Raw genomic sequence first — 57,671 nt, 5'->3', positions numbered from 1 at the left:
AATGCAATCTCTTCACCTTGCCATCAGGAGCACTGATCCATGAAGATATCCCGCCAGGTTCCCCTGCATGCATTGCGCGTCTTCGAAGCCGTGGCACGGCTGCAGAGCTTCACCCGCGCCGGCGAGGAGTTGGGGCTGACGCAGACGGCGGTGAGCTACCAGATCAAGCTTCTGGAGGACCATCTGGGCGAGCCCCTGTTTTTGCGCAGGCCGCGCCAGATCGCGCTGACGGATGCAGCCGAGCGCATGCTGCCGAAGATCGTACAAGGCCTGGATCTTCTGGGCGAGGCCTTGGCGGCCGCGCGCGCGCCGACCGAGGAGATCCTGCTCATTCATTCGCCGCCGACCTTTGCCCAGCAATGGCTGACCTTTCATCTCGGCCGCTTCCACATGCTGCAGCCATCGATTGCGGTGCGGTTGAAGGCGGCAGGCGAGACCATCGATTTCGACCGAACACCTGGCGATATCGCGATTCGCTGGGGCCGGGGCGATTGGCCGGGACTATGCGCGCATTTCCTGATGCGACTCGATTTCGCACCGGTTCTAAGCCCCGCTTTGGCCGAGAGCATCGGCGGCGTGAAGAACCCCGCCGATCTTCTCAAACTGCCGATCATCAGCCCGACGGATATCTGGTGGCGGCTTTGGTTTACCGCCGCCGGCGTCGACCCTGGGGAACTGGCGCTGCGGCCGAAAAACGATTTCGGCATTCAGTCGCTCGATGCCGGTGCGGCCCTCGCCGGCCAGGGCGTGGCCATCATCAACCCCGCCCATTATCGCAACGACATCGCACGTGGCCGCCTGATCCAGCCCTTCGAACTGATGTGCAATGATGGGCGCGACTATTGGCTCGTCTATCCCGAGCGCCGACGGCATCAGCAGAAGATCAAGGCCTTTCGCGACTGGATCCTGGCGGAAATGGCGGCGGAGGATTCAGTCGACACGGCCATGCCGGGCTAAGAGCCGGCCGACCACGCGAGCATTGACGCACCGCGCCTTGAGAGAGTGCAGGTTTACGCTTTCTGGAATGCCAGATGCAGGCCTAGGCCGACCAGGATCGTGCCCCCGGCCTTTCGCATCCAGAGCTTCGCCCTTGTTGACCGCTGAAGACCTTTGAGGATCAGTCCGGCCAGAAGCACGCCGACGAGATCGGCCAGGGTGAAGATCAAATTGACGAGGAGGCCGAGCAACAGAAACTGCAGCCAGAGCGGGAAGGCGGCGGAGGCATCGACGAATTGCGGCAGGAAGGCAAGGAAGAAGATCGCCGTCTTCGGATTGAGCAATTCGACCATCACGCTCTGCGCAAAGGCCTTGCGGGCGGATGCCACGCGCTGCGGCTGCCCGGCTGCGCCCTCCTCATCCTTGGCGCGGAACAAGGCGATGCCCAGCCAGATGAGATAGGCAGCGCCGGCCAGTTTCACGGCTGCATAAGCGATCGGCACGGCATGAAACAGCGCCGACAGCCCGGCAGCCGCAGCCGCGATATGAGCATAGGCGCCGAGATGGATGCCCAGCACCGCGTTCAACCCGGCCTTTTTACCGCCTACAACCGTGCGCGCTGCGGCATAGAGCATGGCAGGCCCGGGAAGAAAGGCGAACAGCGCCGTCGTCACCAGGAATGCCAGCAGATGGTCGAGAGGCGGCATAGAAGTTCAATCCTTCAGGCGGGCAAGGCGAAGATCTTGCTGACGGAAACGCCGGGCCCCCATCCGCAAAACCAAGCTGAAGACGGCGGCTCAGCAGCACGGGCAGAATGGGCGAAGCAGGCGGCAACTGCAAGCGGAAGGCAAAAGGCCGCGAAGAGCCGGGCCTGCGCGTCAAACGTCCACATTTAAGTCGAACACGGCCCTTTCCCCCTCAGGCGCTTTTCTGCAAGATGACCGATGGGGCAAATGATGTCAGGGGTGCTCGATGTATGAATATGCGATCGCGTGGGAATGGTTGACCTTTGCCGTGCGCTGGCTGCACGTGGTGACCGCGATCGCCTGGATCGGCTCGTCCTTCTATTTCATCGCGCTCGACCTTGGCTTGGTGAAGCGCCCCCATCTGCCGCCCGGCGCCTATGGCGAGGAATGGCAGGTGCATGGCGGCGGCTTCTATCACATCCAGAAATATCTGGTGGCGCCGGCCTCCATGCCTGAGCACCTCACCTGGTTCAAATGGGAAAGCTACGCCACCTGGCTGTCCGGCTTCGCCATGCTTTGTCTGGTCTATTATGGCGGGGCCGATCTCTTCCTGATCGACCGGCACGTGCTCGACATTTCCGCGCCCGTCGCCATTCTGCTGTCGCTCGCCTCGCTCTCCATCGGCTGGATCTGCTACGATCTTCTGTGCAAATCGCCGCTCGGCAAGAACACCTGGGCGCTGATGGGCCTGCTCTATGTCGTGCTGGTCGCCATGGCCTGGGGCTATACGCAGATCTTCACCGGCCGCGCCGCCTTCCTGCATCTGGGCGCCTTTACCGCCACGATCATGTCGGCCAATGTCTTCTTCATCATCATGCCGAACCAGCGCATCGTCGTGGCGGACCTGATCGCCGGGCGCATGCCGGACCCAAAATATGGGCAGATCGCCAAGCAGCGCTCGCTGCACAACAATTATCTGACGCTGCCCGTCATCTTCTTCATGCTGTCGAACCACTATCCGCTGGCCTTCGCCACGGCCTATAATTGGGTGATTGCAGCCCTCGTCTTCCTGATGGGCGTGACCATCCGCCATTGGTTCAACACCACCCATGCCCGCAAGGGGCGGCCGACCTGGACCTGGCTGGTGACGCTGATCCTGTTCATCGTGATCATGTGGCTGTCGACCGTGCCGCGCGCGAGCGCGCCCGAGGGAGCGGCCGAGGCGGTCGCGCCGGCTTTCCAGCGCTTCGCCGAGAATGCACATTTCCCGGCCGTGAAAGAAACGATTTCCACGCGCTGCTCCATGTGCCACGCGGCCGAACCCGTTTATGAAGGCCTCGCCCGTCCGCCGAAGAATGTGCGCTTCGACACCGACGCCGAGATCGCCGCCCATGCGCGCGAGATCTATCTCCAGGCCGGCCGCGCGCATGCCATGCCGCCCGGCAACCTCACCGACATGACCGAAAAGGAACGCGCGCTTCTGACCGCCTGGTTCGAAAGCGCCGCCAGGACCCGCTGACCATGACCTTGACCCTGTTGCGTGGCCGCACGCTGTCCTTCACCCGCCTGCCCGACGATCTGACCGACACCACCGCCTTCACCTATGAGAGCGACGGCGCGGTGCTGATCGAAAACGGGCTGACCGTCGCCAGCGGCGCCTATGAGCGGGTTCGCGCCGATCTGGGCGCGCGCGAGGCCATCGAGATCGACCACCGGCCGCATCTGATCCTGCCGGGCTTCATCGACACGCATCTGCATTTTCCGCAGATGCAGGTGATCGGCTCCTATGCCGCCAATCTCCTGGAATGGTTGAACACCTACACCTTCCCCGAGGAATGCCGCTTCGTCGAAAGCACGCATGCCCAGCGCATCGCCACGCATTTCTTCGATGAGATGGTGCGCCATGGCACGACGACCGCGGTAGCCTATTGCTCGGTCCACAAAGCCTCCGCCGACGCCTTCTTCGCCGAGGCGCTGAAGCGCGACATGCGCATGGTCGCCGGCAAGGTGATGATGGACCGCAATGCGCCGCAAGGCCTGCTCGATACGCCCGAAATGGGCTATGACGAGACCCGCGCGGTCATCGAACAGTGGCACGGCAAGGGCCGCAACCATGTGGCCATCACCCCGCGCTTCGCCATCACCTCGACGCCGGAGCAGATGTCGGCGGCGCAAGCGCTCGCCCGCGAATTTCCCGATCTGCATATCCAGACGCATCTGTCGGAGAACCGCGACGAGATCAGCTTCACCGCCTCGCTCTATCCGGACGCGATCGACTATACCGACGTCTACGCCCGCTACGGCCTGCTCGGCCCCAAGACGCTCTTCGGCCACTGCATCCATTTGTCGGAGCGGGAGATGGACGCAATGAGCGAGACGGGTTCGGTGGCGGTGCATTGCCCGACCTCGAACCTGTTCCTCGGCTCCGGTCTCTTCCCGCTGAAACAGCTGACCGGCCGGGCAAAACCGGTGCGCGTTTCCGTCGCGACCGATATTGGCGGCGGCTCCAGCTATTCCATGCTGCGCACGATGGATGAGGCCTATAAGATCCAGCAGATCCTCGGCCAGCGGCTGAACCCTTTCGAAAGCTTCTACCGTATGACGCTCGGCAATGCCGAAGCCCTCAGCCTGGAAGACCGCATCGGCACGCTGGCGCCCGGCAGCGATGCCGATCTCGTGGTTCTCAACGTCGCCGCCACGCCGGCCATGGCGCTGAAGGCGGAGGTCATCCGCTCGCTCGCCGACGAGCTGTTCCTGTTGCAGACCATGGGCGACGACCGGGCGGTCGCGGAGACCTATGTGGCGGGTAAGCCGGCGAAGGCGGGGCTGGTGGCAGCTTGATGCTCTCTCAATAATGGAATCGGCATTGGATGATCGTCACGGCCTGCTGATCCCCAGTACCTGTTACGGTATAGATCAGCCGGTGTTCGCCTGAGATGCGGCGGGACCAATAGCCTTTGAGGTTTTGGCGTAGTGGCTCGGGCTTCCCGATGCCCTGAAAAGGATGTCGGAGAATATCCTTGATGAGGTCGTTGACCCGCTCCTGCAGCGTTCGGTCATGCTCCTGCCAGTAAAGATAATCTTCCCAGGCATTTCGATGCCAGACGAGAAGCACCGCATTATTCCTTGGTCGTTCGCAGCTCGGCCTGGATCAGATTGCGCCCCTGAGACACATCGGCAGCGGCCGACAGCAGGCGCTCGGCATTAGCAGGCGACGACAGGAGATGCAGTGTCTCCATCAAGCTGTCATAATCCCGCTTGTCCACCAGGACAGCAGAATGTCTTCCGCCCACAATCTCCACGGGTTCACCGCCATCGGCCACGGTGTCGAGGAGATCATCGAGATCGTTCTGCGCGGAAACGGCGCTGACACTGCGCATGACGTCATCCTTCATCAGAGAGCGCAACAGGCTCGCCCAGCCAAAGATGCGATTGAGGCCGGCCGACGTCAAGCAATCTCAACTCCCCCGATAGGTCGAATAGCCATAGGGCGAGATCAAGAGCGGCACATGGTAATGCGCCGTCTCGTCGGCAATGCCGAAGCGAATGGGGATGATATCGAGAAAGGCGGGCTTGGGCAGGGCGGTGCCGAGCGCACGCAGATAGGCGCCGGCGTGGAAGACCAGCTCATAGGTGCCGACCAGGAAATCCGCGCCGGACGACAGGATCGGCCCGCCATCGATGCGGCCGTCCTGATTGGTGACGACACGCTTGATGAGCGTGCGCGCTTCCCCCTCGATCCGGTAGAGATCGATGGCAAGACCTTCGGCCGGCAGGCCACGGGCTGTGTCGAGAACATGGGTGGTGAGGCCGGTCATGCGTGTCAGGGCTCCGCGATGAGGAAGGGCATGTCGTAAAAGAATTCTTCGAGATTGCTGCCTTCGCCTGCCCGGTCGACCACGAGAAAATCCGTGGTCTTGCCGACCGTCATCAGCGGGTGATGCCAGACATTGGCGCGGTAGTTCACGCCCTGGTCGCCGCGGGCGCGAAAGACGCGCGGGCGGCCAGGTCGGCCGGCCTCATCGGGTGCGACAAGCACAAGCCAATCGCCACCCGACAGCGGCGAGAAGCTCTGCGAGCCGAGCGGGTGGCGCTCCATCATGGTGACCGCATAAGGGAAGGTGCGCGGGCTGCCGCGGAAGATGTTGAGGATGGTGCGCGCGCCCTCCCCGTAAGCTTCCGCCTCGGCCAGCGCGTGATAGCGCTCGGTATTGCCGCCATTGATCAACCGCATCGCCGCCGGATCGGCCTCGATCACCGATCCGAAAGGCGCGAAGGCCTCTGGCGTCAAGGGTTCCGGCGTCAGCTGCTCGGCCATCAGGCCTTGACCCCGAAGAGCCGCAGCCGGCTGGTGCCGCCATCGGGGAACATGGCATAGCGCACATGGGTGACCGGGCCGATATTGGCCACGGCATCGGCGCCGTATTCGTGAATATGATCCATCGACAGCTTCTGGCGCGGCAGGATCGGCGTCCAGTTTTCCGAGGCTGCGATGTCTTCCTCACTGAAGGTGTCGCCATGGCCGGGCAGATAGGCGCCGAGCAGCTGGCACGTGTCCGGAAAGTTGCCCTTGAAATGCGCGGTATCGACCACGACGCGACGGATCAGGCCGGGATGGCCGAGGCGGATGATCGCCCAGTCATGGCCGGGGCCGCGCCGACGGGCCGTTTCCCAGCCATCGCCCATATTGATGCCCCGTCCCGGCCCGAGCATCTGGTCCGGCACGCCGTAATGGGCGTTGGACCAGGCGAGCGACTTGGCACCATTGTAGATATAGGCGAGATCCACTTCCTCATCCGCGCCGACCTTCGACCAGTCGAAATGAGCCGTGCCGTAGACACGCAGGCGGGCGATGCCGCCATCGGGGAAGATGTGGAGGCGCAGATGGGTATAGACCTTGCCGCCCGTCGCAATGGGGAAGAAATGATGCGCCGCCGCGCCGATGCCGGGGCCGAGCGGAGACTTTGGCAGGATCTCCTCCCAGGGGCTCTCGTCGGTCGGCTCGCCGGCTTCGAGGTAAAGCGCCTCGATGGCGCAATGGGGCGGATAATTGCCGGTGAAATGGCTAGTGTCGACATCGAAGCCATGGATCACGCCGGGCATGGCCAGCTTGATCACGCCCCAATCATGACCGGCCACGCGCTTGCGCCGGCTTTCCCAGCCATCCATCCACTTGCCATTGTCGTCATAGACATCCGGCAGGAACTTGGCCGGCTCGTCCGCCAGCATGCGCGAGAGCGGCGCGAAGAACTCGTCGGTCGAGTAGAGCGCGGTGGCGCCGAGCCGGGCGGAGGCGAGATTGACGGCGCCGATGGTGAAGTCCGGCAGGGCGGTCGGGGTGGTGTCGAACATGGGCGTCTCCTTACGGCAAAAGGGCTGTCAGCCTCAGGCGGGCGATCTTTTCCACCTGGGCCAGCGCCGTCTGAAATTCGGTATCGGCATCGTTGCCGATGCGGGCTTCGAAAGCGGCGAGGATATCGTCCTTGCCCAAGCCCTTGACCGCGATGATGAAGGGAAAGCCGAAGCGGCTCGTATAGGCATCGTTGAGCGCCGTAAAGCGGGCATGCTCGTCCGCCGTCAGCCGGTCGAGCCCGGCAGAGGCCTGCTCCGCCTTGCTGTCTTCGGTCAGGTCGCCTGCGATTGCCAGACGGCCTGCGAGATCGGGATGGGCGCGCAGCACGCCGAGCTTCTCCGCATGCGAGGCCGCCCTGAAAGCGGCAACCATGGCGCCATGCACGGCCTCTGCCGTCAGCGACAAATCTGGATGGGCATCAATCGCACGCTCGGCGATGAAGGGGGAATGCTCGAAGATGCCGCCGAAGCGGGCAATAAACGCGGTCTTGTCCATACGTCCTTCCAAAATACGGGTCGGATCGCGAAAACCGGCATCGCCGCCTTCTGGTATCGCGCGTGGCAATCCATAGATGAGCGGCTGCGTCCAGCCCAGAGTGCCAATGGGGTTGGATGCACGCTGCGGCCAGCCGTTCCGGCGCCGGCGCCTACCAATCCGGCCGGTGATGGGCGTGCCAATGGCGGGCGATCTCGATACGGCGGGGCACCCAGACATCGCGATGGGACAGCACATAATCGATGAAGCGTCGCAGGCTGGCGATACGGCCCGGCCGGCCGACGAGACGGCAATGAAGGCCGACCGACATCATCTTCGGCATGCCCTCCTGTCCCTCGCGATAGAGCTCGTCGAAGGCATCCTTGAGATAGGCGAAGAACTGATCCCCGGCATTGAAACCCTGCGGCGTGGCAAAGCGCATGTCGTTGGTGTCGAGCGTATAGGGAATGATCAGAAAGGGCTTGCCCTCGGGACCGGGCACCCAGAAAGGCAGGTCGTCGGAATAATTGTCGGAGGAGTAGAGAAAGCCGCCCTCCTCCATCACGAGCTTCAAGGTGTTGGTCGAAGGCTTGCCCTGATACATCCCGTAGGGCCGCTCGCCGGTCAGTTCCGTATGGAGCCTCACCGCATCGAGAATATGCTGGCGTTCCAGCGGCAGCGGATAATCCTTGTATTCATGCCAGCGATATCCGTGGGAGGCGATTTCCCAGCCTGCTTCCTTCATCGCGGCCACGGCATCGGGATTTCGCGCCATGGCGAGCGTCACGCCGTAGACGGTCACGGGCACGTTCATCTCGGTGAACAGCCGGTGCAAGCGCCAGAAGCCTGCACGCGATCCATATTCGTAGATCGATTCCATATTGAGATTGCGCTGGCCCGGCCAGGGGGCGGCGCCGACAATCTCCGACAGGAGATGTTCCGAAGCGGGATCACCGTCGAGAATGCAGCTTTCGCCGCCCTCCTCATAATTCAGGACGAACTGAACGGCGATCTTCGCGCCGCCCGGCCAGCGTGCATCCGGAATATGGCGGCCATAGCCGACGAGATCGCGCGGATAGACCTTCTGATCCATGAAGCTGTTGCCCCTTCTGCCCTTTTTGCCGGCAGGTTAAGCAGCGGCTTGGCGAAAGTCGAGGACGAAATTGCTGCGCTGCGGGGCGTCGGCAACACGCGCGGCGGCACCTTGCAAGCGCAAGGCTTCGCTGCGCCCCACCAGGTTTCTCAGCGCGCCGGGACTAGAGAGCGCATGGCGAGCGCCACCTTGGCCTCGCCGACAGGCGCAGGGCGGTGCCCATCCTCATTGGCGGCGATGGTGCGGGGGCGCACACGGTGGGTCGGTAGCTTCCCCATCGGCAGCTGCGAGTGCACCCGCATCGGCGCGCCGGCACCCGCCTCGACAAACAGCGCGAGACTGGAGATTTCCAGCGGCCGCAGACAGAAGGCCTCGAAATGCGCCTGCAGCGCGGTGGCGATACGCAATTGGGATGGAAATGGCACAGGGCCGGTCACCATCATATGAAAGCTGTGTTCATCCATGACATGCGGATCGCCCCAGCGATGCAGATTGGCGAATTGCGTGGCTGTCAACCGGTCAGGATCGCGCCGCTCGATTTCCGCATCGGTCAGCATTGCCCTGTATGGCTCGAAACATTCCAGGACTTCGGCCGTGAGCTGCCGGATCTCCTCGCTTGGCGCCGCCGGCGCCAGCATGAAGCAATGGTCCCTCAGGCGCACGGACAGGCGGGGCAGGACCAGAGGCGCCCTCTCGCTGGTAAACCGCAGAAGCGCGTTCAACAAGGCTGCCTCATCCACCCCATCACCCAGGCGGAAGAGCGGCCGCAGCATGGCGTGAAAGCCGAAGCGGCGGGGCACGGCGGTGTAGAAGGCCAGTTCCTGCGCGGAAATGCCGGAGACATGCGGCTGCTCGCAAAGGGCATCCGAATAGGGATTGCGGCCCAGCCACTCGGCGGCGGCCAAGGTCAAGGGGTCGCAAACGGACGGTGTGAAGCCGATAGCATACCGCATGCTGATCTGAAATCTCCGGTGGTTGTCAAAGGCGCTACGCGATTTGCATGACAGGAGCACGAACGCGGCACGGACTTGGCGCGCGCATGGAACCAAACCATCCCCAGATTCATTGAGTTGACAGCGCTGTATTAGAAGCAAGCGCTGGATATGGAGGATGTCATGACGGTTGAAGACACCATTCTGCGTCGGTCAGGACTGAAGGATGCAACGGCGCGGGACGCGGAATTCGAAGGCGCAGACCGGCAGGATGCGACCATCACCGAAACGCATGATCTGATTGCCAGCGACAAGGTCGAGGGCACCGCCGTCTACGGTGCGAATGACGACCATATCGGCACGATCGAGCGCCTGATCCTGGAGAAGCGCAGCGGTCGTGTGGCCTATGCGGTCTTGAGCTTCGGCGGATTTCTCGGCATCGGCAGCGATTACTACCCGCTTCCCTGGGAAAAGCTGACCTATCACGAACGGCTGAGCGGCTATCGAACCGATCTGACCCGCGAGCAGGTCGAGAAGGCGCCGAAATATCGCAGTGACGAAGACTATCAGTGGGACGCCGCCAATGGCCGACGCGTCTACGACTACTACGGCGTGCCGCCCTACTGGATGTAAATCCGAGCCGGCATATCGATTTGTCGATGGCCTCGCGATAATCGCGGGGCCTTTTTCATGCCCGGGTTTTGCCACCGGTTCGGGCGAGCGACATATGGGTTGCCAGCAGGAAGGGCTGTGGCAAGGTCATCGGCCTGCCCAGGATCTCGCCCACCACGGCCTCTGCCATATGATGGGCGATGCCGAAGGAGATTTTGAAGCCGCCGGTCAAGGCGAACAGACGCGGCAGATCTGGATGCCGCCCCACCATCGGCTCGCGCCCGATCGCCTTCGGCCGCAATCCTGCCCAACGCTCGATCACCGGCGCGCCTGCCAGCCCGGGCGCCAGAGCCACCGCGCGGGCGATTAGCGCATCGAGCTGCTCATCGGTCGAGGCAGGATCGGCGAATTGCTCCTCGCTGGTGCTGCCGATCGCCACCTGTCCATTCTCATGGGCGACCACATACAGTCCATCGGCGAACAGGATCGGTAGCGCCGGATCGATCCGCGCGTCGAGAAGCGCCGCTTGGCCCTTGACCTTCTGTCCGAGCGGGGGCGCGCTGCTTGGAAGCCCCTCGGCAAGAAAAGGGAAACTTTCGACACCGGCAGCAACGATGCAGGCTGAAAAGCCGAGGCGCAGGCCGGAGGCAGAGAGAGCGCTGCCCTCTTGCGCATCCAACGACCGGACGGGATCGTCCTCGATCACGCGGCAATGCGGATCGGCGCGAAGACGCGCATCCAAGGCGCCGAGCAAAGCACGTGGAGACAAACGGGCGGTCAGCGTCTCCACCACAATGCCCGCCGGCGCGCCGGCACGATCAGGCCAGCCCTCAATGCCGGGCTGAGCCTCGAACCGCCATACATGCCCGACCGGCCAGTTTTGCGCCGCATCCTCGCCATGGCGCAAGGCACGCTCGACATGTTGCGGGCGCAGGAGCGGCATGATGCGCCCGCAGCGGCGATAGAAGCAGGACAGGCCTGTCTCGGCCTCGATGCGGGCGATCTCACTCTCCAGACTGACAAGTGCCTCGCGCTGCAGCGCCTTCTTCTCGTTCCAGCGGTCCGGCATATGCGGCATCAGTGCCCCGAGCAGGCCGCCACTTGCCCCCGCACCAATCCGGCTGGCTTCGATAAGGCAGACGCTCAAGCCCGCCCGCAAAGCCATGACCCCTGCCCATAAGCCCATTACCCCGCCGCCGATGACCAGCACATCGGCGCGATGCAGCGCGGGAATAGGGATCGAGGAAACAGCAGGCATGACAAATCTTTCCGACAGTTAGGCGCCTGTCTTGAATCAGCCGCAGAAGCGGTTGACACATCGAATGAAGCGGATCGGGACTGTGACGTGATCGTTCGCCATAGGTCGAGCCGCCGGTAGCGCGCCTTGCTAGAACTGGCCGCAGCGCCACCGTGTGCTTGTCCACCAGATAGGATGGCGGGGCAAATGATTTGCGTAAGATCCGGCAGGCAAACAGTCCTCTTGGCCTTGCCCGATGCGGGCGTTATGGCTGTCCGTCCAGACGGAATGGTCGTAAGGACAGGCGCTTGAACGGCATTGGATGGCGCGGAATGGAAGCGCGATGGCGATGATTGTCCGCATCGGCAAATCCCGTCAGGGCTGCCGGCAGCACAGGAGACTATGGCGATGATCCAGCGCCCGGAGCATCCCGACGAGGCGGCCGGAGCGGCCATCCTTGCGCAGACGCCGAACGAGCAAACGGCCGCCCAGCAAACACTGGACTGGTTCGACGGCGACATGCCCTATTCCCGGGAGTTTTCGGACCACTTCTACTGCCGGGACGATGGGCGGCTGGAATGCGGCCATGTCTTCCTGAGCGGAAACGCGCTGCCGCAGCGCTTGGCGGCACTTGACGCGGACGCGTGTTTTTCGATCGGCGAGCTCGGCTTCGGTACCGGGCTCAACGCCATGGAGACCTGGCGGCAATGGAAGCTGTCCGCGCCGCCGGGCGCCCGCCTCGCCTTCACCTCTTTCGAGCGCTTCCCCATGCCGCGCGCGGCGATCGAGCGCGCACTGGCCCGCTGGCCGGAGCTTGAGGCCGAGCGGCTTTGCCTGCTGTCCCATTGGCCTGATGCGCCGGCGGGAAAAATGGTGCTCGACCTTGCCCCGGACATGCGGCTCACGGTCGTCTGCGGTGTCGCGCTCGAACGGCTTGCGGCGGAAACCGCCCTCTTCGACGCCTGGTATCTCGACGGCTTCGCCCCGTCGCGCAATGGCGACATGTGGTCGGCCGAACTGATGGCCCAGGTCTATGCCCATACGCGCGAGGGCGGCCGGTTCGCCACCTATGCGGCCGCCGGCTTCGTGCGCCGCAATCTCATCGCCGCCGGCTTTCAGGTGGAGCGTCGGCCGGGCTTTGCCGGCAAGCGAGAGATGCTCTGCGGCCAACGCGCCGAGACCGCCAAGACCGCCGGTTGACGCTCAGCAAGGCCTTGACTTTCGGCTGCAAAAGGCCGACATGAGCCCTTGCGTCCCCTCCGGCCGTCCGCGTGAGCGTGCTTGCAGCCAGAAAGATCTGCATGAGGGGGTCTGCGCAGTTTATGGATTTCTCATAGGCCGGTTGCCCGGCCTGCCAGCGCACATCGCATCAATCTTCAACCCACAAGTTCCCATGTCACGCGGGGTTCTTGACGCCAGATCCGTTCGCCGCCGCTCTTTCTAAGCAAAGAGGCGGGGCGTCCACGTGTCCTGGCGCCCCCGAAAGGTACTAGTTTGACCACGTTTTCCGATCTTGGCCTCTCCCAGGACATGGTGTCTCACCTGAGCACCCAGGGCTTTACCACGCCCACCCCGATCCAGGCAGAAGCCATTCCTCTTGTTCTGGCCGGCCATGACCTGATTGGCCTTGCCCAGACCGGCACCGGCAAGACGGCCGCTTTCGGTCTGCCGATGATCGAGCGCATGGCTGCCGACGGCAAGCGCGCCGATCCGCGCAACATCCGCGCCCTGATCCTTGCCCCCACCCGCGAGCTGGTGAACCAGATCGCCGCCAACCTCAAGCTCTTCGTCAAGAAGATGCCGCTGCGTATCGGTGTCGTCGTCGGCGGCGCCTCGGTCAACCGGCAGGCCCAGCAGCTGGAACGCGGCGTCGAAATTCTCGTCGCCACGCCGGGCCGCCTGCTCGACCTCATCAACCGCAAGGCGGTGACGCTGACCCAGGCGCGCTATCTCGTGCTCGACGAGGCCGACCAGATGCTCGACCTCGGCTTCATCCACGATCTGCGCAAGATCTCCAAGCTCGTGCCGAAGAACCGGCAGACGCTGCTGTTCTCGGCCACCATGCCGAAGTCGATTGCCGAGCTTGCCGGCGATTACCTGACCGACCCGAAGAAGGTCGAGGTGACCCCGCCCGGCAAGGCTGCCGACAAGGTGGAGCAATATGTCCACTTCGTGCCCGGCAAGGACCAGAAGACGACGATCCTCAAGCAGACGCTCAACGAGAATCCCGATGGCCGCGCCATCGTCTTCTCGCGCACCAAGCATGGCGCCGAAAAGCTCGCCAAGCATCTGGAAGCCGTCGGCTATTCGGTCGCCTCGATCCATGGCAATAAGAGCCAGGGCCAGCGCGAGCGGGCGCTGAAGGGTTTTCGCGATGGCGAGATCAAGGTGCTGGTCGCCACCGACGTCGCCGCGCGCGGCATCGATATTCCGGCCGTCACCCATGTCTATAATTACGATCTGCCGGAAGTGCCGGATGCCTATGTCCACCGCATCGGGCGCACGGCGCGCGCCGGTCGCGATGGCATCGCCATCGCCTTCTGCGCCCCGGACGAAGCACGCCTGCTGCGCGACATCGAAAAGCTGATGGGCATTTCGATCACCGTCGCCAGCGGCCAGCCGCATGTCGGCGTTCTGCCGGCCGGTCCGGCCCGCGGCGGCCGTGGCCAGTCGCGCGGCGGCCAGGGCCGTGGTGGTGAAGGCCGTGGTCAGGGCGCACCGCGCGCGCAGGCCGGCGCCGGCCGCAGCCAGGGTGGCATGCCGAAGGCACCGAGCCCGTTTGCGGGCGACGAGCTTCTGGACGAGGCACCGCGCAAGAAGGACCACCGCAAGGGTCAGGGCCCGGCCGCCCAAGCCGCGCACCAGGCTCAGCTCGCCAAGCGCAACAACAATGGCGGCCGCCGCCGCAGCCGTCCGTCGCATGGCAGCGGCACACCGGCACAGGGCCAGCGCCGCGAAGGTGGCGCCCGCCGCGAAGAAGCCTGATCAGCGGCGGCATAAGCCGCGAGCGAGCGATCAATGAGATGCAGACGGCCGGGCGAAAGCCCGGCCGTTTGGCGTTTTCGGGTGAGAAAAGTGTTGAACCGACACAGCGGCAATCTGGTCAAAGCTTAGATGTCGCAACAGGAGCCAGCGCTTCCAAGCCGTTTACCACTTCGACTGAAGAAGCGTGTCGCGTCTTCTGTGCAGACGGCCAACCTATAGCACTTACATGACTATGAGAAATGTCTCATATTTGACAAGTCCTGCCCGATGCTTAAACCTTCTGCACGCCCACATGATTTCGGAGACCAAGCGCATGAAGCTGCATGATGTGACCGAACGGCTCGACGCATATAACGCCAATCTCGGTGGCTCGACCTTCCAGAAATGCACTTTGGCCGGCGCGAGGTTTCAGGACATCAATTTCGCCGGCGCGCACCTTCACGACGTCAACCTTTCCGGTTGGGACGTGGCCAATGCGAACTTTGCCGGCACGCGCATCCGTGACGCCAACCTGTCCGGCTTGAGCATCAGCGACTGCAATCTTGCGGGCATGACGATCGACGGTATCGATGTCGAGGAGCTTCTGCGCTGCTACCGGGCGCAGAAGCAGGCGTGAGCCGGCCCGCTCAGGACGCTGAAGCTGCGACCGCCTCACGCCCCTTGCGGTTGGTCAGATAGACGCCGGCCACCGCGATCACCGTTCCGGCGATCATCGGCGCGGTCAGCGGCTCGCCGAACATCGCCCAGGCTTCGGCTGCGGCGAGCGGCGGGACGAGATAGATCAGCGAGGCCGCGCGCGAGACCTGGCCGCGGCGGATGAGATAGAGGAGCAGGCCGATGGCGCCGACCGAAAGGCCGAGCACCGCCCAGCCGAGCGCGGCGAACAGCTCCAACCGCCAGACGACGCGCAGATTTTCAAGCGCCAGGGCGGCCGGGATCGTGACGATCAGCGCGCCGATATATTGGAGAAGCGCGATCTGGCGCAGATCGCCCTCCTGCAGAAAACGCTTCTGGTAGAGCGTGCCGAAGGTGGCGGACGCCATGCCGATGATGTTGATGGCGACGGGAAAAGCGGGGATCGCCGCATCCGCCATCGCCCCGCTGGCCATGGCTTTCGGCAAGACCGCCAGCGCAATGCCGCAGAAGCCGAAGAGAAGGCCAAGCCGCTGCAGGCCGCTCAGGCGCTCGCCGGTCATGGCCGGCGCGGCGATGGCGGTCATCAGCGGCTGCAGGCCGGCGATAATGCCGGAGATCGCCGCCGGCACGCCCTGCCCGATCGCCCACCAGACCGCGCCGAGATAGAAGCCATGCAGGAACATGCCGGAGACCACCGCATGCGCCCGTGCCTTGCCGGTGTTCAGGGGTGGCACCTTCATCACCAGGCAGAGCCCGGCAAAGATCAAGGCCGCCAACCCGTAACGCAGGATCAGAAAGGTCAGCGGGTCGGCATAGAGATCCGCATATTTCGCCATGACCCAGCCGGTCGACCAGAGCGCCACGAAGAGCACGGGCGAAAAACGCGCAAGCAGCAAGGCAGGACCCTCTCTCGAAGAGGCGATGGACAGAGCGGGCACAACGCGCAACAGCCACGGCGTGGCACAGGACTGCGAAGCCATCTGGCGATCACGGCAAACATTCGGACAAAGACGTGAAAGGCGGGGAAACTCCCGGACATGACGCGTCGCTTTAGCGCCTGGCGCGGGATGGCGTCAAAACAATTTCCTTGAGGCTCAACCTCAAGGCCTTTCAACGCCGCCGCCTGAAAAGAGCGCGAAAAGCGCTGGCGACACATGCCGGTTGCAGATTTGGCTGTTTTAGACGTTTTACGGGTTTTCCACAGGCGGGCCTTGATTCCTTTGCTCTTTTTTCTTTCGATTGAAGAGGCTTAAGCTTCTTGCATTGCAGCAGATGTTGTACTCAAATGGTTCATGTCAGGACCTGTCGAAACAATGGCGTTTCGATAATCCGCCCCGGTTTTTCCTCTTGCGCTGGCTGGCACAACCTTTCTGTTGTCCGCCTGGCTGCAGGGAATCGAGCGAGAAATCCGAGCGGACAGGCGCCTCATCCGAGGGAAAGCGGGAGGAATATCCGCATCCTCGCATGAAAGACGGGCTGGCGAAGACAACAAGGGGATGGCGCCATTGGCCTTTGACGAAATGATGACGGCGGACAACGAGCCGCGTCCGCCATACAAGACCTACAACAGCTGGTTTGAAAGCCAGGACAGAAGCCGCCTGATCGCCAAGTCGAAAGAGGCGGAGAACATCTTTCGCAAGACGGGCATCACCTTCGCCGTCTACGGCCATGCCGATTCCTCGGAAAAGCTGATCCCCTTCGATCTCATCCCCCGGATCATCTCCGCCAGCGAATGGCGCCGCCTCGCCCAGGGCATCGAGCAGCGGGTCATCGCGCTTAACGCCTTCCTCGACGACATCTACCACAAGCAGGAAATCATCAAGGCCGGCCGCATCCCGCGCGAGCTGATCGAGCGCAACGACGCCTTCCTGCCGCAGATGATCGGCATGCGCCCACCCGGTGGGGTCTACACCCATATCGTCGGCACCGACATCGTGCGCACGGCGGAAGACCAGTTCTATGTGCTGGAAGACAATGCCCGCACCCCCTCGGGCGTCAGCTACATGCTGGAAAACCGTGAAACGATGATGCAGATGTTCCCGGATCTCTTCCATGAGAACCGGGTGCAGCCGGTGGAGAACTATCCCTATCTTCTGCGCCAGAGTCTGGCCTCGCTGGCCCCTCCAGGCTGTCAGGGCAAGCCGCGCATCGCCATCCTCACGCCCGGCATCTACAATTCCGCCTATTACGAACATGCCTTCCTGGCCGACCAGATGGGTGTCGAGCTGGTCGAGGGCTCGGATCTGCGCGTCATTGACGGCCGGGTGAAGATGCGCACGACGCGCGGCTATGCCCAGATCGACGTGCTCTATCGCCGCGTCGACGACGATTATCTGGACCCCCTCACCTTCAAGCCGGAATCGGTGCTCGGCGTGCCCGGCATCATGGATGTCTACCGCGCCGGCAACATCACCATCGCCAATGCGCCCGGCACCGGCATCTGCGACGACAAGGCGATCTATTCCTATATGCCGGAGATCGTAGAATTCTACACCGGCCGAAAGGCGCTGCTGGAAAACGTGCCGACCTGGCGCTGTTCGGAGCCAGACAGTCTGAAATATGTGCTGGAGAACCTGGCAGACCTCGTGATCAAGGAGGTTCACGGCTCCGGCGGCTATGGCATGCTGGTCGGCCCGACGGCGACGCGCAAGGAGCGCGCGCTGTTTGCGGAAAAGCTGAAGGCGCGGCCCGGCAATTACATCGCTCAGCCGACGCTGTCGCTTTCCACCGTGCCGATCCTCGTCAACAAGGGCATCGCGCCGCGCCACGTGGATCTCAGGCCCTATGTGCTGGTGTCCGACAAGGTGCAGATCATCCCCGGCGGGCTCACCCGCGTGGCGCTGAAGGCCGGCTCGCTGGTGGTCAATTCCAGCCAGGGCGGCGGCACCAAGGATACCTGGGTTCTGGAGGACTGATCATGCTTCTCGGCAGAACCGCTTACGGCCTCTACTGGATGTTCCGCTATATCGAGCGGGCGGAAAACAGCGCCCGGCTGGTCGATGCCGGCCTGCGCATGTCGCTCACCCGCTCGCATATGAATGGCGACCTCTGGGATGGCGTACTGCAGACCTCCGGCGTCGGCGATGTCTATGAGTCGATCTATGGCCAGAACTGGAGCGAAGCGATCGACTTCCTCATGCGCGACAAGGCCAATCCGTCGAGCGTGCTGTCCTGCATCGAAACGGCGCGCCACAATGCCCGCATGGTGCGCACGGCGCTGACGCGCGAAACCTGGGAGGCCACCAATGAATGCTGGCTGGACCTGAAGGCCCTTTTGGCCCGGCGGCTGAAGCCCGCCGACCTGCCGGAGGTGATCGATGCGGTCAAGCGGAAGACCGGGCTGATCCGCGGCGCCTTCCATGGCTCGATGCTGCGCAATGACATCTTCAACTTTTCGCGCATGGGCACCTTCATCGAGCGGGCCGACAACACCGCGCGCATCCTCGACGTGAAATATTACGTGCTGCTGCCGGCCGTCACCCAGGTCGGCTCCTCGATCGACAATGTGCAGTGGGAATCGATCCTGCGCTCCGTCTCGGCCCATCGCGCCTATGGGTGGGTCTATGAGGGGGAATACAAGGCCGCCAATATCGCCGACTTCCTGATCCTCAACAACCGCATGCCGCGCTCGCTCGCCTATTGCTATGAGCAGATCCTCGGCAATCTTCAGCACCTCCAGCGCGAGTATAGCGATCGTCATGCAGCGCATGACACGGCCGAACGGACGATGAAATCGCTCCAGCACCATTCGATCAAGGATGTGATGGATCAGGGCCTGCACGAATATATCGAGGATTTTATCAATCAGAACAACCAGCTGAGCCAGGAAATCTCGGAGGGCTATCGCTTCCTGTGAGGCGGCCTTTTCAGAGGGAGTGACGGGCAGAGGCTTGGGTGCCAAGCCGGCGATGCGGGCTTGGCGAGACTTGACATAAAGGGAGAAGGCCGCGCGCATTTGTCGCCATGTCGTGGCCTCGTCTCCTGATGATTGGATGCGCGCTCCAACCGGCCGCCTATGCCGCTTTGCCTGGTCCGCGCCTGGAAAGGGTTTTTCATGCGCCTGACGATCAACCACACCACTGAATATGCTTACGGCACTCCCGTCTCCTATGCCCTGCAGCGCCTGCGGCTGACCCCGCCGACCACGGTGGGCCAGACCGTCTTGTCCTGGTCGACGGAGGTGGACGGGGCGAACCGGCAGGTCGGCTATGACGATCAATTCGGCAATCATGTGGAGCTGGTCAGCATCGAGGGCGAGCGCGAGGCGATCCGCATCATTGCCAAGGGAGAGGTGGAGACGGAGGATCGTTCGGGCGTTTTCGGCGCGCACCAGTCTTTCGTGCCGCTCTGGCTGTTCCTGCGCGACACGCCGCAGACCAAACGCACCAAGCCGATCCGCGATCTTGCGAAATCGATGAGCGGCGACAGCGATCTGGCGGTCATGCATGCGCTGATGGCCGCCGTGCACGAACTTATCGCCTTCGTACCCGGCGAAACGGCGAGCGCGACGACGGCGGACGAGGCGCTGGAGAAGCGCAAGGGCGTCTGCCAGGACCATGCGCATGTGATGATCGCGGCCGCCCGAGCCCTGTCGATCCCGGCGCGCTACGTTTCGGGCTATCTGCTCACCGAAGATGGCACCGCACAGCCTGCGAGTCATGCCTGGGCGGAAATGCATCTGCGGGGCCTCGGCTGGGTCGGCTTCGATGCCGCCAACAAGCTTTGCCCGGATGCCCGTTATGTGCGCATCGCCACCGGGCTGGACTACAAGGACGCCGCGCCGATCTCCGGCCTCGTCAATGGCTCTGCCAATGAAACGCTGACCGTATCAGTTACCGTCTCCGAACAAAGCCAGTCCCAGAGCCAAAGCTGATCGCAAGCCGCAGACCCCTCAAAATATTTCCGAATGCCGCTTGACTGAGAGTGCGCTCGAACTCGTACCGTCCGCCCTGCAAAGACGGTCGGCCAGGCAGTGCCGGATCGGCCATCGCCCGTCGTCATGACGCAGGCGATGCGAAGAGGTGAGCTTGAGAGCATGAAGATTGGTGAATTGGCGCGGCGCTCAGGATTGTCGGCGCATACGATCCGATATTATGAGCGCATCGGCCTTCTGCCCTATGCCGATCGGGATGGTGGCCGGCGGCGTGATTACGATGCCTCGATCCTCGACTGGATCGCCTTTCTCGGAAAACTCAAGGCAACAGGCATGCCGATCCGCGACATGCTGCTCTACGCGGCCTGGCGCCAGCAGGGGCCTGTGACGAACAAAGATCGTCGCACTCTGCTTGAAGCCCACCGTGAAGGCGTGCGCGCCCAGATCGCCGATCTCTCAGCCTGCCTGACCGTCCTCGACAGCAAAATCGCCACCTATCGCGCGGCAGAGGAAAGGACAGAGGACCATGAACCAGACGATCGACACGAGCCGGCTGCAGCGCGGCCGCGCAGCGCTCGCAGCCATTGACGGAGAAGCCGGCGAAAAGGTTGTCGCCGCCCTTGCGGATATCGCGCCCGACTTCGCCACCTATCTGCTCGAATTCCCCTTCGGCGACATCTATTCCCGTCCCGGCCTGAACCTGCGCGAGCGGGAAATCGCCACGATCGCGGCCTTGGCGGCCATGGGCAATGCGACGCCGCAGCTGAAGGTCCATATCGCCGCCGGTCTGAATGTCGGCCTTGCCCGTGCGGAGATCGTCGAAATTCTCATGCAGATGGCCGTCTATGCCGGCTTCCCAGCCGCGCTCAATGGGCTGTTTGCGGCAAAGGAGGTTTTTGGCGCGCGGGAGGAGGAGGCCTAAATCACGCCGCGGCCACCGCTTGAACATGCCCGGCTTGCGCATAAGCAAGAATTACGCGATCGGCCGTCATCAAAGGAACCTGCAGAAACCGGGCGGTGGCGACGATCATACGGTCGGCGGGATCGGCATAGAACGGCTGCGGCAAGCGCACACTGTCGATCGCAATCGCGGGCTCGATCAGCACAAGAATCACTTGCGGAAGCGAGAGCGCCTTGGCGATCCATAGATCCAGATCCTGCGCGAGCACCAGACGGCCCCGCTCGACAAGCATGGCAATCTCCCAAATCGAGATGGCCGAAACCGCAAGCTGGGCCGCCTGCTTGATTTGGTCCCGCGCTGCTGCGGACAGGCGCCCGTTGTCCTCGAGCGCCCAGATCAGGACATGCGTGTCCACCACCATCACGAGATGGCTGTCCCAGTCTCCAGGCTCAGCAACAGGAGAAAGCGGATCATCGTAAGAAATCATACTGCCCTTGAGAGCCCCCAGAATGCCCCCACCAACAGCCGTTTGGGAGAGAGGCGAGACAAGGGCCACAGGTCTACCATGACGGGTGACAATGAAAGGCTGCTTCATGCCAGACATCTCATCCAACACCGTCTCCGCGAAAGGTCCCAGATCTTCTGCACCGACCGACTTCATGACAGCACTCCCAGGAAGGAAGGCAAGCCTAACAGCGGACACCGGCGGTCGCAATATTCGCCCGATCAGCCTTCTGCCAGGAACCTCGCAACACTGGCGGGCCTCCTGCCGCATGACCAGACCTGCATCCCGCTAGCACTCGGGCATAAGATAGAAGAAGGCCTGCCCGACAGGGTCGGACAGGCCTCGATCGTCATCAGGCTTTCGCCTGTCTCAGCAAGTTAGTGGCTGTCGCGGTTCAGCGGAATGCCGCTGCCGCGCTTGCCGATGAGGAAGCCGAGATCGGCGCCCTGGTCGGCCTGGGTGACCGTGTCGATATAGAGCTTGCCGTAGCCGCCCTCGACCGGCATCTCCGGCTTGACCCAGGCGGCGCGGCGGCGGGCCAGTTCCTCGTCCGACACGTTGAGCGTGATCGAGCGGGACGGCACGTCGACCGTGATGGTGTCGCCGTTCTGCACCAGCGCCAGCGGTCCGCCTTCGGCGGCCTCAGGTGCGGTGTGCAGGATCACAGTGCCATAGGCGGTGCCCGACATGCGCGCATCCGAAATGCGGATCATGTCGGTGATGCCCTTCTTCAGCACCTTGGGCGGCAGGCCCATATTGCCGACTTCGGCCATGCCCGGATAACCCTTCGGACCACAGTACTTCAGCACCATGATGCAGGTCTCGTCAATGTCGAGATCATCCTTGTTGATGCGGGCGTGGTAATCCTCGATGCTTTCGAAGACCACGGCGCGGCCGGTATGCTGCATCAGATGCGGCGAGGCGGCCGACGGCTTGAGCACACAGCCTTTAGGCGCCAGATTGCCGCGCAGCACGGCGATGCCGCCCGACGAGGTCAGCGCCTTCTCGCGCGGCACGATGACGTCGTCATTGTAGTTGACCACGTCCTTCACGCCATTCCACATCGTATCGCCGGTGACGGTGATCGCATCATTGTGCAGCAGGCCCATTTCGGCCACGGCTTTGATCACCACCGGCAGGCCGCCAGCATAATAGAACTCTTCCATCAAGTGCTTGCCCGAGGGCTGCAGGTTGACGATGGTCGGCACGTCGCGGCCCAGGCGATCCCAGTCGTCAAGCGACAGATCAACGCCGACACGGCCGGCGAGCGCCAGAAGATGCAGCACGGCATTGGTCGACCCGCCGATCGCGCCATTGACGCGGATGGCGTTTTCGAAGGCTTCCTTGGTCAGGATGTCCGAAGGCTTCAGGTCTTCCTTGACCATGTCGACGATACGACGGCCGGAGAGCTGCGAAATGACCCGACGACGAGCATCGACCGCCGGAATGGCGGCATTGCCTGGCAGCGTCATGCCCAACGCTTCAGCCATCGACGCCATGGTCGAGGCCGTGCCCATGGTCATGCAGGAACCGGCGGAGCGCGCCATGCCCTGCTCGGCATCCATGAACTCGTCCAGGCTCATCTCGCCCGACTTGACCATTTCCGAGAACTGCCAGATCGCCGTGCCGGAGCCGACATCCTTGCCGCGCCATTTGCCGTTGAGCATCGGGCCGCCGGAAACGAGGATGACCGGAATGTCGACCGAGGCCGCGCCCATCAGCAGGCTCGGCGTGGTCTTGTCACAGCCGCCGAGCAGCACGACGCCATCGACCGGATTGCCGCGAATGGCCTCTTCGACATCCATGGCCGCGAGATTGCGGAACATCATGGCCGTCGGGCGCAGTGTGCTTTCGCCGACCGAGAAGACCGGGAATTCGACCGGAAAGCCGCCTGCCTCGTAAACGCCGCGCTTCACGCGCTCGGCGAGGTCGCGCAGATGCGCGTTGCACGGGGTCAGTTCCGACCAGGTGTTACAGATGCCGATGATCGGGCGGCCGTCGAACGTGTCGGCCGGCAGGCCCTGGTTCTTCATCCAGGAGCGGTGCATGATGGCATTCTTGCCCGTGCCGCCGAACCAGTCATAGGAGCGTAACCGCCGCGGCCATTCCGCCTTCTTCTTCATCGTCTCAATCCTTCATATGTTACCGGGCTCCGCAACCAGCCGCCGGACGGCTGGCGCGCGCCACACGAAAAGCCGGGCCTTAAAGCTGCTCGACCGTCACGTCCTCGACGGTTGCCACCGTCAAACGATTGGAGAGCGGCAAGCCAAAGCCGTCGGCCTCGATCTCGAACACATCGCCTGCCTGCGTACGGATGCCGTCACCGAAAGAAAGCGTCGCCGTACCGAACATGTGAACATGCACATCCCCGGGCGCGCGAAACAGGCCGTACTTAAAGTGATGGTGCTCCAGATTGGCGAAGCTGTGCGACATGTTGGTCTCGCCGGAGAGGAACGGCTTCTCCCAGATCACCTGTCCATCGCGCAGGATGCGCGAGGTGCCGCGAATATCCTCAGGGGGGAGGCCCAGGCGGATTTCCGGGCCAAAGCTTGCCGGGCGCAGCTTGGAATGGGCGAGGTAGAGATAGTTGACCCGCTCCATCACATGGTCTGAAAATTCATTCGCAACGGCAAAGCCGATGCGGAAGGGCTGGCCCTTGTCGGAGATCACATAGATGCCGGCCATTTCGGGCTCTTCGCCGCCATCATCGGCGAAAGCCGGCGAAATGAGATCGGCGCCGGGTGCCACCGACGCATAGCCATTGCCCTTGTAGAACCATTCCGGCTGCACGCCGATTGTCCCTGCCGCCGGCTTGCCGCCTTCCAGACCCATGCGGAAGATCCGCATCGTGTCGGTCGTGCCCTCTTCCACCTTCGAAACGGCAGCATGCATGGCGTCGCGCGTGGCGGCTGAACCAAGATGGGTCAGGCCCGTACCGGTCAGGTGCAGATGGGCGGGATCGGGATGGGTGATCGGCGGCAGGAAGGACTTGGCGGCTGCGGCAGCCTTGAGATCCACCGTCTCGCCGAGGCCGTACGCCTCGATCACCTCTTTCAGCCCACGCCCGGAATTGGCGGCCTCCATCGCCAGCGCATAAAGGCTTTCAGCCCCTTTCACCGCGCGCGCTTCGCCACCCTCCTCGCGGACCGCCACGATGATCGATCCGTCCTCGGCCTTCACCTGGGAAATCAGCACTGCCTTCACCTTCCTCATTCTTCATGGCCCAATTTTGATTGGCCTGTTCATCAGGGCCGCCGTCTAGCGCGGCTGCGCCCCTCCCCGCCGGATGCACAGCTGCATGCGATCCGGGCACCTCCTGCAAAAGCGATATCCGCGGCGCGCCGAGGCGCCGCGGGCTCTGAAAGCGAAAGAACCGACTGGACGGATCAACCCTTGTTCTTGTTGTAGACGTCGAAGAACACAGCGGCGAGCAGCACCAGACCCTTGACGAGCTGCTGGTAGTCGATGCCCAGACCCATGATCGACATGCCGTTGTTCATGACGCCCATGATGAAGGCGCCGATGACGGCCCCCATGATGCGTCCGACACCGCCCGAGGCCGAAGCGCCGCCGATGAAGCAGGCCGCGATCACGTCGAGCTCGAAGCCGACGCCGGCTTTCGGGGTGGCCGAGTTCAGGCGGGCAGCGATGATCATGCCGGCGAGCGCAGCCAGAACACCCATGTTGACGAAGGTATAGAAGGTCAACCGTTCGGTGTTGATGCCCGAGAGCTTGGCCGCCTTTTCATTCCCACCCATTGCATAAATGCGTCGGCCGACAGTCGAACGGGTGGTGACGAAGGTGTAGAGCGCGATCAGCACGCCCATGACCACCAGAACGTTCGGCAGGCCGCGATAGGTAGCCAGCTGAAAGCCGAGGAAGATTGCCACCGCGCTGATGATGATCAGCTGCAGCAGGAAGAAGACGAAGGGTTCGTTCTCCGTGCCGTGACGCTGGTTGATGCTGCGCTCGCGGAAGCCGGAATAGATCAGATAACCGACGAGGGCGAGAATGACGATCAGCGCGAAATAGTTCTTGATCAGGCTGGTGGCAGGATCGCCGAGCGGCAGAAGATCGGGAACGAAACCGGTCGACAGCAGCTGGAAATCCGGAGGGAACGGACCAATCGGCCGGTTCTGCAGCACCAGATAGGTCAGGCCACGGAAGACCAGCATGCCGGCGAGCGTGACGATGAAGGACGGGATCTTCTGATACGCCACCCAATAGCCCTGGGCCGCGCCGAGCACGCCACCGAGGATGAGGCAGGCCGGAACCACGATCAGGAAGTGGATTTCCCATTTCACCAGCATGATCGCCGAGATCGCGCCGATGAAGGCGACGATCGAACCAACCGACAGGTCGATATGCCCTGCGACGATGATCAGGAGCATGCCCAGCGCCATGATCACGATGAAGGAGTTCTGCAGAACGAGGTTGGTGATGTTGACCGGGCGGAACAGGACGCCGTCGGTGATCACCTGGAAGAAGATCATGATCACGACGAGCGCGACGAGCAGCCCGTATTCGCGAATATTGGCCTTCAGATAGTCGCCCAGCGATGGCTGGCGCGATGGCGCGCTGGTTTCCAGAGCCATATCAGTGTTTCTCCCCTGAACGCATGATGGCGCGCATGATGGTTTCCTGGCTGGCTTCCTGCTTGGAAAGCTCCGCCACGATGCGTCCCTCGTTCATGACATAGATGCGGTCGCAGGTGCCGAGGAGCTCAGGCATTTCCGACGAGATCATCAGAATGCCTTTTCCTTCGGCCGCGAGCTGGTTGATGATGCTGTAGATTTCGTATTTCGCGCCGATGTCGATGCCGCGTGTCGGCTCGTCGAGAATCAGCACCTGCGGATCGGTGAACAACCACTTGGACAGGACGACCTTTTGCTGGTTGCCGCCCGAGAGGTTGACCGCCTCCTGATAGATCGAATGCGAGCGGATGCGCAGCCGCGCGCGGTAATCGGTCGCCACCTTGGCTTCGCGCCGCTCGTCGATTACGCCACTGGTGGAAACGCCCGGCAGATTGGCGAGCGTCGTGTTGTGCATGATGTTGTTCATCAGCACGAGGCCGAGATGCTTGCGGTCCTCGGTGACATAGGCGAGGCCCGCGTCGATCGCCTTGCGGATGGTGCTGACGTCGACCGGCTGGCCGCGCATCTTCACCTCGCCGGTGATCTTGTGGCCCCAGGAGCGGCCGAAGACGCTCATGGCCGTTTCCGTGCGCCCTGCTCCCATCAAGCCGGCAATGCCGACCACTTCGCCAGCGCGCACGCTGAAATTGATGTCGTGCAGGAACTGCCGGTCCCGGTGCTGCTGGTGGAAAACATTCCAGTTCTTCACTTCCAGCAGCATCTCGCCGATCTTGGGCTCGCGCTTGGGATAGCGATCCTCCATCGCACGGCCGACCATGCCCTTGATGATCCGGTCTTCGCCGATCTCTTCCTTGTGACAGTCCAGCGTCTCTACCGTGCCGCCATCGCGGATCACGGTGATCTTGTCGGCCACCTTTTTGATTTCGTTCAGCTTGTGCGAGATGATGATCGAGGTCATCCCCTGCTTGCGGAACTCCATCAAGAGCGTCAGCAGTGCATCGGAATCGGTTTCGTTGAGCGAAGCGGTGGGCTCGTCGAGGATCAGCAGGCGCACTTTCTTCGACAGCGCCTTGGCGATTTCGACCAGCTGCTGCTTGCCCACGCCGATATCGGTGATGAGCGTGGCCGGCGATTCTTTCAGGCCGACCTTGGCCAAGAGCTCGCGCGTGCGGGCGAAGGTCTGGCGCCAATCGATGACGCCGCCGCTCGCCATCTCGTTGCCGAGAAAGATATTCTCGGCAATCGAGAGCAGCGGCACGAGCGCCAGCTCCTGGTGGATGATGATGATGCCGAGATGCTCGCTGTCGGAGATGGTCGAGAACTGGCGCACTTCGCCATCATAGACGATGTCGCCCTCGTAGCTGCCGGCGGGATAAACGCCAGACAGCACCTTCATCAGCGTCGACTTGCCGGCACCGTTTTCGCCGACGAGCGCATGGATCTCGCCTTCGCGCACCTGCAGATTGACGTTGTCGAGCGCCTTTACGCCCGGGAACGTCTTGGTGATGCCGCGCATCTCGAGGAGAATTTTAGTCATGTCCGGTATTCCTCAGGTGATCCGTGCGCCGTCATGGCGGCAGGACCTGTCCTTCGTGATCGGTCTCGCGCTGGCGGCTGCCACGCGTCGCGCATGCAGGCCGGTCGGCGCATGAAGCGTAAGCGCGTGACGCTGGCGAGAACAGACAGGCGGAACGTGCCAATCAAGCAACGGGCGGCGGCCCAAAAGGCCACCGCCTGTCCATGTGCCACGTTTGAAAGAGGGGCGGCATCCAGTGCCGTCCCTCTCCGGGAGTGACGGGTTCGGCTCAGTTGCCGAGCTGGGCGGCCGTGTAGTAGCCCGAGCCGACGAGAACGTCCTTGGCGTTGGACTTGTCGACGGCAACCGGCTTCAGCAGGTAGGACGGAACAACCTTGACACCGTTGTCGTAGGTCTTGGTGTCGTTCACCTGCGGTTCCTTGCCGTTCATGATCGAGTCGACCATGCTGACCGTAACCTTGGCGAGTTCGCGGGTGTCCTTGAAGACGGTGGAATACTGCTCGTCAGCCAGGATCGACTTGACGGAGGGCAGTTCTGCGTCCTGACCGGTAACGACGGGCATCTTCAGCTCGCCAGAGCCGTAGCCGACGCCCTTGAGCGCGGAAATGATGCCGATCGACAGGCCGTCATAGGGAGACAGCACGCCGTTGACATGGGCGTCGGTGTAGTTGGAAGACAGCAGGTTTTCCATGCGGGCCTGGGCAACAGCACCGTCCCAACGCAGCGTGCCGACCTTGTCCATGCCCTGCTGGCCGGACTTGACGACGATGTCACCGCTGTCGATCAGCGGCTTGAGGACGGACATGGCGCCATCATAGAAGAAGAAGGCGTTGTTGTCGTCAGGCGAACCGCCGAAGAGCTCGACATTCCAAGGCTTTACGCCGGCAAACTTGGCCTTCAGGCCGTTGACGAGCGAGGTTGCCTGGAGAACGCCGACCTGGAAGTTGTCGAAGGTGGCGTAGTAGTCGACATTGCCCGAGTCGCGGATCAGGCGGTCATAGGCGATGACCTTGACGCCGGCCTCATGCGACTTGGCGAGAATGTCCGACAGCGTGGTGCCGTCGATGGCGCCGATCACGAGGACCTTGGCGCCCTTGGTCACCATGTTCTCGATCTGGGCCAGCTGGTTCGGAATATCGTCATCGGCGAACTGCAGGTCCGGGGTGTAGCCGGCTTCCTTGAACAGCTTTTCCATGGTCTCGCCGTCGGAAATCCAACGCGTCGACGTCTTGGTCGGCATGGCGATGCCCACGACGCCCTTCTCTGCCGCCATGGCGGGCGCGACGAAGGAGGCCACGCCGATGGCGGCAGCGGCCAGAAGTGAGGTCAGCAGTTTCATTCAGTCTCTCCCTTGGGTCTCGGACAGGCGGCGCAGGCCGCCTTTGGCATGTGCAACACGGAGCCATCCCTTGCCTCCCCTGGAGGCCGGAACAGGCTTGAAGCTTTGGGTATGAAAGGAGCCCTCCCGGCCCACACCTCCCCCGCGCAACGCACATGGCGGCAAACTGGAATCAAACGACATAACTGTCAAATGCAATATAGGTGTATGCCCATATCAAAGATGTTATATGATGGTCAAACAGTGTGACTAATTAGGTCAATTATCGCTTAAATGTGAGTGAAGCATGGCATTTAGACCTTGCCAAGCGCTTTGCAGCGGCCGGAAGGAAAACAATCCATGATCGACAAGGCTGCGCGCCCTACACGCTCAGATGATCGCGCTGGCCTGGGGATATTCCGGTCCGGGTTGAAAATGAGCCATCTTCAGCTCGTTCTGGCGATCGAGGATCACGGGCAGATCAGCGCCGCGGCGGAAGCGCTCGGCATGTCGCAGCCCGCCGCCTCGCGCATGCTGACGGAGATCGAAAGCGTGCTTCAGGCGCCCCTGTGCGAGCGGGTGGCCCGCGGCGTCGAGCTCACGCGCTATGGCCAGGCGCTGGCCCGGCGGGCGCGCACCATTTTTCTCGAACTGCGCGAGACGACGCGCGAGATCGCGGAATTGAAGGTCGGCAGCAGCGGCAAGGTTTCGCTGGGTTCGGTCACGGGGCCTGCGCTCAGCTTGGCCGTGCCGGCCATTCGCCAGGTCACCACCGCCTATCCCGGCATCGAGATCAGCGTGCAGATCGAAAACAGCAATGTGCTGGTGCGCGAACTCTTGGCCGCGCGGCATGATTTCGTCATCGGCCGGGTGCCTGACGATGTCGAGCCGCGGCAGTTCAACATGGTGGTGATCGGCGAGGAGGACGTGCGGCTGATCGTGCGCGAAGGCCATCCGCTGCTGGAGCGCGAGGCGGTGGAGCCGGCGGATCTGCCGGGTTACGACTGGGTCTTCCAGCCAACGGGCACGCTTCTGCGCCGAGCCGTGGAAGACAGTTTCATGGATGCCGGCGTGCCGTTTCCGCAAACGGTGATCAACACGTCCTCGATCATCCTGACGCTTGCCATCGTGCGCAACACCAATGCTGTCGCGCCCGTCGCCCATGATGTCGCGACGGTCATCGATGGCAGCGGCGGGCAGCTCGGCGGCATTCGCGTCCTGCCCAGCCGCTTCCCCATCAAGATCCGCCCCTATGGCCTGATCACAGCGCGCGGCCGGGCCCTGCCGCCCAGCGCCAAGCTGCTCTACGACCTCATTCTCCAGCAGGGCACGTCAGCTTCGCATCACCCCGAGCCGGCATAGTAGGGGGATCTTTGCCGAGGGCCCGCAGCCATGTTCGCTCGATCCGTGTTTCAATCCGTGCTGGAACGTCTGGCCGCCGAACAGGGTGAGAACGCCAACGCAGCCCCCTCCCCGTCGATCTCCGCCATCCAGGGCCTGTCGGCTGGTTTCGCGCCCGATCGCACGCGTGCGGACCTGCATCACGGGGCTGATGCGGCAGGGGCCTACCGCGCGTTCGGTCAGGAGACGGAACCAGACGACGCCGCGATTCGCCCGAAAGCAGCGCATGCCGCCGGCAAGGCTCCTCCCGCGCCTGAAAAGCCAAAGGCCGCCGCTGCGCCTGAGCCTAAGGTCAAGACCGAGCGGACTATGCCGCGCCATCTCGAGCGCCTCGCACCGGAAGAGATCGCGGCGGAACTCGGCCTGTCGGCCACGGATACGCTCGAAAGCCTGAACGAAAAACGACGCCGCTTTGCCAGGCTCAATCATCCCGACCGTCATGACGCGGCCTTTCAGGCAGCCGCCACGCGGCGCATGACGCTTGCCAATATGCTGATCGACGAAGCTGCAAGGCGCCTGCGCCGGCGGGCAGAGGCTGCGCAGGCCACGCCAGGGAAGGCACGCCGCTCGTCCTGAGGGGTAGCGGTAGAGGATGCAGCCAAACGCGTGAGATGTGCGCACGGCAAGGCGAATCACGCCGACGCGCTCTACCATCACATGCCCGGCATCAAGGCCGCTTGTCGTCCCGGCCAACCTCGTCTGGCGCAGCCGCTTCGCTGGGCACGGCAGGTTCGATGCCGGCAAAAGGCGCATCCGGCGTCTTTGGCTTGAAAAACAGGATCAGCGCGCCCACGACATAGGCGGAAATGATCAGGAAGATCGTGCCCCAGGTCTGCTCGCCATTCCAGAACTCCACCCCCGTCCAGGCAAAGCAGGCGCCGACGATCAGCAGCCGCCGCCAGAGCGGCCGGTAGAACGGATGGTCCGGATCGATCAGCTTGATCATTGAGGCCTCTTGGATGCAGCAAAGCCGCGTTTTGCGGCTCCTGCCCCGCAAATTCAATGGGAAGATGCCGGGCGTCGATGTTTTTCTCGCTCACAAAGCCGTGGCCTCTCATCCTTGAGGGAAAGCGGCGCCGTGCTGAAGCCAGCGCTTGACGGCCGTGGAATGAGCGGAATAAACATTCCGCCACTGGATTTTTTCAACAATACGTTCCGAAACACATGGTGTAGACGGACGGATTGCGACGGGCGTGCGGCACTGCCTTCGAGCGCTGTGCGCCGGCACGGTCCCAACGATTTCAAGCGGGCACAGTCCGCGGCGCTTTTGCAGGGTGAGCGCGATCACACCCGCTTCAACTGCGGCCTTGGCCGCGCGATCGAGAGAAAAACCATGACTGTCAGATTTGGTCTTCTGGGTGCCGGACGTATCGGCAAGGTTCACGCCAAGGCGGTGAGCGCCGATGCCAAGGCAAAGCTCGTGGCCGTGGCCGATGCCTTCCCGGCGGCCGCGCAGGCGATTGCCGACGCCTTTGGCTGCGACGTGCGCACGATCGAGGCGATCGAAGCGGCCAGCGATATCGACGCCGTCGTCATTTGCACACCGACCGACACACACGCCGATCTGATCGAGCGTTTCGCCCGCGCCGGCAAGGCGATCTTCTGCGAAAAGCCCGTGGATCTCGATGCCGAGCGCGTGCGTGCCTGCCTCGACGTGGTGGAACAGACCGGCGGCAAGCTGATGGTCGGCTTCAACCGTCGTTTCGATCCGCATTTCATGGCGGTGCGCAAGGCAATCGACGAGGGACGGATCGGTGATGTCGAGATGGTGACGATCATCTCGCGCGACCCCGGCGCCCCGCCGGTCGATTACATCAAGCGCTCGGGCGGCATCTTCCGCGACATGACCATCCATGATTTCGACATGGCCCGCTTCCTGCTCGGCGAAGAGCCGGTCACGGTGACGGCGCATGCCGCCGTGCTGGTCGATCCGGAGATCGGCAAGGCCGGGGATTACGACAGCGTGTCGGTGATTCTACAGACGGCGTCCGGCCGACAGGCCGTGATTTCCAATTCGCGGCGCGCCACCTACGGCTATGACCAGCGAATCGAGGTGCATGGATCCAAGGGGGTCGTTTCGGCCGAAAACCAGCGTGCGGTATCCATCGAGATCGCCAATGGCGAGGGCTATACCCGTCCGCCGCTGCATGATTTCTTCATGACCCGCTACACCGAGGCCTATGCCAACGAGATCGCCGGCTTCATCGCCGCCATCGAGGAAGGCGCGACCATTTCACCCTCCGGCAAAGACGGTCTCGCCGCCCTGCTGCTGGCGGATGCGGCCGTGAAGTCGGTGACGGAGAAGCGCCAGATCGAGGTTGCGCTCTAATCCACCAGGACAGGCAAGGCGATCTGACCCAAACCCGGCAGGCGACTGCCGGGTTTTTTAATGCCGCCCCGTCCGGCTCAGCTCGCGCGCGCTGTTGCCAGCGTCAGGTCGATCTCGGCCAGGGCTCGGCTCACATGGCCTTCGAAGACCAGCTCATCCTCGCCCGTCATCGGCAGGATCGGCGGCACACCATTCAGCCGCCCCTCATGGGTTTCGGCAAAGGCATCGGTCAGGCCGTCCTGCATCAGCGGCAGAAAGCGAAGGCCAGGGCCGGTCACCGCCACCGGCATGGGGCCGAAGAGGCTGATGACCCGCGCCAGCCCCGCCCCGAGCGCCAGCCCCGCCTGGCGGAAAGCGTAGATCGCCATGCGGTTGCCGGCGCGCGCCTGCGCCGCGATCTTTTCCATTTCCGTGATCGGCACGAATTTGGCGGGGATCGTCTGCGGAGGAACCTGGAAGGCGGTGCGCAGCACGGCGTAAAAGCCCGCATAGGCCTCGACGCAGCCCTGGCTCGCGCAACGACAGAGCGAACCTCCGGCCATGTGCTGCATATGGCCGAAATTCGGAGCCGTGACCTCCCATTCGCCATGCCGGTCGCGCCGGGCGACGCCAAGCCCGATGCTGTGGCCGAGCGAGAGGGCGGCCAGCGCCGGCGCATGTCCCTCCGCCTCCCGTTTGCCGGCAATGGCCTGGGCAACCAGCAGCGACTCGTTGGCCAGCATCACCCGCGCGGGCCAGAGCGGCCTGATCAGCCCGGCGAAATCGAGCGTTGCGCCGCCAAGCACCGGCGACCACAAGAGGCGAGCGCTATCGGCATCGACGATGCCTTTGGAGCTGATCGAAACCGCCAGAACCTGCTCGCGCGCCAAGCGGGAGCGTTCGGCAAGCCGTGCGAGCGCAGTGAGAAAGCTCTGTCCGAATGCGGTAGTTGCGCCATCGGCATGCACGCGCGCCTCCTCGAAGCGGTCGATCAGCCGGCCAGCATAATCGACCAGCGAATATTGGACCACGTCGGAGGAAATGCGCACAGCGGCGACATAGCCGAAATCGCGGCGCGGCTGGAAGAGGACACGGGGACGACCGCGGCCGCCGGCCGGCTTCTGCTCCAGCCGTTCGATCACCCCATCGCGCTCAAGCACGGCGGTAATGGCAGAGACGGTGGCGGAGGCCAGCCCCGTTTCCGCGCAGAGATCCGTATGGGCCATCATGCCCTGCCGACGCATGGCCGAGAGCACGGCGAGGCTGTTGTTCTGGCGCAGCGCCTCTGGCGTGGACGAGCGGATCAGCATCCATGCCTCGCTCGTCGCGACGCCCATCTCAGGCAAATGTGGACATGGCGCGGCCGCATGTTTCGATCGAAATCCTCTTGTGACCCATGTTGACAGGCCAAGTTCTATCTGCCAAATATTTTCTCGACTGTCGAGAAAAACCGGATTTCCGGTCTTTCCGGTCATATGCCGGCTGATGGGAGCCGCCCGGGAGGTTCGGGCGGGAGGCCGGCCTTTGGGAGGACTTCATGACATCAGTGTTCAAGCTGATGACGGGCCTTGCCGTCATCATGTCGCTCAATTCGGTTGCCCAGGCGAAGGATCTCGTCGTCGGCGTCTCCTGGTCGAACTTCCAGGAAGAGCGCTGGAAGACGGACGAGGCCGCCATCAAGGCCGCGCTCGCCAAGTCCGGCGACAAGTACATTTCCGCCGATGCCCAGTCGTCGCCGGCCAAGCAGCTGACCGACGTGGAATCGTTGATTTCGCAGGGCGCCAATGCACTGATCGTTCTGGCCCAGGATTCCGACGCCATCGGCCCGGCCATCGAAAAGGCAGCGGCTGAAGGCATTCCGGTCGTGGGCTATGACCGCCTGATCGAGAACCCGGCCGCCTTCTACATCACCTTCGACAACAAGGAAGTCGGCCGCCTGCAGGCGCAGGAGGTCTTCAAGGTCAAGCCGGAAGGCAATTACGTCTTCATCAAGGGCTCCTCCGCCGATCCGAATGCCGACTTCCTGTTCTCGGGCCAGATGGAAGTGGTCAAGGCCGCCATCGACGCCGGCAAGATCAAGAACGTCGGTGAAGCCTATACCGATGGCTGGAAGCCGGAAATCGCCCAGAAGAACATGGAGCAGTTCCTCACCGCCAACGACAACAAGATCGACGCGGTGGTCGCTTCCAACGACGGCACGGCCGGTGGCGCCATTGCCGCGCTCGACGCCCAGGGCCTCGCCGGCTCCGTTCCGGTGTCCGGCCAGGATGCCGACAAGGCCGCGCTGAACCGCGTCGCACTCGGCACCCAGACCGTGTCCGTCTGGAAGGACAGCCGCGAACTCGGCAAGCGCGCCGCCGAAATCGCCGTGGAGCTGGCCGGTGGCAAGACCATGGACCAGATCTCCGGCGTCCAGACCTTCAATGGCGGCCCGAAAAAGGCCGAGATGAAGTCGGTCTTCCTGAAGCCGCAGCCGATCACCCAGGCCAATCTCGGCACCGTGATCGACGCCGGCTGGATCACCAAGGCGGAAGCCTGCCAGGGCGTCAAGGGCGACAAGGTCCCCGCCTGCAAGTAAGGACGACGTCTTGCCGATAGGAGCGTGAGCGCCCCATCGGCAAGACGGATGCAAACCGGCCACCGCGCAGGATCCGTCGCCTTTTGCGGTGGCGATTGCCTGGAGGCCGTGGACCACGATGCAGCCGCCAGCCTGCATCGTGGTCCTGCTTCACAGAAGGCCAAGCCCTGCCTGAGCGACCCGCTGCCGAAAGCAGGGTTCGGCCAGGGCGCACGTGCCTGAGAGACTGCCGGTTGACCGGCCGCCTCGAGACGATCTTCAAGGGGTTGAGGAGAGCGCCAGCATCATGGCCGACACGATCAACAGCGTGCATCTGAACGTGGCGCGCGGCGCCAATGAAAATCCGGTGCGCCGCTTCTTCCGCGCGACCGAAATCGACACGCGCCTCCTCGGCATGATCGGGGCGCTCCTGATCATCTGGGTAAGCTTCCAGATTTCCACCGGCGGCCTGTTTCTGACGCCGCGCAATCTGTGGAACCTGACGGTGCAGACATCCTCGGTCGCCGTGATGGCCACCGGCATGGTGCTGGTCATCGTCACGCGCAACATCGACCTCTCGGTCGGCTCCGTGCTCGGCTTCTGCGGCATGGTGATGGGCGTCGCCCAGGCGCAGATCCTGCCGCAATATCTCGGTCTCGGCCATCCCGCCATCTGGGCCCTGACGCTCCTGATCGGTCTTGTCACCGGCGCTGCCATCGGCGCGCTGCATGGGCTGATCATCGCCTTTCTCGGCGTGCCCTCCTTCATCGTCACCCTTGGCGGCCTGCTGGTCTGGCGCGGCGCCACCTGGTTCGTCACCTCGGGCCAGACCGTGGCGCCGATGGACCCCACCTTCCGCCTGATGGGCGGCGGCACCGAAGGCTCGATCGGCGCGACCGCCAGCTGGATCGTCGGCCTCGTCGCCTGCCTTGCGATCATCTGGGCGCTCCTGCATGCGCGCCGCCAGCGCAAGCGCTTCGGCTTTCCCCGCAGGCCGGTCTGGGCGGAATATGTCCTGGGCGGCGTCGGCTGTGTCATGGTGCTGGGCTTCGTCACCGTCGCCAATTCCTACTACTGGCCGGCCAACATTGCCCGCCGCTATGCCGATGCCAACGCCATCGCCTGGCCCGAAGGCGGGCTGCTGATCCCGCATGGCATCGCCGTTCCCGTGCTGATGGCGATCGCGGCCGGCATCATCATGACTTTCATCTCCACCCGCCTGCGCTTCGGCCGCTATGTCTTCGCCATCGGTGGCAATCCCGAGGCTGCCGAGCTTGCGGGCATCAAGACCCGCTGGGTCACCGTGCGCATCTTCACGCTGATGGGCGCGCTCTGCGCCATCGCGGCGGCGATTTCGACGGCCCGGCTCAACGCCGCGACCAATGCGCAGGGCGAACTGGACGAGCTTTATACGATCGCGGCGGCCGTCATCGGCGGCACCTCGCTGGCCGGCGGCACCGGCACGATCGCCGGCGCCATGCTCGGCGCTTTCGTGATGCAGTCGCTACAGTCCGGCATGGTGCTGCTCGGCATCGACAGCCCGCTGCAGCGCATCGTCGTCGGCATGGTGCTCGTCATCGCCGTCTGGCTCGACACCGTCTACCGCGCGCGCGCCAAGTGAGCCGATTTATCGCGCTCCTTCGGTCACAGTCTTAAGGAAGAGGACCATGTTGGACAATCAGACGCCGCTCGTGGAAATGCGGAACATCTCGATCTCCTTCGGCGGCATCCATGCCGTGGATAATGCCTCGGTCGATCTCTATCCCGGCGAGGTCGTGGCCCTGCTCGGCCACAATGGCGCCGGCAAGTCAACGCTGATCAAGATCCTTTCCGGCGCCTACAAGCGCGATGGTGGCGAGATCCTGATCAATGGCGAGCCGGCCGAGATCGGCAATCCGCGCGACGCCAAGAAATACGGCATCGAGACCATCTACCAGACGCTCGCCGTCGCCGACAATGTCGACGCTGCCGCCAATCTCTATCTCGGCCGCGAGCTGCGCACCCCGTGGGGCACGCTGGACGACGTGGCCATGGAGGCCAAGGCCCGCGAGGTCATGGGCCGGCTGAACCCGAACTTCCGCCGCTTCAAGGAGCCGGTGAAGGCGCTTTCGGGCGGGCAGCGGCAGTCGGTGGCGATTGCCCGCGCCATCCTCTTCAATGCCCGCATCCTGATCATGGACGAGCCGACCGCGGCGCTTGGCCCCCAGGAAACGGCGCAGGTCGGCGAACTGATCAAGCAGCTGAAGCGCGAAGGCATCGGCATCTTCCTGATCAGCCACGACATCCACGATGTCTTCGACCTGGCCGACCGCGTCTCGGTGATGAAGAACGGCCAGGTCGTCGGTCACGCCCGCACGGAGGACGTGACCAAGGACGAGGTGCTGGGCATGATCATTCTGGGCAAGGTTCCGGCCAAGGCCGTTCCCGGCCCGGGCGCCATGCAGATGGCCTGAGCGCGACACGAAACCGACAGGGGCAGGCCCGTTCGACAACCGGCCTGCCCCGCCCAGATCAGCAGCCGGCCCGCATGAAAATCTGGCCCTCTATATATAATGAGTGCCAGCTTCATTTGCCGGCTGGTTTCATGCTTGATCAGGCTCAATCTGTCCGTAGGTTTTGGGGGCTCGGTCGAGGTCGCGCAGGAAGGCGGCCGCGCTCTCGCGATAGGCCTTGCGCGTTTCCGGCGCCATCCGCGCCCAGCTGGCATAGACGGGCGCCATGCGCCGATTGCTGCGGAAGCGACTTTCGTGCCGGGCGAGAAAGTCCCAGTAGAGCGCGTTGAAGGGGCAGGCATCCGTGCCCGTCTTCTTCTTCACGTCATAGGCGCAGCCACCGCAATAATTGGACATGCGGTTGATATAGCTGCCGCCGGCGGCATAGGGCTTGGAGCCGAGCAGCCCGCCATCGGCAAACTGGCTCATACCGATGACATTGGGCATTTCCACCCATTCATAGGCATCGGCATAGACCTCCAGATACCAGCGATGCACAGCCTGCGGGTCGATGCCCGCCAGAAGCGCGAAGTTGCCTGTGATCATCAGCCGCTGGATATGGTGGGCATAGGCCATGTCCCGTGTCTGGCGAACGACGGCACTGACGCAGGCCATTTTGGTTTCGCCCGTCCAGTAAAAATCCGGCAAGGCGCGGCTGGCGTCGAGCGCATTGTTTTCGGCGTAGCCGGGCATCTGCAGCCAGTAGATGCCGCGCACATATTCCCGCCAGCCGATGATCTGGCGGATAAAGCCTTCCGCAGCGTTTAGTGGCGCCTTGCCCGCTCGATAAGCAGCCTCGACCCGGCGGCAGACGGAGAGCGGATCCAGCAGGCCGGCATTGACATAGAAGGACAGCAGCGAATGGCTGAGCACGGGATCGGCCGTGAGCATCGCATCCTGCCGGTCGCCGAAGGATGGCAGATGATGGGTGACGAAATCATCGACCAGAGATTCGGCGTCCTTGGCCGTCACCGCGAAATCGAAACCCTCGAGGCTACCGAAATGCGCCGAAAACCGTGCTGACACCAACTCGAGCACCTGCGCGGTGATCCGATCAGGCCGGATCGCGCGTCTGGCGGGCGGCGCAAACAGGTCGTCGCCCGCTTGCGAGGCTGGCTTTCGGTTTTCCGCATCGAAATTCCAGCGTCCCCCGACCGGCTGGTCGCCATCCATTAAAAGGCCGGTCCGACGGCGCATGTCTCGGTAGAAATATTCCATGCGCAGCGCCTTGCGACCCTTGGCCCAGGCGGCGAAGTCTGCGCGCGAACAGAGAAAGCGCCTGTCGTCACGGATCTCGACCGGCAGGTTGAAATCCCGCTGCCAGCCGGCCATGGCCTGCGCCACGCGATATTCGCCCGGCTCGGTAACGATCAGCCGCTCAGGCCGAAGCGCACGCACCGCCCGCCGCACTTCGCCGGTGAAGGAGCCGCTGTTGTCGACATCGTCGAGCTTGGTGTAATCGACCGAAAAGCCCTTGTGCCTCAGCGCTTCGGCGAAATGGCGCATGGCGGAAAAGAGAAAGGCGATCTTCTTGGGGTGATGGCGCACATAAGTTGCCTCCTCCATCACCTCACAGAGAACCACGCGGTCAATCTTCGGGTCAGCGCCGTTGAGGCTGCTGACATCGAGGGACAGCTGATCGCCGAGGATCAGGATCAGATTGCGCGCGCTCACCATTCGATCCTGCTGCCATCATAGGCGAAAAAGCCGCCATTCGCGTCGTCCGGCAGGCCATCCAGCGCGGCCAGAAGCCGGTGGGCGGCCGCATCCGGCGCCATTTTGTCATGCCCCTGCCCATAGGTCTGTGTCAGATTTGTTGCCACCGTGCCGGGATGAAGCGCCACGAGCAGGCTCTGCGGCCGGCTGCGCGCCAGTTCAATCGAGGCCGTGCGCACGATCTGGTTCAGCGCCGCCTTGGCCGCGCGGTAGGAGATCCAGCCACCCAGCCTGTTATCGCCGATCGAGCCGACCCGCGCCGACAGCGTGGCGAAGATCGCACGCCGATCCCTCGGCAAGAAGGGTGAGAAATGCTTGATCAACAGCGCCGGGCCGATGGCATTGACCGCGAACTGCCGGGCCATGGCGGCGGGATCCAGCGCACGCAGCGATTTTTCCGGCCGGTCATCAGCGATCTCCAACGCGCCGGTGGCATCGAAAATCAGGTCGAAACCATCCAGCTCCCCGCTCATGCGCTCGGCCGCCGCAGCCACACGCGCCTCATCGGTGATATCCAGCCCATCGACGCTGCGAGACAGACGGAGAACTTGGCCTGCCGCAGGCGCGCCGTCCAGCGCCCGCGCGACGGCACCGCCTATGCCGCCGCTTGCCACGATCACGAGCGCGGTGAAACCCTGCCGCAACGACTGCATCATCCACTCCTCCCGCTCGGCCACGTCAGCAGCGGCCACCACAAGGCGGCTTTAAAATATGCGCTTTGGCCTGCACGCCAAGCCTTCCATCTCCTCCTACGCCGCCCGGCCCTCATCGGATCGTCCCACCACACCACACGCCGCCCCCCGCTCGTCCCTTACGCACAAGCACGCGCCGCTTTCTGCCGGAAAGCCCCGGTTTCCCATTGAAGCCCGCCGCAAGCTAGGCTATGAACGCCTCATCCACCTGCTTCGGCGCCTCGGCGGCCGATGGATGCACCCGTAGCTCAGCTGGATAGAGTGTTGGATTCCGATTCCAAAGGTCACAGGTTCGAATCCTGTCGGGTGCGCCATTTCAGTACAGAACTGCGAACGCCCGCGGCATCTGGCAAAATCAGGGCAATCTGCTCCCCTTCGGCTGGCAGAAGCCCAAGCTAAACATGCGAAGCGTCCACAATCAGACGTGCCCTTCAAATCTCGCTCCGCTTGTTCATCTCCGACTTGCTTGAAGTTAAGTTGTGGCACGAAACCGTCGGTCGCAAGCCGTAGCGTCAAGTTCGCGGGTTCGACCGACATGAAGTTCTCTGGCAGATAAGGACCGCTGTCGCATCCGCGATTGAAACGCTGGCCGTGGCTCAGGCACGTCTTGGCCGATGGTGGTTATGCCGGTCTGAAGCTGCGAGCTGCGTTGCGTAGGAGCGCGAAGTACACGTTGCAAATCGTCAAGCGAATAGACAAGACAAAAGGCATCGAAGTGCTGCCGTATTGCTGGGTCGTAGAGCACACATTCGCCTGACTTGGCCAATGCAAGCGACTGACCAAGAAGTGGAGAAATCAATGGTTTTTGCTGAAGCCTACATGCTTATTGCCCACATCCGCATTCTCAGCAGCAGGCTCGCAAGGTGCCATGCTTATAGAGTTCTTTCGGCTCAGGGTCTAATGACACGAGGGCAGTCGGTGTCCGCCTCATAGCATCTGCAACCAAGCCTCATTCAGGGACGCCAAGCTTCACGAAAATGATAAAATACGATGCTAATATAGAAAATAGTTTGGTGCCGGCAATGTTATGAAAATTATTTACTTCGCAAAACCCCTTGAATTATGAATTTCGTAACGTGCCTGATAGCGACACAAATACAGCGTCACTGTCCTAATCTGATTGCTCCACAAAGATGCGGGACATGTTATCGACAATATAATAAGGCTTATATATAGAATCACTTGATTCACACTATGCATTCTTAGGTAAATAAATCATTAAGTGGGCAGAAAGATCGTTTATAATGTCGCATTTCGATAGCAGAATTAAAGATAAAAGAAATTCTGAATCAATGATAGCCGTGGTGTTCTTGCGAGATTTTGGTTTTTCAGATCAGGCGAATTTGCGAAATGCTTTGCGGAATAATTTTCCTGACTGTTCAGCTGATATTTCCAGTAATAAAGATAAGGATCCTTTATTCGTTTTTTTCCATAGAGGGTTTGTTTGCAGCGTCATGTGCTTTGAAGCAAATGCGCCGATGGCGAAAACAGATCCTGCCTTTGTCAATGCATGGTTCTGGCCCACAGCGTGGGATGAACTCAGTCGCCATAGCGCGCATATTGTGGTGTCGGTTGCTGCGGGCGATGGCGCTCGGGCTCGCGCGCTGACCCTTCAGCGCATACTCCAAAGCGTTCTTTTTGCCTCACCTTCCGCCATTGGCGTACATTATGCCTCCTCAGGTACGCTTTTACCGGCGAAACTGGTGTCGCACATTCTGCAGGAGGGCGATCGGCCGGCTCCGATGCTGTTCCTGTCTTGCTTCTTCGCGCGCGAAAAAGATGGAAGTTTTCCGCGACCCGGAATTATGGCTTCGACGAAGGGCCTTACTGAATTCGGTTTATTAGAAATTGAAGCAAGAGGATTTACCGGATCTCCAGCTGAGCTTCATCCCTTTCTTCTGACGGTCGGCGCAAGTCTGTTGGAGCAGAAGATGACATTGAAAGATGGAGACACACTCAGCATCGGGTCTAGCGAAGCGGTGCGCGTGGCACTCGTGAGATCTATTCTCCACGATGCAGACGTTTATGGACTTTATTTTCAATGAAATAATGTCAGCCCAGCCACGAAAGAGCGACAATCTTGGGACCATCAAGAACCGATTTAAAAGTTTATGAATTACAGCCGAGAGGAAGTAATCGTGGTCCAGGCTGGAATTTCGTAAATTATAACACACTCCAACCTGACAAGTCAGGAATAAGAGCAAAGGATGGCTGGCCTGATGGTCTGTTTTCTATCACACGCGGCCCCTGGACAATTCCAGAATTTTCAGAAGCACCACATTTCATTATTGACTCCAAGCTCGGACGTCCAATCCGAGACATAGAATATATTGATGGATTTCTTTTCATTTCAGGAAAGTTTAAAGTGTTGATCGAAGAGGTGGCGCCAAGGACATGCGACTTCCGTAAGTGCGCGACTGAATACAAAAACGGCGAGCCCGGACCAGAGCTTTGGCTATGCTCTACAATAAAAATCTTTAGAGATGCCATTAACTTTGAAAAATCAAATGTAATACTCTCAAGCATTGGGAGCTTCATGATACTTCGTGAGACGTATTTTAATTTTAGAGAAATTGAAATGATTGACGCTCGTCTATTTCGGTTAGCAGAATATTCTGGAGGTTTTTTTTGCACGCATTACTTTAAAAACAAATGCAGAGAAAAGGAAATAAAGAATATTTCGTTCAGGGAAATTGGTCAAATTGAATTGAATCAATAAATTATTTTACGGGAGAGCAAGGTGGCAGAATACGAAAATCATCATGTCATTCCTCAATCAATATTCGATAAATACAAAGAAGTGTTCACAGAACTCGATTTGCAGAAAGACGACATAGAACGAAATATTCAAAAATTGCCGACGACGCAGCAGCTTGCGAATGAAACTGGATGGGCTGCACACACCGGCGGACACCTGAACTCGTACACCGAACCGCTCAGAGAAATTACCAGCGCTACAGATAGCTTTCTCACTGGTTTGGGAGATAATGCATTATCTGTAAAATCAGCTATTAAACAAGAATATATCAATCTCCAAGACGAGATGCGAGAAGCTTTAAAGAGCCAGAGCTTGCTCACAAACAGACTTGATTCTTTAAGCTTGGACGAAAAAACTGCACGGCAGCTAGCCAACGACATCAATAACGCCTTCTATCAGAATTCGACCGCATATCAAAATCTCCAAAATATTATCAGTGGCGTTGAGTCACAAGCAGCAAAGATTACTGGTGTTGGAGTATTAACAGCAAGTGACGTTTTGCTCGGGGTAGTCGAAGTTGCTTTATCAACACCAGTATGGGCAGTTACGGAATATTTTACAGACGCGCAGCCACTTAATGGCGGCGAACAGGAGCTCATTGATGCCATAAACGCCCAAGGGCTGACATCCAGTGCGAGCACGGTTGAGTACCAGGATGAGACGGTTAGTGTTTCACCGAGTAATTACGGCTACCTAGACCCCTCGCAGCCACAAGCATCCACTGTCGCTTCGTCTGACCTAGGCGCTGCGATCAACAGGACCACTGCGGGTGGTTATCAGGCGCCGCAAACGGCTGTCACGGTTGATCCTGTTTCTCCGGTTCATACACCTGTCACGCTGCGAGAATTGACGGAACCAGAGCCGCAACTGCCGCAGCCTAGCGCGAATAGTCGCGACGATTGGAATGACGACGACTGGCAGGACGATGATGACGATAACTGGCAGGATAATTTCGACGACGATGATGACAATGACGATGATTGGCAGAGCGATTACGGTAGCGACGACCGCGACGACGATAATGATGATGGTGATGATCGCGGAGACGACAACGACAGCAACGACGACGATGGAGATGACAGGCCTGTCCTCCTGGATCTCTCGGGCAAGGGCCTGACGATCAAGACGCTTGCCGCGTCCACGCATTACTACGACATGACCGGTCATGGCCGTGTCAACCACACGGCCTGGGCCGCGGATGGCGAGGGCGTTCTTGCGATCGACGTCAATGGCGACAACAAGATCGATGGTCTGAATGAGATCGATTTCAAGGCTTGGGATCCGTCTGCAAAATCCGACCTCGAAGCCATTGCGCATCTCTTTGACAGCAACCACGACGGCAAGCTCGATGCCAACGACGCGGTCTTTTCCAAGTTCCGCGTGCTCGTCGATGGCAAGGTTCTGACGCTGGCGCAAGCGGGCGTCGCTTCCATCAACCTCATGGCGTTTGGCGCCGGGCAAACCTTCGCCGACGGTTCAAAGATTACCGGCACAACCACGTTCATCAAGACCGACGGCACAACCGGTCTCGCGGGCGACGCGACATTCGCATTTGAGACGAGTAGCGTTTCGCTCGGAGATACCTCTGCGTCGAACAATGGCAAGACCGTCGAGACGCTGGTTGAGACAGACGACTCGGGCGTAAAGACGAAGATCACGACTGTCACGACCTATAGTGATGCCAACGGCGCGCACAGCGACTTTGCCTATGACACCAATGCGGATGGTGTCGTCGACGCTTTCATGACCGATGTGACCAAAACCTCGGGATCGACGACGACAGAAACGCAAACCAACTATGGTACGGACAACGTCGTCGTGACCTCGCGCGTGACCACGGTGACAACGACGGATGCGTCAAAGAACGTCACGATTACCACAAGCGTAGATACAGACGGAGATGGCCATGACGACACGGTCGAAACCTATGTCCAGGCTGCAACGGGAGCAACGTCGAATACGACTTCCCATTTGAACCGGGACGGCTCGATTGCTGGCACGGTCAAGATCGCGGCCTCAGCGGATGGACTGACAAAAACGACATCGACTGACCATGTCGGCGCGGCGACAAGTTCGGCAGAGGCCTTCGACAAGGTTGTCACCGATGTCATTCAGCTCAACCCCAACACCAGTGCCAGTAGCATCGAAACGGTCACAACTGCGAGCAGCAACGGCAAGACGCTTGAGCAGACTGTCAAAACGGTCAGCGCGGACCGCGCGACCGTTACTCGGACGCTGGATGCAGATGGCGACGGCACGATCGACTCCACTTCGACAGCTGTCACCATTTCAACCAACGCCGGCACAACTGTCACCGCGCAGAAGGTGAGCAGCGATGGTTCGTTGATGACCGCGAATGTTCAAACGACGAGTACCGACGGCCTGACAATCACCACGAGCACGGACGACTTCGGTCTTAAGTCTCCCACGGGCGCGGTGGCGTACCTGACGACAACGGTGGACGCGACAACGCTCGCATCGGACGGTGGGCGCAAGGAAACAATCACCACAAAGTGGAATTCCGGAGCGGTGGCCTCGTCTGTCTCCAAGGACACGAGCGCCGACAAGAAGACCATCACCACGCATATCGATACAAATGGTGATGGCAGGGACGACCAGACAATCGCGGTCGTTCCGGGCAGTGCTGGCGCACAGGTCACCACCGTCAGCAACTTTGCCCATAATCGGGCGCTCATCAGACAGGCCGTTTCCACAACCAGTGCGGACGGCATCTCGGTGACGACCGATGTGACCCTGGCCGGGAGTGGGATCGGGGCAACAGAGCATTCCGACATCACGGTCGTCGACGCCGCCAGCAATCGCGTGCGGACTGTCAAAGACAAAAGCGCTAATGGAACGCTGCTGGATGTTTCACAGACAACGACCAGTTCCAACGGTCTGTCGGTGCTGAGCAAGTCCGATAGCCGCGGCTTGACGGGAAGCTCAGGAATTGCCGTGTTCGACCACACAACGGATCTGGAGACCACGGTAGCGGCTGGTGTCAAAACGGTTGCGACGACGGTCTGGTGGGGCGATCAGAACCTTGGTCATAACGGCGCCAACACAAAACTTCTTTCCAGCGCCACGATCGTGACCAGCGCCGACCACCAGACGGTCACAACGTCGATCGACTCTCAGGGTGACGGCAAGGCGGATGTCACCGTTGTCGCTCACGTGAACGATGATGGCTCGACGACGACGAAGACCACGCAGGCCGGCTACAATCTCTCGACGAAGGCGGCGGTCATGCTGTCGCAGCGCGAAAGCATCAAGTCCGCCAATGGGCTTTCCACGACGACCTGGACAGATGAGACGGGAACGGGCGCTTACAATCGCCGCACGACCGATAATATCGTCTACAACAGCGATGGCTCCAAGACCGAACTCACCGATCTCCGCGTGGTGAGCAATGCCTACAACGCAAAGACCCTATCGAATACCAATACGACTCTTGTCAGTTCAACATCGACGACGGTATCGGGCAATAACCTTTCCAAAATCGCACAATATAAGGCAGTTGGATCGGTCTCGGCGACCAGTGTGCCAAGCTATGTGACGCAAACATCGGATGACGAAACGACTATAAATGTCGATGGCGGCCAGACCGAAGTCGTCACCAACTGGTACGGAGCGCAGAATCTGACGCATAACGCTTCAGGCACGACGCTGAAGTCGGTTACGAAAACCGTGACGTCCTCAAACGGTCTTTCAAAGACAGTATGGACCGATATCAATGGCGCGGTCGGCAAATCCGCAACCGATTTTGTCTATAACGAAAAGGACACGGACGTCGTCACTTACGACGTGGACAGTGCCGGTGGTTACACCGGGGCGACAACGGAAACAATTTCCGTCTTTGCAGAGAGCGGCAGTTTAGGCGCCAACAAGGTCACCGACCTGTTGGTGAGCAAGGCGATCACCAAGATCAGCGCCGACAAAAGCGTTGTCGCTGTCACACAGGATATCGATGGTGACGGCGTGGTCGACAAGCGCGTCACCAAGTCGTTGCAAGCGGACGGAAGCCAGATCACCATTTCGCAGGATTTCGTCGCAAGCTGGGTCGCGGCACGTGACAAGACTGTGCTCTGGGAGGCGGCAAATGGGTTGCGCAAGACCACCCAGTATTTTGGACTTTCCAACGGCTCCAACAGCATGTCGCTGCAGGAGACGGTCGATGACCTCATCACGCTCGGCGCCGACGATAGCCAGACCGAAACGGTGACTGCGAAGGATGCCGCCGGAAACGTGATCTTCCAAACTGCCACGACCACGCATTCCAAAACGTTGACGTCGTCGACCGTCCGCGCGCAGAGCGGTGTCTTCGTTAGCAATACCATCAATTCATCGACAAGCTTTGCTGATGATGGCACGCAGACGGCGATCACCAACAATCTTTACGGTTCAACACTTCACGATTCCACAAAGACCGTTACCAGCGCGGACGGTACGTCTGTAGAAATTGATAGAGACGTTGACGGGAATGGAAAGAACGACTGGATCGAGACCAGCCAAGTCCGTGCAGATGGCAGCAAGCTGGAAACCGTCAAGGACTACGCTCCGGACGGTATCACACTGAAGGATCAGGTTACCTATCTCACATGGTCGGATAGTGTCGGCACCCACAAGACGACGCAACGGGACACGACGGGCAAACTCAGCTCCGGCGCCGCTGTCTTTGACCAGACCGTGACGGACACGAGTGTTCTGACTGCGGATGGCGGTTCGATCGACACCGTCACCTATAGCGACGCCTCGAATACGGTTGTTGCGCGGGAAGTCACGCAGCAATCGATTGGCGGCCTGAACGTCAAGCAGCAGTTCTATACGGGTGCTGCAGACAGCACGCTCTACCGGACTGTGACCAAGAACACCGTCGTGAACACGGACGGGTCGCAGACCGTATCCGAAACGACCTACGACGCGGCAAGCCACCTCCAGTTCAGGACATTGATCTCGACCGACGCGACCGGGCTCAAGGTCACCCGCAGCTGGGATACGGCAGGCTCAGGGACAAGCTATGATCAGGTCGAGACAGACAATACCGCGCTGAACGCCGATGGAAGCAGGACCGAAGTCAAGACCGACATGAACGGCGGCAAGCTCTTGTCGCAGTCGCAGACTACGACGAGCGCCAACGGTCTGACCGTCACGAAGCTCATCGATGTCGGCGGCACAGGCGCCTATACCGTTCGACGTGTCGATAAGACTGTGAATAATCTTGACGGTTCGCACGTGGAAACCATCACTGAATATGATGTGACTGGTAATCCGAATGGCGCCGGCAAGCTGAAAGACACGGTGATCACGACGGCCAGCGCAGATCATCTCACCAAAACCATCCAGCGGGATGCCGACGGCGATGGCATCTACGAGCAGGTCGAGACGATTACGACCGGTATCGATGGAAGCAGCGTCGAGAACCTGGTGGACAAGACGTCAGCAGGTGTCGCGAAAGGCACCGTGAACACGACGATAAGCGCCGACGGCTTGGTCATTACGACGCTCTATGATCTGGATGCGGACGGCACGACGGACCGGACGCGCACCGAGACGAAAATCAAAAATGGCGACGGAAGCCAGGTCGATACGATCGTTGAACTCAATTCCGACGGAACGCTGCATCAGAAGAGCGTATTGACCACGAGCGCCGACGGGCTGACCTCCACCCTCCAGTGGGATACCAATGGCGCCGTGGACGACAACAAAAACGCGATCTACAACCGCACGCAGATCAGCAAAACTGATCTGAGCGGTGCCGTCACGATTTCCGCCAATCTAATTGACGGGGCAAACAATCCTTACACCCAGACGACGACCATCAGCGCGGACGGTAGGATCAAGACCGTGTCCTTCGTGGACACGTTGGCCAACCAATATATCGAGAGATACCAGCAGGTCACGACGAACAATATCGACGGCAGCCAGTCGATCGTCACGACAGACACCAAGGAAAAACTGGTAAGCGGCACAAAGACCGACAAGAATACCTATTCGGATGTCTATGTCATCGATAAGCTTCAGTCCACAGGCGTTGTATCGGCCGACGGCGTGAAGACGATCACGACGTCGTCCAATTCGAGCAGCGGACAGTTTACCGTTACCGAAAGCACGTTCGGCGGCAAGATCGCCAACGGCATCGATGAGACGAAGGCCCTGTCTTCAACGGGAACAACGAAAGACACGACGGCGAACAACATCGACGGAGTGACCACTGAGCTATCGGAAACCGCATCGATCAGAACCAAGCGCGTGTCTTCGATCTACAACAACACTGTCGTCAGCTATGTGGATGACGGCACGGTGGATCTGAACGGCAACGGCGACCAGATTATCTTGCGAACGAACGGGAGCGTAAACACCGGAGGTTCAGGCATCAGCATTGATGTCGTCGGCACGAATGCCACTGCCACGTCCTCCAAGTCCGCCATTGCGCTCGAAGCCGGTATTGTTGGCTTCACGCTAAACGGTGATTTGAACAAGATCACCGCAGTAGGAGCGGGCGACGGTCTGACAATCAACGGAACCAAGAACAGCCTGGCCATGAGCAATGGCTTCGTCACACAGGCCGCCAACGACACTCTGACGGTGACGGGCGATACCAACCGCATCGACATCCAGGGTGATGACACTGTCACTGTGATTGGATCCGCTGACAATGTTAATGCCAGTGGTTCGAGAAACAATGTGACGATGAGCAATGGCGCCGCCATCGTCAGCGCCAGCTCTGATCTCACCCTCGCCGGCGACAAAAATGCCGTCACCCTCAAGGGCGCCTCCGCGCAATTGATGACCTCGGGAAGCGGCACGACGGTCGACATGACGGGGTCCGACGAAACGGTCGTCACATCGGGGTCGACGATCACCGTCGAATCCGGCGCCACCACCGCGACCATTCAGGGCGATGGCGGCAATGCCGTCACCGTTGCCGGCTCGGGAACCACCCTCGCCCTCGCAGGTCAAAGCAACACGGTAGCCATAACGAATGGCACGCTCACACTTGGCGACAATGGTTCGACGACGGTGACTGGAACGGGGAATAACATCAATGCCTATTCGGCAGGATCTGCAATCGCGGTCTCTGCGCTGGGCAAGGGCAATATCCTGACCGCTTCGGGCAAGGGCACTATTGCCGCAACGGTGGCGGATGGTTCGACGGTCAACGCCACCGGATCCTCAGGCGGTGTCGGAAGTCTCACTGTCACGGGCAACAACCTCAACATCAACGCAACGAATGACGCCAGGTTCACCGTGACCGGAACAGGGGCAACCATTGATGCCACAACCTTGGGCCTCGCCAGCGCCTCAGTCTCCGGCGCGAAGGTCATTCTCGAAGCCAACGCGCTCCTGAACCTAGCCGGTGACAAGAATGCCGCCACCCTCAAGGGGTCCCACTCGCAACTGACGACCTCGGGCAGCGGCACGACAATCGACATGACTGGGTCCGACGAAATCGTCAGCACGAAGGGATCGACAATTACAGTCGAAGGCGGTGTTAAAGCCGCGACCGTTCAGGGCGACGGCAGCAATGCGGTCACCGTTGCCGGCTCCGGGACGACCCTCACCCTTGCAGGTCAAAGCAATACGGTTGCCATAACGAGTGGCACGCTCGCACTTGTGGACAATACCTCGGCGACGGTCACCGGAACCGGCAATAACATTAATGCCTCCTCCGCAGGATCTGCGATCGCAGTCACCGCGCTGGGCAAAGGCAATATTCTGACCGCATCGGGCAAGGGTGCAATTACTGCAACGATGGCGAATGGTTCGACGGTCAACGCCACCGGATCCTCAGGCGGTATCGGAAGTCTCGCCGTTACGGGTAACAATCTCAACATCAACGCAACGAATGACGCCAGGTTCACCGTGAGCGGAACAGGGGCAACCATCGATGCTGCAACCAAAGGCCTTGCCAGTGCCTCGGTCTCCGGCGGAAAGATCACCGTCGAAGAAGGCGCAATCCTGAGCCTTGCCGGCGACAAGAATGCGGTCACCCTCAAGGGCTCGTACTCGCAGTTGACATCCTCTGGAAGCGGCACGTCAATCGACATGACCGGGTCGGACGAGACGGTGACTACGAAGGGATCGACGATCACCGTCGAATCGGGGGTCAAAACCGCGACCGTTCTGGGCGATGGCAGCAACGCAGTCACCGTGGCCGGCTCGGGGCTGGCAATTACACTAACCGGTCGAAGCAATACAGTTTCCGCATCGGGTCAAAAAAACACGGTTGCAATGACGAGTGGCACGCTGACTCTCGGAGACTATAGTTCGACGACGGTGACTGGAACTGGAAATAACATCAAGACTGGTGATATAAGAAACTACGCGATCGAAGTCACCGTTCTGGATACAGGCAACACCCTAACTTTGTCGGGCCTGGGACCTGCGACTGCAACAGTCGCAGACGGTACGATCGTCAACGTCGGGTCTGATAGCTATGATGACCAAAATTTCACCGTTACGGGCAACAATCTCAGTATCAGGGAATTCGGGCGTTACCCTATCCTCACCATCAACGGAACAGGAGCAACCATCGATGCTGCAACCTACGGCCGCGGCAGGGCCTCTGTCTCCGGCGCGAAGATTACCCTCGAAGACTACGCATTCTTGGTTCTCGCTGGCGACAAGAACGCCGTGACCGTCAAGGGCTCGTACGCGAAATTGTCGGCATCGGGCGATGGCACAACAATCGACATGGCCGGGTCCAACGAAGCGGTCGCCACAAAGGGATCGACGATCACTGTCGAATCCGGTGTCACAACCGCGACGGTTGAGGGCGATGGGAACACCATTACCGTTGCCGGCTCTGGCACCGCTCTCACCCTCGGGGGCGAAAGCAACACGGTTGCAATAACGAATGGCGCACTCACACTCGACGGTTTTAAGAGTTCAACGACTGTGACTGGCACTGGGAATAGCATAATCGCTTCCGCTTACGACGCAAAACGCTCTATCGCAGTCACCGCGCTGGGAACGGGCACTACCTTGACCGCATTGGTTGGGGTCGTGACTGCAACTGTGGCAGACGGTTCGACCGTGAACGTCGGATCCTCGCCCACATCCATGAGTAACGTTGCTGGAAATCTCACCGTTGCAGGCAACAATCTCAACATCAAGGAATTCGGGACCTCCCACCTCACCGTGAACGGAACAGGGGCAACCATCGATGCCGCAACCAGGGGATATGCCATTGCCTCGGTCTCCGGCGGGAAAATCACCCTTGAAGAAGGCGCGAGCCTGAACCTCGCCGGCGATAAGAACGCCGTCACCATGAAGGGCAAAGGCACGCAACTGACGACCTCGGGCAGCGGAACGACGATCGACATGACCGGGTCCGACGAAACGGTCGGCACGATAGGATCGTCGACGGTCACCGTCGAATCCGGCGTTTCAACCGCGACGGTTGGTGGCGATGGCAACACCATTGCCGTTGCCGGCTCTGGGACCGCGCTTACCCTCGCAAATGGAAAAAATTCGGTCGCAATATCAAATGGTACACTGATACTCGGGGGCTCTAGTTCGACGACGGTGACCGGAACCGGAAATAACATCAAAGCGGCCTATTCCAAATACCCAATAACAGTCACGGCTTTGGGGTCAGGTACTACACTGACCGTTTTGGGTTCTGAACAGACGACTGCGACAGTCGCAGACGGTTCGACCATCAACGTCAGCGATGGGTATAGCGATTTCGAAGGACGTCCTGTTACCTTTGGCGCAGGCCTCACCGTTACGGGCAATAATCTCAACATCAAGGAATCTGGGTCGAGATCGAGCGTCACCGTGAACGGAACAGGGGCAATCATCGATGCCGCAACCCTCGACGGGGCCTGCGCCTCCGCCTCCGGCGCGACGGTTACCCTCGAAGACCACGTACACCTGAACCTCGCCGGCGACAAGAACGCCGTCACCGTCAAGGGCTCGTACTCGCAATTAACGACGTCGGGCGATGGCACGACAATCGACATGACCGGGTCTGACGAAACTGTCATCACGAAGGGATCGACGATAACCGTCAAAAGCGGCCTCAAAACCGCGACCGTTCTGGGCGATGGCAGCAACGCTATCACCGTTGCCGGTTCCGGGACCGCGCTTACCCTCGCCGGTCTAAGCAACACGGTTGCAATAACAAGTGGTTCGGTGACCGTGCAATCAGGTGCGTCCGTAACACTCACAGGTGACGGCAATCAGATCAGTGATCTTACCTCTGAAACAGTCAAAACATCGGGCAAGACCAACGCGATCGACGTAGCATCGACTGGCAGTCACACCGTCCAGACCAGCGATGGATCCGTGAAGCTCGAATCCGGAGCCAGCGCGACTATTACCGGCAACAACGACGTCATCACGTTAAGTGGAAACAATATGGCGACGGTGAGCGGCACAGGCGAAACCTATATGTTTGGAAAGGGCGCCGGCCAGGACACGATTGCGGCTGCCAGCGGTCAGAATACCGGCGTGGTTGATTTTGCGAGCAGCCTAACGAGCCAGAATGTCTGGTTCTCCCAATCTGGTAAAAACCTGAGTATCCAGATCCTTAGTAGCAACGACAACCTGACGATCAACAATTGGTTCGGCGACTCGCCGACGGCGCCGGTCCAGAGCTTTGCCACGACGGATGGATCGAAACTGGATAGCCAGGTCACGCAGCTTGTGTCTGCCATGGCCAGCTATTCGTCCCATAACAGCGGCTTCAACCCAGCAACAGCAACGCAAATGCCGACTGACTCGACGCTACAAAATGCGATCGCCGCCGCTTGGCACCATTGAGGGGCCGACGTTGGTTTCGCGAGAGCATCGGACCGAAAAGTGGAACCGGTTTTCGGAGAAATCCGATGCAAAAACAAAGAACTAGAGCATCAAGCTGAGCACTATTCTTCAGTCCGATGCTCTAGGGTCTGTATGAGGCGTCATGTTGAGCAAAATGAGTATGAGTAAGCCGGCGTCAAACGGCGGGCTTGAAGCGCTTGTCCTGCTTCTGCGGCTAAATGGCGTGGCCGCAGATGCAGAGCAGATCCGTCATCGCTTCGGTGGAACCGACATCAACATGGCGGAAATCCTACGCTGCGCGAAGGAATTCGAGTTTAAGGCACGCGCTCTTTCAAGCCACTGGGAGAGGCTTCAGAAGACCGCGCTACCGGCAATCGCACAAGCGAGGGACGGCAGCTTCTTTATCCTTGGCAAGGTGTCCGAGACCGGTGTCATCATTCAGGATCCGCGTCTCGGACGAGCTCAGGAACTTAGCCGCAGCGAGTTCGAAACAAAATGGAACGGTCGTCTCATCTTGATGGCCCGCCGTGTCAAGCTCGGATCGCTCGCCCGTCGGTTTGATATCTCCTGGTTCCTGCAGGCAATGGTCAAATACCGACGCCTCCTTGCCGAGGTGCTTGTCGTATCCTTCTTCCTCCAGGTCTTCGCGCTGATCTCTCCGCTGTTCTTCCAGGTGGTCATTGATAAGGTCCTGGTTCATCGCGGTCTGACAACGCTCGATGTTCTGATCATCGGCCTCGTCACAATTTCCATCTTCGAGACCGTCCTCACGGGCTTGCGCACCTACGCCTTTTCACACACCACGAACCGCATCGATGTGGAACTCGGCGCCCGTCTGTTTCATCATCTGCTGGCTCTACCGATAGGCTATTTCGAGGCCAGACGTGCAGGTGATAGTGTCGCCCGCGTTCGCGAACTGGAAAACATTCGCTCCTTCCTGACCAGCTCATCCCTGACGCTCGTCATGGACCTCCTCTTCACCTGCGTCTTTCTCGCCGTCATGGCGTCTTATTCAGTGGCGCTTACAGGAATCGTCGTTGCGTCCTTCCCCTTTTATGTTGGCATTTCCGCAAGCGTTACGCCTGTGTTTCGTCGCCGCCTCAATGAGAAATTCAACCTCGGTGCAGAAAACCAATCCTTCCTGGTGGAAACGGTCAGCGGCATACAGACCCTGAAGGCCATGGCCGTGGAACCCCAGATGCAAAGGCGGTGGGAGGAACAGCTTGCAGCCTACGTCAATGCAAGCTTCCGGTTGTTGTCGCTCGGAAATTGGGCAAGTCAGAGCGTTCAGCTGGTCAGCAAGCTCGTCACCGCCATCGTCCTGTATTTCGGTGCGAAGGCCGTGATCGAGGGCAGCATGACGGTCGGTCAGCTTGTGGCTTTCAATATGCTCGCAGGTCGTGTCGCAAGTCCTGTACTGCGAATTGCGCAAGTCTGGCAGGATTTTCATCAGGCCCGAGTCTCCGTCGAGCGTCTCGGCGACATTCTAAACACCCATCCGGAGCCCAGCTTCGCACCGGGAAAAGCGGCGCTTCCGGCCTTACGCGGTGGCATCTCGTTCGAACACGTGACGTTTCGATACAAGCTGGATGGGCCGGAAATCCTGAAGGACATCACCATCACCATTCCTCCGGGGCAGACGGTCGGCATCGTGGGCCCTTCCGGTTCAGGCAAATCCACTCTCACGAAACTTGTGCAACGGCTCTATCTGCCCGAGTCCGGGCGGGTTCTTGTCGATGGCGTCGATCTCTCCGCGGTCGATATCACCTGGCTGCGCCGGCAAGTCGGTGTCGTTCTCCAAGAAAACGTCCTGTTCAACCAATCCATCAGAGACAATATCGCCCTTGCCGATCCTGGGATGCCGATTGAACGCGTCATGGCGGCGGCAAAACTAGCCGGCGCCCACGATTTCATTCTCGAATTGCCCGACGGATATGACACCCCTGTTGGAGAGCGCGGTGCCAACCTGTCCGGTGGGCAAAGGCAGCGTATTGCCATCGCTCGGGCCCTCGTCATGGATCCAAAGATCCTCATTTTTGACGAAGCAACGAGCGCTCTCGATTATGAAAGCGAGAGTGTCATCCAGGAAAACATGCTGCAAATCGCGCAGAACAGGACTGTGCTCATCATTGCCCATAGGCTTTCTGCCGTCCGTCATGCCGATCGCATTTTGACGATTGAGCGCGGGCGTCTGGTTGAGGATGGAAGCCACGAAGAGCTTGCGAACACAAATGGCCGATACGCATCGCTTCTTCGTCTCCAGTCGAGTGTCAACAGTGTCGCCTGAGCAAAAAACCGCCCATATTCTGCCATGGCCAAAGACACCGCCCCGTCACGAACAGGAGCGGCAGTTTCTTCCAGCCGCCCTGGAGATCGTTGAGACGCCCGCGTCGCCTGTCGGAAGGGCGACAGCATTTATTATCATCCTGTTCTTCTGCCTTGCCCTCGTGTGGTCCTACCTTGGACACGTCGATATTATCGCGTCGGCACAAGGGCTTTTGGTGCCTGCAGGCAAGATCAAGATTGTCCAGCCTCTCGAAACAGGCATCGTGAGCGCAATTCACATACAGGATGGCGACAGGGTTCATGCCGGGGATCTTGTGATCAGTCTCGATGAAACTGAAATCCTGGCGGAAAGAGACAAGATCGTCCATCAACTGCAGCAAGCTCGGCTTGATACGGCGCGGCTCACAGCCCTAAAAACATTAGGAAAACCAGAAGAGGTGGAACGTGTGTTCGCACCACCGGAGGGAATAGCCGACAGTCAGGTCCAGTTGGCGCGTTCTTATGTTCACGCTCAGGCCAGCGAGCAGGCGGCCAGGATCGAAGCCATCAACGAACAGGTTGCCCAAAAGCAGGCGGATGCCGACGAGGTCCGTGCGAGCATGGAGAAGTTGAAGGCAACCTTGCCGATCCTTGAGGAGAGGCTGGCCATTCGGAACGCTATGTTTGAAAAACAGGTCGGCGATCGGTTTCAGTTGCTGGACGCGCAGCAGCCTGTCACGGAGACCAAACACGATATCGTCGTGGCAGAAAGCCAGCTCATCAGTTTGCTCGCGGCCGCTCAATCGCTCATCCGCCAAAAGGAACAGATCGCGGCCGAATACCAGCATCAGGTTCTGAGCGATTTATCCGATGCAGAGCAGGACGTGCGGACATTTACGCAGGATTTGTTGAAGGCCGAACGTCGGCTGGCGGAAACCAAACTGACGGCTCCCATCGACGGAATTGTTCAGCAGTTGGCGGTCCATACCCTGGGTGGCGTTGTCACATCCGCACAACCGCTTATGCAGATTGTTCCTGAAGACCGGCCGCTTAACTTGGAAGTGAAGGTGGCAAACGCAGATGTCGGCTTCATCCGGGTGGGACAAGAGGTTCAGATCAAGGTCGAGACCTATAACTTTACGCGCTATGGTCTCGTCCAGGGGCATGTGACATCCCTGAGTGCCGATGTGGTCACAGACGACAAACGCGCGGTGGGTTCTACCGGACAAGGCGGCGATAGCAAAGGGACGCAGACGGATTCTGGTAGCCTGTCGCCCGCCTATGTGGCGCGCATTGAGCCAGACGCCAAGTTTATGACGATCGATGGGCGACAAGAGCCGTTAAAACCAGGGATGGCGGCGACAGCGGAAATCAAAACCGGCTCCCGAAGGATTATTCAATATCTGCTCTCGCCTATTCGACAATACGAAGATGAATCGATGCGAGAGCGGTGAAAATTGTCCGACGTCTGCGTCCATGAGGCAGATTTGGCTTAATCTGTGCAAGGAGGATTTTCAGCTCATCGTAGCTTCATCAGGGCAAGCAAAGATCAGACAAAAACCCGGCGCAGAGACGGATGACCGTGAAGACGATCAAGGATCCTTGGTATTCGATATATTAACGCAGAGCAGTAACATATATCCCTTTCCAGCGGCAGCTCCTAATAGCATCTCCCTATGCTAGGCCCTGTTGACAAAGTGGATTTCCAAATCAGGGGAAGCATGATTCAAGACTGCTTTTTGGGAGGCAGCTTTGGCTCGTGGCGACCTTACGGATATGGAGTGGCGGATCATTGAGGGTCTGTTACCCACCGAACGCGGTAGGAAATCCCGGCCCTCGCACGACAATCGACGATACCTGAACGGTATGCTGCATGTTCTTCGGGTTGGCTGCCCCTGGCGCGATATGCATGAGCGCTACGGAAAGTGGAACTCGGTCTATGTGCGCTTCCGCCGGTGGGCTGAACAAGGAGTTTGGGACGCTCTGCTTGAGACCCTCGTTGAACTGGGGCTGACGGATGACTGGCAGCACATGATCGA

45 protein-coding genes, 1 tRNA gene and 1 pseudogene are annotated in these 57,671 nt (G+C 60.6%); 26 read left to right on the top strand and 21 right to left on the bottom strand.

Features of this window, described 5'->3' with window-relative positions; translation table 11 throughout:
* Nucleotides 1–39: 39 nt before the first annotated feature.
* Nucleotides 40–957 carry a LysR substrate-binding domain-containing protein gene (locus BMX61_RS13750; protein ID WP_075628281.1) on the top strand — a complete coding sequence of 306 codons (918 nt, stop codon included), beginning with the start codon at nt 40–42 and terminating at the stop codon, nt 955–957.
* A gap of 53 nt (nt 958–1,010) precedes the next feature.
* On the opposite strand, the gene BMX61_RS13745 is transcribed toward BMX61_RS13750, so the two are convergent.
* On the bottom strand, nt 1,011–1,643 hold the full coding sequence (locus BMX61_RS13745; RefSeq protein WP_075628282.1) for a LysE family translocator: 633 nt from the start codon (nt 1,641–1,643) through the stop codon (nt 1,011–1,013).
* 265 nt (nt 1,644–1,908) lie between these two features.
* Here BMX61_RS13745 and BMX61_RS13740 point away from each other — a divergent pair, with 265 nt between their 5' ends.
* Nucleotides 1,909–3,141, top strand: a complete 1,233-nt coding sequence (locus BMX61_RS13740) for a urate hydroxylase PuuD (RefSeq protein ID WP_075628283.1) — start codon at nt 1,909–1,911, stop codon at nt 3,139–3,141.
* A 2-nt stretch (nt 3,142–3,143) separates the two neighbouring features.
* Nucleotides 3,144–4,463 (top strand): guanine deaminase, encoded by a 1,320-nt coding sequence (gene guaD, locus BMX61_RS13735; protein WP_075628284.1) that lies wholly within the window; start codon nt 3,144–3,146, stop codon nt 4,461–4,463.
* Nucleotides 4,464–4,470: 7 nt separating this feature from the next.
* On the opposite strand, the gene BMX61_RS13730 is transcribed toward guaD, so the two are convergent.
* The 8 genes from BMX61_RS13730 to BMX61_RS13695 form a co-directional block, all read right to left on the bottom strand.
* On the bottom strand, nt 4,471–4,737 hold the full coding sequence (locus tag BMX61_RS13730; protein WP_075628285.1) for a Txe/YoeB family addiction module toxin: 267 nt from the start codon (nt 4,735–4,737) through the stop codon (nt 4,471–4,473).
* Nucleotides 4,738–4,741: 4 nt separating this feature from the next.
* Nucleotides 4,742–5,002 carry a type II toxin-antitoxin system Phd/YefM family antitoxin gene (locus BMX61_RS13725; RefSeq protein WP_075628342.1) on the bottom strand — a complete coding sequence of 87 codons (261 nt, stop codon included), beginning with the start codon at nt 5,000–5,002 and terminating at the stop codon, nt 4,742–4,744.
* A gap of 78 nt (nt 5,003–5,080) precedes the next feature.
* On the bottom strand, nt 5,081–5,440 hold the full coding sequence (gene uraH, locus BMX61_RS13720) for a hydroxyisourate hydrolase (protein WP_075628286.1): 360 nt from the start codon (nt 5,438–5,440) through the stop codon (nt 5,081–5,083).
* Between the two features lie 5 nt (nt 5,441–5,445).
* Nucleotides 5,446–5,940: an ureidoglycolate lyase gene (locus tag BMX61_RS13715; protein ID WP_075628287.1), complete on the bottom strand. Its 495-nt coding sequence runs from the start codon at nt 5,938–5,940 to the stop codon at nt 5,446–5,448.
* Nucleotides 5,940–6,974: an allantoicase gene (gene alc / locus BMX61_RS13710; RefSeq protein ID WP_075628288.1), complete on the bottom strand. Its 1,035-nt coding sequence runs from the start codon at nt 6,972–6,974 to the stop codon at nt 5,940–5,942. The genes BMX61_RS13715 and alc overlap by 1 nt, the downstream gene beginning before the upstream one ends.
* A 10-nt stretch (nt 6,975–6,984) precedes the next feature.
* Nucleotides 6,985–7,470, bottom strand: coding sequence for a 2-oxo-4-hydroxy-4-carboxy-5-ureidoimidazoline decarboxylase (uraD, locus tag BMX61_RS13705; RefSeq protein WP_075628289.1), 486 nt, complete (start codon nt 7,468–7,470; stop codon nt 6,985–6,987).
* A 151-nt stretch (nt 7,471–7,621) separates the two neighbouring features.
* Nucleotides 7,622–8,542 carry an allantoinase PuuE gene (puuE, locus tag BMX61_RS13700; RefSeq protein ID WP_075628290.1) on the bottom strand — a complete coding sequence of 307 codons (921 nt, stop codon included), beginning with the start codon at nt 8,540–8,542 and terminating at the stop codon, nt 7,622–7,624.
* A 149-nt stretch (nt 8,543–8,691) separates the two neighbouring features.
* The gene (locus tag BMX61_RS13695) at nt 8,692–9,495 is read right to left on the bottom strand and encodes a DUF1045 domain-containing protein (RefSeq protein ID WP_075628291.1); all 804 of its coding nucleotides are present in this window, start codon (nt 9,493–9,495) and stop codon (nt 8,692–8,694) included.
* A 162-nt stretch (nt 9,496–9,657) separates the two neighbouring features.
* Here BMX61_RS13695 and BMX61_RS13690 point away from each other — a divergent pair, with 162 nt between their 5' ends.
* Complete coding sequence (locus BMX61_RS13690; protein ID WP_075628343.1) at nt 9,658–10,107, top strand: PRC-barrel domain-containing protein; 450 nt, start codon at nt 9,658–9,660, stop codon at nt 10,105–10,107.
* Nucleotides 10,108–10,162: 55 nt separating this feature from the next.
* Here the strand turns inward: BMX61_RS13690 and BMX61_RS13685 are convergent, their stop codons facing one another.
* Nucleotides 10,163–11,344, bottom strand: coding sequence for an NAD(P)/FAD-dependent oxidoreductase (locus BMX61_RS13685; protein ID WP_075628292.1), 1,182 nt, complete (start codon nt 11,342–11,344; stop codon nt 10,163–10,165).
* A 498-nt stretch (nt 11,345–11,842) separates the two neighbouring features.
* Here BMX61_RS13685 and mnmD point away from each other — a divergent pair, with 498 nt between their 5' ends.
* From mnmD to BMX61_RS13670, 3 genes are all read left to right on the top strand, one after another.
* The gene (mnmD, locus tag BMX61_RS13680; RefSeq protein WP_075628344.1) at nt 11,843–12,523 is read left to right on the top strand and encodes a tRNA (5-methylaminomethyl-2-thiouridine)(34)-methyltransferase MnmC2; all 681 of its coding nucleotides are present in this window, start codon (nt 11,843–11,845) and stop codon (nt 12,521–12,523) included.
* A 294-nt stretch (nt 12,524–12,817) separates the two neighbouring features.
* Nucleotides 12,818–14,308 carry a DEAD/DEAH box helicase gene (locus BMX61_RS13675; protein WP_075628293.1) on the top strand — a complete coding sequence of 497 codons (1,491 nt, stop codon included), beginning with the start codon at nt 12,818–12,820 and terminating at the stop codon, nt 14,306–14,308.
* 313 nt (nt 14,309–14,621) lie between these two features.
* Nucleotides 14,622–14,924, top strand: a complete 303-nt coding sequence (locus tag BMX61_RS13670) for a pentapeptide repeat-containing protein (RefSeq protein ID WP_075628345.1) — start codon at nt 14,622–14,624, stop codon at nt 14,922–14,924.
* A gap of 10 nt (nt 14,925–14,934) precedes the next feature.
* On the opposite strand, the gene BMX61_RS13665 is transcribed toward BMX61_RS13670, so the two are convergent.
* Nucleotides 14,935–15,837 carry a DMT family transporter gene (locus tag BMX61_RS13665; RefSeq protein WP_075628346.1) on the bottom strand — a complete coding sequence of 301 codons (903 nt, stop codon included), beginning with the start codon at nt 15,835–15,837 and terminating at the stop codon, nt 14,935–14,937.
* A 612-nt stretch (nt 15,838–16,449) separates the two neighbouring features.
* Here BMX61_RS13665 and BMX61_RS13660 point away from each other — a divergent pair.
* The 5 genes from BMX61_RS13660 to BMX61_RS13640 all read left to right on the top strand — a co-directional run bounded on the left by BMX61_RS13660 (nt 16,450) and on the right by BMX61_RS13640 (nt 20,739).
* The gene (locus BMX61_RS13660) at nt 16,450–17,859 is read left to right on the top strand and encodes a circularly permuted type 2 ATP-grasp protein (RefSeq protein ID WP_075628347.1); all 1,410 of its coding nucleotides are present in this window, start codon (nt 16,450–16,452) and stop codon (nt 17,857–17,859) included.
* Nucleotides 17,860–17,861: 2 nt separating this feature from the next.
* Nucleotides 17,862–18,800, top strand: coding sequence for an alpha-E domain-containing protein (locus BMX61_RS13655; RefSeq protein ID WP_075628294.1), 939 nt, complete (start codon nt 17,862–17,864; stop codon nt 18,798–18,800).
* A gap of 198 nt (nt 18,801–18,998) precedes the next feature.
* Entirely contained in the window at nt 18,999–19,817 is an 819-nt protein-coding gene (locus BMX61_RS13650; RefSeq protein ID WP_075628348.1) for a transglutaminase family protein, read from the top strand.
* Nucleotides 19,818–19,979: 162 nt separating this feature from the next.
* Nucleotides 19,980–20,405 carry a MerR family transcriptional regulator gene (locus BMX61_RS13645; RefSeq protein WP_075628295.1) on the top strand — a complete coding sequence of 142 codons (426 nt, stop codon included), beginning with the start codon at nt 19,980–19,982 and terminating at the stop codon, nt 20,403–20,405.
* The gene (locus tag BMX61_RS13640; RefSeq protein WP_075628296.1) at nt 20,344–20,739 is read left to right on the top strand and encodes a carboxymuconolactone decarboxylase family protein; all 396 of its coding nucleotides are present in this window, start codon (nt 20,344–20,346) and stop codon (nt 20,737–20,739) included. Before BMX61_RS13645 ends, BMX61_RS13640 begins: the two co-directional genes overlap by 62 nt.
* A gap of 1 nt (nt 20,740) precedes the next feature.
* Here BMX61_RS13640 and BMX61_RS25050 read toward each other — a convergent pair whose 3' ends face one another.
* The 6 genes from BMX61_RS25050 to chvE form a co-directional block, all read right to left on the bottom strand.
* A complete protein-coding gene (locus tag BMX61_RS25050; RefSeq protein ID WP_234794681.1) occupies nt 20,741–21,379 on the bottom strand; it encodes a type II toxin-antitoxin system VapC family toxin in 639 nt (212 codons plus the stop codon).
* 221 nt (nt 21,380–21,600) lie between these two features.
* Nucleotides 21,601–23,346, bottom strand: a complete 1,746-nt coding sequence (gene araD, locus BMX61_RS13630) for an L-arabinonate dehydratase (protein ID WP_075628297.1) — start codon at nt 23,344–23,346, stop codon at nt 21,601–21,603.
* A 79-nt stretch (nt 23,347–23,425) separates the two neighbouring features.
* A complete protein-coding gene (gene araD1, locus BMX61_RS13625) occupies nt 23,426–24,418 on the bottom strand; it encodes an AraD1 family protein (RefSeq protein WP_075628350.1) in 993 nt (330 codons plus the stop codon).
* Nucleotides 24,419–24,609: 191 nt separating this feature from the next.
* Nucleotides 24,610–25,818, bottom strand: a complete 1,209-nt coding sequence (gene mmsB, locus BMX61_RS13620; RefSeq protein WP_075628298.1) for a multiple monosaccharide ABC transporter permease — start codon at nt 25,816–25,818, stop codon at nt 24,610–24,612.
* Nucleotide 25,819: 1 nt separating this feature from the next.
* Nucleotides 25,820–27,355 carry a multiple monosaccharide ABC transporter ATP-binding protein gene (mmsA, locus tag BMX61_RS13615; RefSeq protein WP_075628299.1) on the bottom strand — a complete coding sequence of 512 codons (1,536 nt, stop codon included), beginning with the start codon at nt 27,353–27,355 and terminating at the stop codon, nt 25,820–25,822.
* Between the two features lie 268 nt (nt 27,356–27,623).
* A complete protein-coding gene (gene chvE, locus BMX61_RS13610) occupies nt 27,624–28,694 on the bottom strand; it encodes a multiple monosaccharide ABC transporter substrate-binding protein (RefSeq protein WP_075628300.1) in 1,071 nt (356 codons plus the stop codon).
* A 339-nt stretch (nt 28,695–29,033) separates the two neighbouring features.
* Between chvE and BMX61_RS13605 the strand changes: the two genes are divergently transcribed.
* Together BMX61_RS13605 and BMX61_RS13600 are read left to right on the top strand one after the other, a co-directional pair.
* Nucleotides 29,034–30,035 carry a LysR family transcriptional regulator gene (locus tag BMX61_RS13605; RefSeq protein WP_075628301.1) on the top strand — a complete coding sequence of 334 codons (1,002 nt, stop codon included), beginning with the start codon at nt 29,034–29,036 and terminating at the stop codon, nt 30,033–30,035.
* 30 nt (nt 30,036–30,065) lie between these two features.
* On the top strand, nt 30,066–30,650 hold the full coding sequence (locus BMX61_RS13600) for a hypothetical protein (protein ID WP_075628302.1): 585 nt from the start codon (nt 30,066–30,068) through the stop codon (nt 30,648–30,650).
* Between the two features lie 91 nt (nt 30,651–30,741).
* Here the strand turns inward: BMX61_RS13600 and BMX61_RS13595 are convergent, their stop codons facing one another.
* Nucleotides 30,742–31,020, bottom strand: coding sequence for a hypothetical protein (locus tag BMX61_RS13595; protein ID WP_083639489.1), 279 nt, complete (start codon nt 31,018–31,020; stop codon nt 30,742–30,744).
* 387 nt (nt 31,021–31,407) lie between these two features.
* Here BMX61_RS13595 and iolG point away from each other — a divergent pair, with 387 nt between their 5' ends.
* On the top strand, nt 31,408–32,403 hold the full coding sequence (gene iolG, locus BMX61_RS13590; protein ID WP_075628351.1) for an inositol 2-dehydrogenase: 996 nt from the start codon (nt 31,408–31,410) through the stop codon (nt 32,401–32,403).
* 77 nt (nt 32,404–32,480) lie between these two features.
* Here the strand turns inward: iolG and BMX61_RS13585 are convergent, their stop codons facing one another.
* On the bottom strand, nt 32,481–33,692 hold the full coding sequence (locus tag BMX61_RS13585; RefSeq protein WP_075628352.1) for an ROK family transcriptional regulator: 1,212 nt from the start codon (nt 33,690–33,692) through the stop codon (nt 32,481–32,483).
* A gap of 227 nt (nt 33,693–33,919) precedes the next feature.
* Between BMX61_RS13585 and xylF the strand changes: the two genes are divergently transcribed.
* The 3 genes from xylF (at nt 33,920) to BMX61_RS13570 (ending at nt 37,392) form a co-directional block, all read left to right on the top strand.
* Complete coding sequence (gene xylF / locus BMX61_RS13580) at nt 33,920–34,960, top strand: D-xylose ABC transporter substrate-binding protein (RefSeq protein ID WP_075628303.1); 1,041 nt, start codon at nt 33,920–33,922, stop codon at nt 34,958–34,960.
* 286 nt (nt 34,961–35,246) lie between these two features.
* Entirely contained in the window at nt 35,247–36,560 is a 1,314-nt protein-coding gene (locus BMX61_RS13575) for a sugar ABC transporter permease (RefSeq protein WP_075628304.1), read from the top strand.
* A gap of 46 nt (nt 36,561–36,606) precedes the next feature.
* On the top strand, nt 36,607–37,392 hold the full coding sequence (locus tag BMX61_RS13570; protein ID WP_075628305.1) for an ATP-binding cassette domain-containing protein: 786 nt from the start codon (nt 36,607–36,609) through the stop codon (nt 37,390–37,392).
* A 129-nt stretch (nt 37,393–37,521) separates the two neighbouring features.
* On the opposite strand, the gene BMX61_RS13565 is transcribed toward BMX61_RS13570, so the two are convergent.
* Nucleotides 37,522–39,108, bottom strand: coding sequence for a cryptochrome/photolyase family protein (locus BMX61_RS13565; RefSeq protein WP_075628306.1), 1,587 nt, complete (start codon nt 39,106–39,108; stop codon nt 37,522–37,524).
* Nucleotides 39,102–39,803: an SDR family NAD(P)-dependent oxidoreductase gene (locus BMX61_RS13560; protein ID WP_075628307.1), complete on the bottom strand. Its 702-nt coding sequence runs from the start codon at nt 39,801–39,803 to the stop codon at nt 39,102–39,104. The genes BMX61_RS13565 and BMX61_RS13560 overlap by 7 nt, the downstream gene beginning before the upstream one ends.
* Before the next feature lie 273 nt (nt 39,804–40,076).
* Here BMX61_RS13560 and BMX61_RS13555 point away from each other — a divergent pair.
* The 8 genes and pseudogenes from BMX61_RS13555 to BMX61_RS13515 form a co-directional block, all read left to right on the top strand.
* Nucleotides 40,077–40,153, top strand: a tRNA-Arg gene (locus tag BMX61_RS13555).
* A gap of 263 nt (nt 40,154–40,416) precedes the next feature.
* Nucleotides 40,417–40,772, top strand: a pseudogene (locus BMX61_RS13550) (transposase); the annotation flags it as partial.
* 311 nt (nt 40,773–41,083) lie between these two features.
* Nucleotides 41,084–41,884 carry a DUF4261 domain-containing protein gene (locus BMX61_RS13545; RefSeq protein ID WP_083639490.1) on the top strand — a complete coding sequence of 267 codons (801 nt, stop codon included), beginning with the start codon at nt 41,084–41,086 and terminating at the stop codon, nt 41,882–41,884.
* Nucleotides 41,885–41,919: 35 nt separating this feature from the next.
* Entirely contained in the window at nt 41,920–42,558 is a 639-nt protein-coding gene (locus tag BMX61_RS13540) for an imm11 family protein (protein WP_170854942.1), read from the top strand.
* Nucleotides 42,559–42,579: 21 nt separating this feature from the next.
* Nucleotides 42,580–53,367: a hypothetical protein gene (locus tag BMX61_RS13530; protein WP_139198925.1), complete on the top strand. Its 10,788-nt coding sequence runs from the start codon at nt 42,580–42,582 to the stop codon at nt 53,365–53,367.
* A gap of 142 nt (nt 53,368–53,509) precedes the next feature.
* Nucleotides 53,510–55,654, top strand: coding sequence for a type I secretion system permease/ATPase (locus tag BMX61_RS13525; protein WP_407703771.1), 2,145 nt, complete (start codon nt 53,510–53,512; stop codon nt 55,652–55,654).
* On the top strand, nt 55,599–57,086 hold the full coding sequence (locus BMX61_RS13520; protein ID WP_170854941.1) for an HlyD family type I secretion periplasmic adaptor subunit: 1,488 nt from the start codon (nt 55,599–55,601) through the stop codon (nt 57,084–57,086). Before BMX61_RS13525 ends, BMX61_RS13520 begins: the two co-directional genes overlap by 56 nt.
* A gap of 298 nt (nt 57,087–57,384) precedes the next feature.
* A partial coding sequence (locus BMX61_RS13515; RefSeq protein ID WP_139198924.1) for a transposase occupies nt 57,385–57,671 on the top strand: 287 nt, incomplete at its 3' end.

Origin of the sequence: Xaviernesmea oryzae, assembly GCF_900109605.1 — a bacterium.
GTDB classification, from domain to species: Bacteria; Pseudomonadota; Alphaproteobacteria; order Rhizobiales; family Rhizobiaceae; genus Xaviernesmea; species Xaviernesmea oryzae.
The sequence above is the reverse complement of the archived record's forward strand: the minus strand, read 5'-3'. Positions and strand labels throughout refer to the sequence as shown.

Excerpts from the sequence above, each read along its gene's own strand:
- BMX61_RS13725 (WP_075628342.1), bottom strand. The coding sequence starts at position 5,002 with ATGCGCAGTGTCAGCGCCGTTTCCGCGCAGAACGATCTCGATGATCTC.
- araD (WP_075628297.1), bottom strand. The coding sequence starts at position 23,346 with ATGAAGAAGAAGGCGGAATGGCCGCGGCGGTTACGCTCCTATGACTGG.
- BMX61_RS13685 (WP_075628292.1), bottom strand. The coding sequence starts at position 11,344 with ATGCCTGCTGTTTCCTCGATCCCTATTCCCGCGCTGCATCGCGCCGAT.
- BMX61_RS13585 (WP_075628352.1), bottom strand. The coding sequence starts at position 33,692 with ATGCTGATCCGCTCGTCCACGCCAGAGGCGCTGCGCCAGAACAACAGC.
- BMX61_RS13715 (WP_075628287.1), bottom strand. The coding sequence starts at position 5,940 with ATGGCCGAGCAGCTGACGCCGGAACCCTTGACGCCAGAGGCCTTCGCG.
- BMX61_RS13695 (WP_075628291.1), bottom strand. The coding sequence starts at position 9,495 with ATGCGGTATGCTATCGGCTTCACACCGTCCGTTTGCGACCCCTTGACC.
- BMX61_RS13600 (WP_075628302.1), top strand. The coding sequence starts at position 30,066 with ATGTTCGCTCGATCCGTGTTTCAATCCGTGCTGGAACGTCTGGCCGCC.
- mmsA (WP_075628299.1), bottom strand. The coding sequence starts at position 27,355 with ATGACTAAAATTCTCCTCGAGATGCGCGGCATCACCAAGACGTTCCCG.
- BMX61_RS13670 (WP_075628345.1), top strand. The coding sequence starts at position 14,622 with ATGAAGCTGCATGATGTGACCGAACGGCTCGACGCATATAACGCCAAT.
- BMX61_RS25050 (WP_234794681.1), bottom strand. The coding sequence starts at position 21,379 with ATGAAGTCGGTCGGTGCAGAAGATCTGGGACCTTTCGCGGAGACGGTG.
- chvE (WP_075628300.1), bottom strand. The coding sequence starts at position 28,694 with ATGAAACTGCTGACCTCACTTCTGGCCGCTGCCGCCATCGGCGTGGCC.
- BMX61_RS13570 (WP_075628305.1), top strand. The coding sequence starts at position 36,607 with ATGTTGGACAATCAGACGCCGCTCGTGGAAATGCGGAACATCTCGATC.
- BMX61_RS13750 (WP_075628281.1), top strand. The coding sequence starts at position 40 with ATGAAGATATCCCGCCAGGTTCCCCTGCATGCATTGCGCGTCTTCGAA.
- BMX61_RS13560 (WP_075628307.1), bottom strand. The coding sequence starts at position 39,803 with ATGATGCAGTCGTTGCGGCAGGGTTTCACCGCGCTCGTGATCGTGGCA.
- BMX61_RS13740 (WP_075628283.1), top strand. The coding sequence starts at position 1,909 with ATGTATGAATATGCGATCGCGTGGGAATGGTTGACCTTTGCCGTGCGC.
- BMX61_RS13520 (WP_170854941.1), top strand. The coding sequence starts at position 55,599 with ATGGCCGATACGCATCGCTTCTTCGTCTCCAGTCGAGTGTCAACAGTG.
- alc (WP_075628288.1), bottom strand. The coding sequence starts at position 6,974 with ATGTTCGACACCACCCCGACCGCCCTGCCGGACTTCACCATCGGCGCC.
- BMX61_RS13595 (WP_083639489.1), bottom strand. The coding sequence starts at position 31,020 with ATGATCAAGCTGATCGATCCGGACCATCCGTTCTACCGGCCGCTCTGG.
- uraD (WP_075628289.1), bottom strand. The coding sequence starts at position 7,470 with ATGGACAAGACCGCGTTTATTGCCCGCTTCGGCGGCATCTTCGAGCAT.
- BMX61_RS13525 (WP_407703771.1), top strand. The coding sequence starts at position 53,510 with ATGTTGAGCAAAATGAGTATGAGTAAGCCGGCGTCAAACGGCGGGCTT.
- mnmD (WP_075628344.1), top strand. The coding sequence starts at position 11,843 with ATGCCCTATTCCCGGGAGTTTTCGGACCACTTCTACTGCCGGGACGAT.
- BMX61_RS13640 (WP_075628296.1), top strand. The coding sequence starts at position 20,344 with ATGAACCAGACGATCGACACGAGCCGGCTGCAGCGCGGCCGCGCAGCG.
- puuE (WP_075628290.1), bottom strand. The coding sequence starts at position 8,542 with ATGGATCAGAAGGTCTATCCGCGCGATCTCGTCGGCTATGGCCGCCAT.
- guaD (WP_075628284.1), top strand. The coding sequence starts at position 3,144 with ATGACCTTGACCCTGTTGCGTGGCCGCACGCTGTCCTTCACCCGCCTG.
- BMX61_RS13565 (WP_075628306.1), bottom strand. The coding sequence starts at position 39,108 with ATGGTGAGCGCGCGCAATCTGATCCTGATCCTCGGCGATCAGCTGTCC.
- mmsB (WP_075628298.1), bottom strand. The coding sequence starts at position 25,818 with ATGGCTCTGGAAACCAGCGCGCCATCGCGCCAGCCATCGCTGGGCGAC.
- BMX61_RS13650 (WP_075628348.1), top strand. The coding sequence starts at position 18,999 with ATGCGCCTGACGATCAACCACACCACTGAATATGCTTACGGCACTCCC.
- BMX61_RS13575 (WP_075628304.1), top strand. The coding sequence starts at position 35,247 with ATGGCCGACACGATCAACAGCGTGCATCTGAACGTGGCGCGCGGCGCC.
- BMX61_RS13645 (WP_075628295.1), top strand. The coding sequence starts at position 19,980 with ATGAAGATTGGTGAATTGGCGCGGCGCTCAGGATTGTCGGCGCATACG.
- BMX61_RS13745 (WP_075628282.1), bottom strand. The coding sequence starts at position 1,643 with ATGCCGCCTCTCGACCATCTGCTGGCATTCCTGGTGACGACGGCGCTG.
- iolG (WP_075628351.1), top strand. The coding sequence starts at position 31,408 with ATGACTGTCAGATTTGGTCTTCTGGGTGCCGGACGTATCGGCAAGGTT.
- uraH (WP_075628286.1), bottom strand. The coding sequence starts at position 5,440 with ATGACCGGCCTCACCACCCATGTTCTCGACACAGCCCGTGGCCTGCCG.
- BMX61_RS13545 (WP_083639490.1), top strand. The coding sequence starts at position 41,084 with ATGTCGCATTTCGATAGCAGAATTAAAGATAAAAGAAATTCTGAATCA.
- xylF (WP_075628303.1), top strand. The coding sequence starts at position 33,920 with ATGACATCAGTGTTCAAGCTGATGACGGGCCTTGCCGTCATCATGTCG.
- BMX61_RS13690 (WP_075628343.1), top strand. The coding sequence starts at position 9,658 with ATGACGGTTGAAGACACCATTCTGCGTCGGTCAGGACTGAAGGATGCA.
- BMX61_RS13605 (WP_075628301.1), top strand. The coding sequence starts at position 29,034 with ATGATCGACAAGGCTGCGCGCCCTACACGCTCAGATGATCGCGCTGGC.
- BMX61_RS13655 (WP_075628294.1), top strand. The coding sequence starts at position 17,862 with ATGCTTCTCGGCAGAACCGCTTACGGCCTCTACTGGATGTTCCGCTAT.